General features: G+C 61.9%; 53 protein-coding genes, 1 pseudogene and 1 riboswitch (2 of these 55 running past the window's edge). Of the genes and pseudogenes, 37 read left to right on the top strand and 17 right to left on the bottom strand.

Annotated features, from left to right (window positions below):
- Together DM813_RS07530 and DM813_RS07525 are read left to right on the top strand one after the other, a co-directional pair.
- Window positions 1-344: the 3' portion of a hypothetical protein gene (locus DM813_RS07530; RefSeq protein ID WP_128322778.1), read on the top strand. 124 nt of this gene lie to the left of the window's left edge; only the last 344 of its 468 coding nucleotides appear in the window; its start codon lies beyond the left edge, outside the window; its stop codon occupies window positions 342-344.
- Window positions 345-414: 70 nt separating this feature from the next.
- Window positions 415-702 (top strand): PA4642 family protein, encoded by a 288-nt coding sequence (locus tag DM813_RS07525; RefSeq protein WP_128322777.1) that lies wholly within the window; start codon window positions 415-417, stop codon window positions 700-702.
- 54 nt (window positions 703-756) lie between these two features.
- On the opposite strand, the gene mqo is transcribed toward DM813_RS07525, so the two are convergent.
- Window positions 757-2,262 (bottom strand): malate dehydrogenase (quinone), encoded by a 1,506-nt coding sequence (mqo, locus tag DM813_RS07520; protein WP_128322776.1) that lies wholly within the window; start codon window positions 2,260-2,262, stop codon window positions 757-759.
- Between the two features lie 805 nt (window positions 2,263-3,067).
- On the opposite strand from mqo, the gene DM813_RS07515 reads away from it, so the two are divergent.
- Window positions 3,068-3,652, top strand: coding sequence for a YajG family lipoprotein (locus DM813_RS07515; protein ID WP_128322775.1), 585 nt, complete (start codon window positions 3,068-3,070; stop codon window positions 3,650-3,652).
- Between the two features lie 70 nt (window positions 3,653-3,722).
- Here the strand turns inward: DM813_RS07515 and DM813_RS07510 are convergent, their stop codons facing one another.
- Window positions 3,723-3,929 (bottom strand): hypothetical protein, encoded by a 207-nt coding sequence (locus DM813_RS07510; RefSeq protein ID WP_128322774.1) that lies wholly within the window; start codon window positions 3,927-3,929, stop codon window positions 3,723-3,725.
- 162 nt (window positions 3,930-4,091) lie between these two features.
- Between DM813_RS07510 and DM813_RS07505 the strand changes: the two genes are divergently transcribed.
- Window positions 4,092-4,352, top strand: coding sequence for a hypothetical protein (locus DM813_RS07505; protein ID WP_128322773.1), 261 nt, complete (start codon window positions 4,092-4,094; stop codon window positions 4,350-4,352).
- Between the two features lie 60 nt (window positions 4,353-4,412).
- Here DM813_RS07505 and DM813_RS07500 read toward each other — a convergent pair whose 3' ends face one another.
- A complete protein-coding gene (locus tag DM813_RS07500; RefSeq protein WP_164897213.1) occupies window positions 4,413-5,579 on the bottom strand; it encodes a 1-acyl-sn-glycerol-3-phosphate acyltransferase in 1,167 nt (388 codons plus the stop codon).
- A gap of 121 nt (window positions 5,580-5,700) precedes the next feature.
- On the opposite strand from DM813_RS07500, the gene DM813_RS07495 reads away from it, so the two are divergent.
- Genes DM813_RS07495 through DM813_RS07485 form a run of 3 tightly spaced genes read left to right on the top strand, consistent with a single transcriptional unit; the run spans window position 5,701 to window position 6,780 of the window.
- Complete coding sequence (locus tag DM813_RS07495) at window positions 5,701-5,883, top strand: CPXCG motif-containing cysteine-rich protein (RefSeq protein WP_128322771.1); 183 nt, start codon at window positions 5,701-5,703, stop codon at window positions 5,881-5,883.
- A complete protein-coding gene (locus DM813_RS07490) occupies window positions 5,883-6,143 on the top strand; it encodes a putative signal transducing protein (RefSeq protein ID WP_128322770.1) in 261 nt (86 codons plus the stop codon). Before DM813_RS07495 ends, DM813_RS07490 begins: the two co-directional genes overlap by 1 nt.
- A 13-nt stretch (window positions 6,144-6,156) precedes the next feature.
- Window positions 6,157-6,780, top strand: coding sequence for an SOS response-associated peptidase (locus DM813_RS07485; protein ID WP_128322769.1), 624 nt, complete (start codon window positions 6,157-6,159; stop codon window positions 6,778-6,780).
- Between the two features lie 31 nt (window positions 6,781-6,811).
- Here the strand turns inward: DM813_RS07485 and DM813_RS28965 are convergent, their stop codons facing one another.
- Together DM813_RS28965 and DM813_RS28960 are read right to left on the bottom strand one after the other, a co-directional pair.
- Window positions 6,812-7,555: a methyl-accepting chemotaxis protein gene (locus tag DM813_RS28965; protein ID WP_431311934.1), complete on the bottom strand. Its 744-nt coding sequence runs from the start codon at window positions 7,553-7,555 to the stop codon at window positions 6,812-6,814.
- A gap of 111 nt (window positions 7,556-7,666) precedes the next feature.
- Window positions 7,667-7,861, bottom strand: a pseudogene (locus DM813_RS28960) (HAMP domain-containing protein); the annotation flags it as partial.
- Between the two features lie 1,246 nt (window positions 7,862-9,107).
- Between DM813_RS28960 and DM813_RS07475 the strand changes: the two are divergent.
- Complete coding sequence (locus tag DM813_RS07475) at window positions 9,108-9,923, top strand: M48 family metallopeptidase (RefSeq protein ID WP_128322767.1); 816 nt, start codon at window positions 9,108-9,110, stop codon at window positions 9,921-9,923.
- A gap of 81 nt (window positions 9,924-10,004) precedes the next feature.
- Here the strand turns inward: DM813_RS07475 and DM813_RS07470 are convergent, their stop codons facing one another.
- The 5 genes from DM813_RS07470 to DM813_RS07450 form a co-directional block, all read right to left on the bottom strand.
- Window positions 10,005-10,592 carry a TMEM165/GDT1 family protein gene (locus DM813_RS07470; protein WP_128322766.1) on the bottom strand — a complete coding sequence of 196 codons (588 nt, stop codon included), beginning with the start codon at window positions 10,590-10,592 and terminating at the stop codon, window positions 10,005-10,007.
- A gap of 87 nt (window positions 10,593-10,679) precedes the next feature.
- Window positions 10,680-10,801, bottom strand: a riboswitch (yybP-ykoY riboswitch).
- A 38-nt stretch (window positions 10,802-10,839) separates the two neighbouring features.
- A complete protein-coding gene (locus DM813_RS07465; protein WP_128322765.1) occupies window positions 10,840-11,838 on the bottom strand; it encodes a class I SAM-dependent methyltransferase in 999 nt (332 codons plus the stop codon).
- 50 nt (window positions 11,839-11,888) lie between these two features.
- Entirely contained in the window at window positions 11,889-12,854 is a 966-nt protein-coding gene (locus DM813_RS07460) for a 2-hydroxyacid dehydrogenase (RefSeq protein WP_128322764.1), read from the bottom strand.
- Window positions 12,855-12,881: 27 nt separating this feature from the next.
- Window positions 12,882-13,253, bottom strand: coding sequence for a MerR family transcriptional regulator (locus DM813_RS07455; protein ID WP_128322763.1), 372 nt, complete (start codon window positions 13,251-13,253; stop codon window positions 12,882-12,884).
- Window positions 13,254-13,265: 12 nt separating this feature from the next.
- Window positions 13,266-13,847 (bottom strand): NAD(P)H-dependent oxidoreductase, encoded by a 582-nt coding sequence (locus DM813_RS07450; protein WP_128322762.1) that lies wholly within the window; start codon window positions 13,845-13,847, stop codon window positions 13,266-13,268.
- A 158-nt stretch (window positions 13,848-14,005) separates the two neighbouring features.
- Between DM813_RS07450 and DM813_RS07445 the strand changes: the two genes are divergently transcribed.
- The 9 genes from DM813_RS07445 to DM813_RS07405 all read left to right on the top strand — a co-directional run bounded on the left by DM813_RS07445 (window position 14,006) and on the right by DM813_RS07405 (window position 27,178).
- Window positions 14,006-14,635, top strand: coding sequence for a LysE family translocator (locus DM813_RS07445; RefSeq protein WP_128322761.1), 630 nt, complete (start codon window positions 14,006-14,008; stop codon window positions 14,633-14,635).
- A 124-nt stretch (window positions 14,636-14,759) separates the two neighbouring features.
- Window positions 14,760-16,442: a fatty acid--CoA ligase gene (locus DM813_RS07440; protein WP_128322760.1), complete on the top strand. Its 1,683-nt coding sequence runs from the start codon at window positions 14,760-14,762 to the stop codon at window positions 16,440-16,442.
- A 333-nt stretch (window positions 16,443-16,775) separates the two neighbouring features.
- A complete protein-coding gene (locus DM813_RS07435; RefSeq protein ID WP_128322759.1) occupies window positions 16,776-18,695 on the top strand; it encodes a DUF1302 domain-containing protein in 1,920 nt (639 codons plus the stop codon).
- A gap of 27 nt (window positions 18,696-18,722) precedes the next feature.
- Window positions 18,723-20,087 carry a DUF1329 domain-containing protein gene (locus DM813_RS07430; RefSeq protein ID WP_128322758.1) on the top strand — a complete coding sequence of 455 codons (1,365 nt, stop codon included), beginning with the start codon at window positions 18,723-18,725 and terminating at the stop codon, window positions 20,085-20,087.
- Between the two features lie 205 nt (window positions 20,088-20,292).
- The gene (locus DM813_RS07425; RefSeq protein ID WP_128322757.1) at window positions 20,293-23,016 is read left to right on the top strand and encodes a helix-turn-helix transcriptional regulator; all 2,724 of its coding nucleotides are present in this window, start codon (window positions 20,293-20,295) and stop codon (window positions 23,014-23,016) included.
- A 72-nt stretch (window positions 23,017-23,088) separates the two neighbouring features.
- Window positions 23,089-23,673, top strand: coding sequence for an MliC family protein (locus tag DM813_RS07420; protein ID WP_241653144.1), 585 nt, complete (start codon window positions 23,089-23,091; stop codon window positions 23,671-23,673).
- Between the two features lie 80 nt (window positions 23,674-23,753).
- Window positions 23,754-24,800 carry a sensor domain-containing diguanylate cyclase gene (locus DM813_RS07415; RefSeq protein WP_128322756.1) on the top strand — a complete coding sequence of 349 codons (1,047 nt, stop codon included), beginning with the start codon at window positions 23,754-23,756 and terminating at the stop codon, window positions 24,798-24,800.
- Between the two features lie 81 nt (window positions 24,801-24,881).
- Entirely contained in the window at window positions 24,882-26,489 is a 1,608-nt protein-coding gene (locus DM813_RS07410; RefSeq protein WP_128322755.1) for a tetratricopeptide repeat-containing response regulator, read from the top strand.
- Window positions 26,486-27,178, top strand: coding sequence for a sensor histidine kinase (locus DM813_RS07405; protein WP_128322754.1), 693 nt, complete (start codon window positions 26,486-26,488; stop codon window positions 27,176-27,178). Before DM813_RS07410 ends, DM813_RS07405 begins: the two co-directional genes overlap by 4 nt.
- 96 nt (window positions 27,179-27,274) lie before the next feature.
- Here the strand turns inward: DM813_RS07405 and DM813_RS07400 are convergent, their stop codons facing one another.
- The 5 genes from DM813_RS07400 to DM813_RS07380 form a co-directional block, all read right to left on the bottom strand.
- Window positions 27,275-28,483 (bottom strand): MFS transporter, encoded by a 1,209-nt coding sequence (locus tag DM813_RS07400; protein WP_128322753.1) that lies wholly within the window; start codon window positions 28,481-28,483, stop codon window positions 27,275-27,277.
- Between the two features lie 72 nt (window positions 28,484-28,555).
- A complete protein-coding gene (locus DM813_RS07395; protein ID WP_128322752.1) occupies window positions 28,556-29,593 on the bottom strand; it encodes a heme-dependent oxidative N-demethylase family protein in 1,038 nt (345 codons plus the stop codon).
- A 17-nt stretch (window positions 29,594-29,610) separates the two neighbouring features.
- Entirely contained in the window at window positions 29,611-30,579 is a 969-nt protein-coding gene (locus DM813_RS07390) for a PDR/VanB family oxidoreductase (protein WP_128322751.1), read from the bottom strand.
- Window positions 30,576-31,181 (bottom strand): dimethylamine monooxygenase subunit DmmA family protein, encoded by a 606-nt coding sequence (locus DM813_RS07385; RefSeq protein ID WP_128322750.1) that lies wholly within the window; start codon window positions 31,179-31,181, stop codon window positions 30,576-30,578. Before DM813_RS07385 ends, DM813_RS07390 begins: the two co-directional genes overlap by 4 nt.
- Window positions 31,182-31,241: 60 nt before the next feature.
- Window positions 31,242-32,666: a gamma-aminobutyraldehyde dehydrogenase gene (locus tag DM813_RS07380; protein ID WP_128322749.1), complete on the bottom strand. Its 1,425-nt coding sequence runs from the start codon at window positions 32,664-32,666 to the stop codon at window positions 31,242-31,244.
- A gap of 284 nt (window positions 32,667-32,950) precedes the next feature.
- On the opposite strand from DM813_RS07380, the gene DM813_RS07375 reads away from it, so the two are divergent.
- From DM813_RS07375 to DM813_RS07335, 9 genes are all read left to right on the top strand, one after another.
- On the top strand, window positions 32,951-33,727 hold the full coding sequence (locus DM813_RS07375) for a FadR/GntR family transcriptional regulator (RefSeq protein ID WP_128322748.1): 777 nt from the start codon (window positions 32,951-32,953) through the stop codon (window positions 33,725-33,727).
- Between the two features lie 68 nt (window positions 33,728-33,795).
- Window positions 33,796-34,545, top strand: coding sequence for a cache domain-containing protein (locus DM813_RS07370; protein WP_128322747.1), 750 nt, complete (start codon window positions 33,796-33,798; stop codon window positions 34,543-34,545).
- Between the two features lie 362 nt (window positions 34,546-34,907).
- Window positions 34,908-35,630 carry a hypothetical protein gene (locus tag DM813_RS28410; RefSeq protein ID WP_164897212.1) on the top strand — a complete coding sequence of 241 codons (723 nt, stop codon included), beginning with the start codon at window positions 34,908-34,910 and terminating at the stop codon, window positions 35,628-35,630.
- A 95-nt stretch (window positions 35,631-35,725) separates the two neighbouring features.
- The gene (locus DM813_RS07360; protein WP_128322746.1) at window positions 35,726-36,562 is read left to right on the top strand and encodes a DUF6502 family protein; all 837 of its coding nucleotides are present in this window, start codon (window positions 35,726-35,728) and stop codon (window positions 36,560-36,562) included.
- On the top strand, window positions 36,559-38,364 hold the full coding sequence (locus DM813_RS07355) for a DUF5666 domain-containing protein (RefSeq protein ID WP_241653142.1): 1,806 nt from the start codon (window positions 36,559-36,561) through the stop codon (window positions 38,362-38,364). The genes DM813_RS07360 and DM813_RS07355 overlap by 4 nt, the downstream gene beginning before the upstream one ends.
- An 88-nt stretch (window positions 38,365-38,452) precedes the next feature.
- Window positions 38,453-39,202, top strand: coding sequence for a hypothetical protein (locus tag DM813_RS07350; RefSeq protein WP_128322745.1), 750 nt, complete (start codon window positions 38,453-38,455; stop codon window positions 39,200-39,202).
- Between the two features lie 209 nt (window positions 39,203-39,411).
- Window positions 39,412-40,749 (top strand): MFS transporter, encoded by a 1,338-nt coding sequence (locus DM813_RS07345; RefSeq protein ID WP_128322744.1) that lies wholly within the window; start codon window positions 39,412-39,414, stop codon window positions 40,747-40,749.
- 24 nt (window positions 40,750-40,773) lie between these two features.
- On the top strand, window positions 40,774-42,036 hold the full coding sequence (locus DM813_RS07340; protein ID WP_128322743.1) for a gallate dioxygenase: 1,263 nt from the start codon (window positions 40,774-40,776) through the stop codon (window positions 42,034-42,036).
- Between the two features lie 110 nt (window positions 42,037-42,146).
- Window positions 42,147-43,394 (top strand): OprD family porin, encoded by a 1,248-nt coding sequence (locus tag DM813_RS07335; RefSeq protein WP_128322742.1) that lies wholly within the window; start codon window positions 42,147-42,149, stop codon window positions 43,392-43,394.
- Window positions 43,395-43,400: 6 nt separating this feature from the next.
- Here DM813_RS07335 and DM813_RS07330 read toward each other — a convergent pair whose 3' ends face one another.
- Complete coding sequence (locus DM813_RS07330; RefSeq protein ID WP_128322741.1) at window positions 43,401-44,609, bottom strand: LysR family transcriptional regulator; 1,209 nt, start codon at window positions 44,607-44,609, stop codon at window positions 43,401-43,403.
- A 159-nt stretch (window positions 44,610-44,768) separates the two neighbouring features.
- On the opposite strand from DM813_RS07330, the gene galB reads away from it, so the two are divergent.
- From galB to DM813_RS07315, 3 genes are read left to right on the top strand one after another with little or no spacing between them, the layout of a single operon-like run.
- Window positions 44,769-45,503 (top strand): 4-oxalmesaconate hydratase, encoded by a 735-nt coding sequence (galB, locus tag DM813_RS07325; RefSeq protein WP_128322740.1) that lies wholly within the window; start codon window positions 44,769-44,771, stop codon window positions 45,501-45,503.
- Window positions 45,500-46,216 carry a 4-carboxy-4-hydroxy-2-oxoadipate aldolase/oxaloacetate decarboxylase gene (locus DM813_RS07320; protein ID WP_128322739.1) on the top strand — a complete coding sequence of 239 codons (717 nt, stop codon included), beginning with the start codon at window positions 45,500-45,502 and terminating at the stop codon, window positions 46,214-46,216. Before galB ends, DM813_RS07320 begins: the two co-directional genes overlap by 4 nt.
- Before the next feature lie 2 nt (window positions 46,217-46,218).
- A complete protein-coding gene (locus tag DM813_RS07315; RefSeq protein WP_128322738.1) occupies window positions 46,219-47,304 on the top strand; it encodes a 4-oxalomesaconate tautomerase in 1,086 nt (361 codons plus the stop codon).
- Between the two features lie 5 nt (window positions 47,305-47,309).
- Here the strand turns inward: DM813_RS07315 and DM813_RS07310 are convergent, their stop codons facing one another.
- The gene (locus tag DM813_RS07310; RefSeq protein ID WP_128322737.1) at window positions 47,310-48,182 is read right to left on the bottom strand and encodes a LysR substrate-binding domain-containing protein; all 873 of its coding nucleotides are present in this window, start codon (window positions 48,180-48,182) and stop codon (window positions 47,310-47,312) included.
- A gap of 112 nt (window positions 48,183-48,294) precedes the next feature.
- Here DM813_RS07310 and phnD point away from each other — a divergent pair, with 112 nt between their 5' ends.
- The 8 genes from phnD to DM813_RS07270 form a co-directional block, all read left to right on the top strand.
- Entirely contained in the window at window positions 48,295-49,161 is an 867-nt protein-coding gene (gene phnD, locus DM813_RS07305; RefSeq protein WP_128322736.1) for a phosphonate ABC transporter substrate-binding protein, read from the top strand.
- Window positions 49,158-49,955, top strand: a complete 798-nt coding sequence (phnC, locus tag DM813_RS07300; protein ID WP_128322735.1) for a phosphonate ABC transporter ATP-binding protein — start codon at window positions 49,158-49,160, stop codon at window positions 49,953-49,955. Before phnD ends, phnC begins: the two co-directional genes overlap by 4 nt.
- 1 nt (window position 49,956) lies before the next feature.
- Window positions 49,957-50,775 (top strand): phosphonate ABC transporter, permease protein PhnE, encoded by an 819-nt coding sequence (gene phnE / locus DM813_RS07295; RefSeq protein ID WP_128322734.1) that lies wholly within the window; start codon window positions 49,957-49,959, stop codon window positions 50,773-50,775.
- A 192-nt stretch (window positions 50,776-50,967) separates the two neighbouring features.
- The gene (psrA, locus tag DM813_RS07290; RefSeq protein WP_128322733.1) at window positions 50,968-52,059 is read left to right on the top strand and encodes an iron-containing alcohol dehydrogenase PsrA; all 1,092 of its coding nucleotides are present in this window, start codon (window positions 50,968-50,970) and stop codon (window positions 52,057-52,059) included.
- A 115-nt stretch (window positions 52,060-52,174) separates the two neighbouring features.
- The gene (locus DM813_RS07285) at window positions 52,175-53,473 is read left to right on the top strand and encodes an MFS transporter (protein WP_128322732.1); all 1,299 of its coding nucleotides are present in this window, start codon (window positions 52,175-52,177) and stop codon (window positions 53,471-53,473) included.
- Window positions 53,474-53,514: 41 nt separating this feature from the next.
- Window positions 53,515-54,453 carry a LysR substrate-binding domain-containing protein gene (locus tag DM813_RS07280; RefSeq protein ID WP_128322731.1) on the top strand — a complete coding sequence of 313 codons (939 nt, stop codon included), beginning with the start codon at window positions 53,515-53,517 and terminating at the stop codon, window positions 54,451-54,453.
- Complete coding sequence (gene phnX, locus DM813_RS07275) at window positions 54,450-55,277, top strand: phosphonoacetaldehyde hydrolase (protein WP_128322730.1); 828 nt, start codon at window positions 54,450-54,452, stop codon at window positions 55,275-55,277. Before DM813_RS07280 ends, phnX begins: the two co-directional genes overlap by 4 nt.
- Before the next feature lie 129 nt (window positions 55,278-55,406).
- Window positions 55,407-55,881: the 5' portion of an MBL fold metallo-hydrolase gene (locus tag DM813_RS07270; RefSeq protein WP_128322729.1), read on the top strand. 170 nt of this gene lie beyond the right edge of the window; only the first 475 of its 645 coding nucleotides appear in the window; it begins with the start codon at window positions 55,407-55,409; its stop codon lies off the right edge, out of view.

Raw genomic sequence — 55,881 nt, 5'->3', positions numbered from 1 at the left:
TGCTGCAAGTCACCGATTATTCGGTGGTGGTCGGCAACCAGCGCCAGTCCAACCAGCAGCCCATTCCGGTCACCTCGCCGTTGATCCTGCGTCTTAAAGGCAAGCCACTGAGCAAAGGCGCGACGGTGAGTCAGGTGCTGATCAGTTTTGATGCCGAGAGCAAGAGCCTGAAAAAACCGGTGTTCGATGACAAGCGCAAGGTCCTGAACCTGAACTATCCCCTGAGCCAGTACCGGGTGATTCTTGATCTGCTGCGCAGTGATACCGTTTATGTGCAGTTCCTGACCTATGCCAACGGCCATATCTGGGCGGATTTGCACACCGGGACTATACGCGCGCGTTGAGCGCCAGTGCCGGGCAGGGGTAAACTGCCGGCCCGTGAAAATGTCCGTGATGGTTCAGTTGGAGTCGGCAATGCGTAAAGACAAAAAGCAAGTGATTGGGGATGAGATCAGCGACGAGTACGTCAAATCCTTCCTGCAGTTCGAACCGGCGGATGCCACGTCCCCTTCGCTGCACAAACTGATCAAGGCCTATCGCGGCCTGCGCATCGACGACTTCGAGCGTTTTGTCGGTTTCTTCGTCGAAGCTGGACTGGACGTGGACGGCAAGGACGAGCACGGCAAGACCTTTGTTGACCTGATCCGCGATCAGCGCAACGCCGCCGAGTACATCGAGATCATCGACAAGGCCCGCGGCTGAATTTACAGCGCCCATAAAAAAACGCCCCGAGGGGCGTTTTTTTATGCCAGTGCGTTACGCGTAGCTTTGCGCCGGGCTGCTTTCGACCAGGCCCAGGGCCTCGTCGTTGTGCGCGCTGATCTTGTGGTACAGGGCAGCGTCGGCGGCCAGAACCTTCTCCCGGGCCGGGAAAATTTCCTTGAGCTTGCCAGCCCAGGCGCCTTTGGTCTTCTCGGGGAAGCAACGCTCGATCAGTTCCAGCATGATCGAAACGGTCACCGAGGCACCCGGGGAGGCGCCCAGCAAGGCGGCCAGGCTGCCGTCTTTGGATGCGACCAGTTCGGTACCGAACTGCAGCACGCCACCTTTTTTCGGGTCTTTCTTGATGATCTGCACGCGTTGGCCAGCCACTTCCAGGCGCCAGTCTTCGGCTTTCGCCTCAGGGTAGAAGCGGCGCAGGGAATCCAGGCGTTGTTCCATCGACTGCATCACTTCGCTGACCAGGTATTTGGTCAGGTCCATGTTGTCGCGCGCCACGGCAAGCATCGGGCCGATGTTGCTCATGCGCACCGACAGCGGCAGGTCCATGAACGAGCCATGCTTGAGGAACTTGGTGGTAAAGCCGGCATACGGGCCGAACAGCAGCGAGGTCTTGCCGTCGACGACGCGGGTGTCCAGGTGTGGTACCGACATCGGTGGCGAACCCACCGCGGCCTGGCTGTAGACCTTGGCCTGGTGCTTCTTGACCACTTCCGGGTTGTCGCAACGCAGCCACTGGCCGCTGACCGGGAAGCCGCCAAAGCCTTTGCTCTCTTCGATGCCCGACTGCTGCAGCAGCGGCAGGGCCGCGCCACCGGCGCCGAGGAACACGAAGCGGGCATCGACTTCACGGCTGTTGCCGCTGTTGACGTCCTTGATGCTGACGGTCCAGCCGCTGCCGTTGCGGCGCAGGCCGGTCACGCGCTTGCTGTACTTGACCTGGGCATCCGGCGCGTTGGCCAGGTGCTTGAGCAATTTGTTGGTCAGGGCGCCGAAGTTGACGTCGGTACCTTTCATGACGCGGGTGGCGGCGATCTTCTGGTCGGCAGGGCGACCCGGCATCATCAACGGCATCCACTCGTTCATCACCGATTTGTCTTCGGTGTATTCCATCTCGGCGAAGGCATGGTGCTGCTTGAGCAGCTCAAAGCGCTTCTTGAGGAAGTCGATACCCTTTTCACCTTCGACATAGCTCAGGTGCGGCACGGGGTTGATGAACGCCCGTGGCGAGCTGAAGGCGCCTTTTTTGCTCAGGTATGCCCAGAACTGCCGGGATACTTCGAACTGGGTGTTGATGTGCACCGCTTTCTTGATGTCGATGCTGCCGTCGGCGGCCTGCGGCGTGTAGTTCAGTTCACACAGCCCGGCATGGCCGGTCCCGGCGTTGTTCCACGGGTTGGAACTTTCCGCGGCACCCGAATCCATCAACTCGACGACTTCCAGCTTGATTGCCGGGTCGAGTTCCTTGAGCAGTACGGCCAGGGTGGCACTCATGATGCCTGCCCCTACCAGTACCACATCGACTGCTTCGTTCTGCGCCATTAACGCGTCTCCAAAATCTACAGCACCAAATTGACAGCATAGGATCCCTGGCTTGGCCGGGATCGCCATGTCCGATTCTTCGCAGTTTTTGCAACTTCAGCGGACACTGCCAACCGGGGCTTTGCGTTGCCTATGAACGCATTTTAAGGCCGGTGCGGCAATTCGACTTATGGTCAAGGTGTCCGTCGTGCGTTACGGACCGGCCTCAGGCACTCATCCTTGATGAGCGCTGTTGCCAGCTGTTCAGGGCTGTTCGGGACACTTTAGGTGCTTTTGCACATGCCAGACTGTTCATTGCTCGCCACACTCTCGTGAAGTTGTGAAAACCCGTTTTTTCACGCTCTTTTGGAGTCGTGAACCTCAAAATGGGCTGCGCGATGGCAAACCCGGCAGGTTCAGGCAGAGCAGAGCGCCGAATGATGCAGGCACACTGGCTGGTGCAAGACCTGTGTGGAAGGCTCTCTGTGGGCGGTGCGGAGGATGCCGATGATGAACATTGGCGGTGCTGCGAGGCCCGATCAGGAGACGTCCTTATAATCGGGGGGAGATTATAACGATGTCTCGGGCAGAAATGATCTTTATTAACGACTTTTATTGACGCAAGGTTCAAGCGCTCAGCCAACCCCGGCCCGCGTAGCGGCGTTTGGCCGCTCTGGAGGCGGTGTTACAGCAGGTTCATAAAGCATTGGCGGCCGCGAACCGGTCGCGTTGGCGATTGTCTCATTCACTAATGGCACGCCGATGGCTGGGCCGCGTCGTGCTGGTTATACTGGCGGCCTTTGCTGCCTATTCTGGAGAGATGAGCATGTTGCAACGTTTGTTGTTCGGTTTGATCGCGGTGACCAGTCTGACACTGGTCGGTTGTGCCCACAGCCCGCAACAACTCAGCCCGCAACCAAAACTCACCGCCCAGCTAGCGCCGGTCGGCCATGGCCAGCCGGTCGTGGTCCGTGTGGTTGATGGCCGTGCTTCGCAAACCCTGGGCACCCGTGGCGGCCTGTACCCGGAAACCAGCGCCATCACCGTGACCGGCAACGACATTCTGCCCAAGCTGCAGGCTCAGGCCGAAGCCGCAGTGCGCCTGCTGGGCTTTACCCCGACCCCTAACGCCTACAACGCCCCGCAGTTGACCGTGACCCTGGCCGAACTCAAGTACCAGTCGCCCAAAGAGGGCATGTACGTGACCGAGGCAACCATCGGTGCAACCTTCAAGGCCGATGTGTCCAACGCCAACCGTCGTTACAGCGGCCGTTATGGTGCGTCGCTGGACCAGCGTTTCGGCATGGCCCCCAACCAGGAAACCAATACCAAGCTGGTCAGCGATGTCCTCAGTGACGCCCTGACCCGTCTGTTCAAGGACCAGGCCATCGGCCAGATCCTCGGCGAATAAGCGCGCCGTTGCGCGTACGAAAAAGCCCGATGGCAGGGTGCTGCCATCGGGCTTTTTTGTGTGCGTGAGATCAGGCGGCTTCGCTGTAGAAATCCAGCACGCTGATGCCCGTGTGGCCGTCCACCTCAGGCAGGTCGTCGTGGGCGTGGCCGCCAAGGGCGCAGTACACCAGCCACTGGCGGTGTTGAACGTTGAAGGCCAGGCCGTCGATGAGTGCCTGCTGTTCATCGCTCTGGGCGATCAGGTAGAGGCGGTCCTGGTTTTCGGCGTGCAGCATGAACAAGCTCCCTGTTCGTTGCAAAGGCCGACAGGGTGGCGGATCGGGATGACGGTTGTATGACGCTGGTCGTCATTGGTCGAAAAGGGCAGGACTTGATGCAGGGCTTGGGTAGAATGCCCCGCGTTGCGAGTGTCGCCGTATGAATTCGAGGTGGTGTAAATGTCGTTGCAAATGCTCTGGGGGCTGATCGCTGCCCACCCGGCCAAGCTGATCAATCTGCTGGCGCTGGTGATTACCTGCCCTGGCGGCCTGCTGTTGCACAGCGCCCGGCGGCGTGAGGCGCAAGCCTTGGCCAATGTGCCAGGCGATGAGGCGGTGGTTGATGGCATGACCCTGCGCATCAACCGTTTCTACTATATCCTGGGCTTTGCCTTCCTGGGCCTGGCCTTGCTGCTGTCCTGGTTCAGTACCTGGGTCTGAACCTGCGAAAACTGCGCAAGCTTCTGAAGGGCGCTGGCGCAGCCTGCGATGCGGTTCAGCTCAGAGCGCCAGCCCCGCCTTGACCCGATACTGATTGCGTACCGGCGTCGCATATTGCTGCACCAGGTACGGGCGATGCTCGGCGGGGCAGGCATCCAGGCGGCGCTGCCATTCGGTTTGGGCACGGGCCAGTTCGTCGGCAGGGAACACCTTGGCAGCCGGCGGTACGTCGAGTGCCGGGTCGGCATCAGCCCACTGCGCATACGCCAGGTAATGCACCGGGAACAACCGGTAACCGCCGAGAATCTGCCGGTCGATCTCCGCGGCCAGCTGCTTGGTGTCTTCAAAAAACGCTGACACCGGCGGGGCAAAGTTGATGTGCACCCGTCCTTTGTAGCCGGTAATGCCCTGGGCGATGCTCAGGTCGTCCTCACCCGGTGCCTTGCTGTACGTGCCGGTGGTTGCGCGGATGTACAGCTCACGGGCCTTGGCCTGGTCGCAAGGGTCGTATTCGTAGCTGATCGACACCGGGCTCAGGTTCAGCGACTGGATCACCGAGCCGAACGGCTCATCCTTGCGGCTCATGTGGAACATTTTCAGGATCGCCGAATCGGTGCGATCGTCACCATCCTTGGCCCGGCCCTCGGCCTGGGCAATCCAGATCGACTGTCCGTCGTTGCGGATCGAATGGTTGATGTAGGCCGAAAGCAGCTGGTAAGCAGCGAGTTTTTCCCGGCGGCCGGTGATCGAGCGGTGCACGATGAAGCTCTTGTTCAAGCGCATCATGTCGCTGACGAACGGCTTTTGCAGGAGGTTGTCGCCAATGGCGATGCGTGGCGTCGGCAGGCCGGCGTGGTACACCGCATAGTTGACAAAGGCCGGGTCCATGACGATGTCACGGTGGTTGGCCAGAAACAGATAGGCCGTGCCGGACTTCAACAGCTCGACGCCGGTGTAGGTCACGCCGTCGGTCGCCCGCTCGATGGTGTGGTCGACGTAATATTCGACCTTGTCCTGCAGGGTCGACACACAGCTGACCCCGGCAAACTCCTTGCGCAGGCGGCGGGCGATCAGCGGCTTGAGCAACCAGCCAAAGGCGCCGGCCATGCGCGGGAAGCGAAAGTGGGTGAGGATATCGAGGAATGCCGGGTCGCTGAGCAAACGTGCCAGAACGGCAGGGACTTCAGCGTCGTCGTACGGTCGGATGGCATCGAATTCGCCCATCATGCTCTCTTGTTGGAAACGGCTAGGGTAATAGGTAGGGCCGGGGTCCGAAAAACGGCTCGAACACGCGCAGGTCCTGTAAATAGACCGGCAATTATACGCACAAGTCACTCTGGAGGCCGCGATGCTCGAAGCAGCTATCTATGATTGCCCTTATTGTGGCGAAGAGGTGGAGACGACCGTGGATCTCTCCGCAGGTGACCAGGAATACATCGAGGACTGCCAGGTGTGCTGCAAGCCGATCAGATTCGTGCTGCAGGTGCATGGCGACGAATGGATGCTGGATGTCTATGGCGAGAATGACTGATGCAGCGAATCTACGATCCGGAAAGCCTGCTTGAAGCCGAAATGCTCATCGGGATGCTCGACAGCGAAGGGGTCAGGGTTCATCTGGTCGGGCGTGACCTGATGGGCGCCATCGGCGATTTGCCGATGCAAGGCTTGCTGGGGCTGGCGGTGGCCGATGAACAGGCCGATTACGCACGCCAGCTGATCGCCGCGTACAATGCGGCCCAGCCACTGGCTGGCGACGAACCGGAGCATATTCCCGGAACTCTGATTTGCTAGGTCTCAATTGCCCATGTGTGGACGTTACGCGCTGTTTCGCTGGTCTCCCGCCTTTGCTGCATTGCCGGGTTTTCCGACCGACCAGCAAGCGCAATGGAATATTTCCCCCGGTAACTCGGTGCTTATCCAGCGTCGGGATGAAGCGGGCCAGGCGGAGCTGGCCCGGGCCCGCTGGGGGCTGACGCCGGCCTGGCTCACCGACCTGTCGCGAACGCCTGCTCACGCCCGCGCCGAAACCCTGGCTGAGCAACCGATGTTTCGCGAAGCGTTTCGTCTGCGCCGTTGCCTGATGCCGGCCAACGGTTTTTACGAGTGGCGCGGCACCGTGCGCAAGCGCCCGTACTGGCTGACGCCGGGGGAAGGCTCTTCGCTGTTCTTTGCGGCGATCTGGGAGGCTTACCCGGTGCAGGACCAGGTGTGGTTGAGCACCGCGGTGGTTACCCAGGCGGCAATGAATCAACGTCGGCCGCTAATTCTTGATGCTGCCGGGCAGGCGGCCTGGCTGGACCCTGAAACGCCGGTAGCACGTCTCTACGAGCTGCTTGCCAGTGCCCAGGCGCCGCTGCGTGAGCGTGTGCTGGCCAACTTCGTCAACGATCCCAAGCTCAATGGTCCGGAGTGCCTGACGCCGGCCTGACGCCGGCCTGAGGCCGGCGAGTTGCATGTCTTCAGACCCTGAACTGATTGATCAGCCGGCGCTGCTGCTCGGCCAGCTTGGTCAGCTCGGCACTGGCGTTACTCGACTCGTCAGCCCCGCCAGCCACTTCGTTGGCGACCTGGCCAATATTGATCACGTTGCGGTTGATGTCCTCGGCCACCGCGCTCTGCTCTTCGGCAGCGCTGGCAATCTGGGTGTTCATGTCATTGATCACCGAAACCGCCTGGGTGATGCTCTCCAGGGCCTCTGCAGCGCGCGCAGCCTGCTGCACGCTGATGTCGGTCTTGCCCTGGCTGTCTTCCATGACCCGCACCACATCGCGGGTGCCTTGTTGCAGTTGCTGGATCATCTGCTGAATTTCTTCAGTGGCTTGCTGGGTCTTTTGCGCCAGGTTGCGCACTTCATCGGCGACCACGGCAAAGCCGCGTCCCTGTTCACCGGCGCGCGCCGCCTCGATGGCGGCATTGAGCGCCAGCAGGTTGGTCTGCTCGGCGATGGCGCGGATGGCGGTGAGGATTGCGTTGATGTTTTCGCTGTCGCGGGCCAGGGTTTGCACGACACCCACGGCCCGGCCGATCTCTTGTGCCAGGGCACTGATCGAGTCCGACGTGGTGCGCACGATCTGCAGCCCTTGATGCGCGGCCTGGTCGGCGTTGCTGGCGGCTTGCGCGGCGTGGGTGGCATTGCGCGCCACGTCCTGGGCGGTGGCGGTCATTTCGTGCACGGCAGTGGCGACCAGGTCAATTTCGGCCATCTGCTTGTGCACGCCCTGGTTGGTGCGGATGGCGATGTCGGCGGTGTGCTCCGAGGAGTCGCTGACTTTCTGCACCGAGGCCACGACCTGGCTGATCATTGCCTGCAGCTTGGCCAGGAAAGTATTGAAGCCCTTGGCAATCGAGCCCAGTTCGTCGGCGCGGTCGCTGCTCAGACGGCGGGTCAGGTCGCCTTCGCCCTGGGCGATGTCGTCGAGCATGGTCACCATCTGGCGCAGTGGCCGGGCAATGCCGTGGGCCAGTAGCCAGATTACCAGCAGGCCAAGGGCGGCAATGCCCAGGCCCATCAGGGTCATGCCGGTAATGTCGGTACTGCGCTGCGCGCTGAGCTCATCCTGCAGGGTTTTTACATCAGCCATCACCGCGCTGATTGGCAGTTCCAGCAACAGGGTCCAGCGCGCGTCGGTATTGCCGATCTTGAACGGCAGGTACAACTCGATGCGGCCGGCGTCCTGGTTGACCTCATAGTGAAGGTTTTCGCCGCTCAGCTGGCTCAGGGTCGCCGCGACGCTGGCATCGAGGGCATCACTGGCTTTCTCGCCAAATTTACCGGGGTCTTTGGTGAATGCCACCAGGCGGCCGTTGCCGGAAACCAGCGCGAGTTCGCCAGCGCCGTCGTAGAGCTGTTTGTCAGCGGCGTTGAGCAGTTCCTGAATGAAGTTTACCGACAGGTCGGCACCGGCGATGCCCTGGAACTGGCCGTCGATCAGGATGGGTTCGACGAACGAGGCGAGCATGACCACTTTGTCGCCTACTTTATAGGGCGCCGGGTCAATCACGCAGGCCTTTCGGGAATCGCGCGAGCACAGGTAATACTCACTGGCGCGCACGCCGGTGGCGAGGAGGGTCTGGTCGTTGACGTCGACCAGTTTGTCCAGGCCCAGGCTGCCGTCATCGTTGCGAAACCACCACGGCAGGAAGCGCCCGGTGGTGCTGTCGATCCCGGTGATGGAGGTGCCAATGTAGCGGCTGTCATCATGGTCCAGGGCGCCTGCTTCCCAGCCCAGGTACGTGCCAAGGATCAACGGGTTGCTGATGGCAGTTTGTTTGAGCAGGGCAATCAGCTGTTCGCGTTCGATCTTCAACAGCGCTGCGCCGTTGGCGTCTTTCATGCCCAGCATGGCGTTGTTGGTGGCCAGCCCGCGGGCGATCAGCAAAGGCGCCTCCAGGCCGCGCTGGATTTCGCTAACCTGCGTGCGTGCCAGCGCCGTCAGGCGTTGCTGGATCAGGGCCTCGAATTGTTGCTGGGTGCGGGTCTGCACCAGCTCCTGAGTGCGCTGGCCGGAATACACCGCGTACAGCACCAGCGCGGCAACTATGCTTAAGACAATGGCACCGGCCAGGGCGGCGACGGAAAACTGGATCGACCTGAACTTCATGAAGGGCTCCACGCGCAAGAAAAGTCGTCTGCCTTGCGTTATCGGCCCTTGTCCGTCAAAGCATGAGCGCCGCCTGGAGAAATCTTCGCCGGGAATGTGGCGGGCGCAATCCAGTCGGCCTACGATACGCGGCATGTTCGAATGGAGTGTTTTCATGCGTAGGTTATTTGTATACGGCGCCCTGAGCGCCAGCGTACTGCTTGCTGGATGCCAGGCGGTGAACACCACCAGCGGCGGCGCCGTGGGTGTCGAGCGTAAGCAATACATGTTCAGCATGCTGTCGACCGATGAGGTCAACCAGATGTATGCGCAGTCATATCAGCAAACCCTCGGCGAAGCGTCGAGCAAGGGTGTGCTCGACAAGACCAGTGCAGAAGCCAAGCGGGTTCAGGTCATTGCCGACCGTCTGATCGCCCAGGCGCCGAAATTCCGTCCGGATGCGGCGCAGTGGAACTGGGAAGTGAACCTGATCAAGAGCGATGAGCTAAACGCCAACTGCGGGCCTGGCGGCAAGATCTTTTTCTATACCGGGCTGATCGACAAGCTCAAGTTGAGCGATGATGAAATCGCTGCGGTCATGGGCCATGAAATTGCTCACGCTTTGCGTGAACATGGCCGTGAAGCCATGTCCAAGGCCTACGGGATACAGATGGCCCGTCAGGGCGCTGGCGCCTTGTTGGGCCTGGGGCAGGACAGCCTGGCAATTGCCGACACGGTGGTGCAGTACAGCATGACCCTGCCCAACAGCCGTGCAAACGAGAACGAAGCCGACCTGATCGGCCTGGAGCTGGCGGCGCGAGCAGGTTACAACCCCAATGCCGCGATCACCCTGTGGGACAAGATGGCCGCGGCATCCGGTGGTTCGCAGCCCGAGTTCATGAGCACCCACCCGGCGTCTTCAAGCCGTCAGGCCGCGTTGCAGGCAGCGATTCCGAAAGTGATGCCGTTGTACGAGCAGGCGAAGAAGTAAACCTCGCAGTGCTTATCGCCGGCAAGCCAGCCTCTACAGGCCTGTAGGGGGTGGCTTGCCGGCGATGAATTCACCACGGCGTCAGCTAATCCAGCCACTGACTTCCATTGCCGAGTACACCGCCACTGCGGCCAGTACAAAGAACGCAGCCGAAGCCAGGCGGCGAATCAGGGTCAGCGGCAGCTTCTCGGCGGCAAAGTTGCCCGCCAGCACCACCGGTACGTTGGCAATCAGCATGCCCAGGGTGGTACCGATAATCACCATGATCAGGTGCGGATACTGGGCAGCCAGCATCACGGTGGCAACCTGGGTCTTGTCACCGATTTCAGCGATAAAGAAGGCGATCAGCGTTGTCAGGAACGGGCCGAAGCGGCGCGCGGTGCTGGCTTCGTCATCGTCCATTTTGTCCGGGATCAGTGTCCATAGCGCGGTGGCGGCAAAGCTCGCAGCCAGAATCCAGTGCAGGGTCGCGGCGGAGAAGAAGGTACTGAACCAGGCGCCGACGGCACCGGCTGCGGCATGGTTGGCCAGGGTCGCGGCAATGATGCCGGCAATGATCGGCCAGGGCTTGCGAAAGCGGGCAGCGAGGATGAGCGCGAGCAATTGGGTCTTGTCGCCAATTTCGGCGAGGGCCACGATTGCGGTCGGTATGAGCAATGATTCCAGCATCAGGATTCCTACGGGGGCGGGTCGACACGGCTATGACACGTACAGCCTTCCCGCCCCGGGTAAGGTGTGCGTGTCATAGGTCTTGTCAAACCCTGGGTCCGTCTGTGCGGACCGTGGGTCGCACGCGCCATGGTCTGTGGACCAAGTATGTTGACGCGTACCGGGCGAGCTGGGCGCTCGCGGGAGACTACTCCCCTAGGACGGAGCGGATTCTGCCTAGGCAAATCCGTTTCGGCAAGCGCTGATTTTATCCGCGTGTTGCCTGGTAGATGCGAAAGCCTTGTCCTTCGGCGCGTATCCGGCAATTGCCCAACGCCTCTTCGATCAACGGTTGATAGCGCAGGAAGCTGTTGGCCACCAGGCGTATTTCCCCACCTTTTTTCAGATGATCTGCTGATTTTCTCAGCAGGTTTTCCGAAGCCTGGTAATTGGTGTGCACGCCGGTATGGAACGGCGGGTTGCTCAGGATCACGTCCAGATCACGCGGCGCGGCATCGATGCCATCACCGCAGATCACTTCGCCTTCCAGGCCGTTGGCAGCCAGGGTCAGGCGGCTGCTGGCAACGGCGAAGGCGTCGACATCCAGCAGGGTGATCCGGCTGTGCGGGTAGCGGCGCTTGATCGCGGCGCCGAGCACGCCGGCACCACAGCCGAAGTCCAGAACATGGCCGACCGGTAGTTGATCAAGGTTCTCCAGGAGCAGGGCGCTGCCGCGGTCCAGGCGGCCATGGCTGAATACGCCAGGCAGGCTGACGATCTTCAGCGGCCCGTCAGCCTGCTCCAGCTCGAAGTGCTCGGCGAGGCTTTCCAGCGGCTTGGCCTCAGGCGCGTGCTCGACCGTGACTTGCCAGAGCTGGCAGTGGCGGGCGCTATCAAGCTTGCGGGGTTTGCCAAAGGCGTGCAGCTGTTTGGCCGCGCCTTCGATGCCTCCCCGTTTTTCCCCGACCAGGTACAGTGTTCGTCCGCTCAGGCGCGATGCCAGGGCGTTGAGCAAGTAGTTGGCCAGGTCGCGCGACTTGGGCAGGAACAGAACCGCCGCGTCAAAACCCTCGCCGGGTGCCTCTACACCGAAATGGCTGCGCCCGGCAAAGCGTGCATCGAGCGCTGCCTGGTCACCGGCATGCCAGCTCCAGCCCTGTGCAGCTGGCAGCTTGCCGAGCAGGTCATCGGCGGGCAGGCCGGCAAGCAGCAGCGAGCCCTGAAAAAGCTCGGCCTGACGAAGCAACACTTCACTGCGCGGGTCCATGGATGGCGGCTCCTGAAAAAATGGCGCAGTTTACCAGAGCCGGACGCGGCTTAGCCGACCTGTCGGCGCGGGCTACCGGCAAAAAACGCCTCGGCGTTCTCGCTCAGCTGTTCGACGATACGTTGCCGCGATTCAACCGCACCCCAGGCGCTGTGGGGGGTAACGATCAGGCGCGGGATATCGGCTGCCAGCAGCGGGTTGCCATGGACCGGCGGCTCGACGCTCAGCACGTCAGTGGCGGCGCCGCCCAGGTGACCTGCGCGCAGACTGTCAGCCAGGGCCTGCTCGTCGATCAGCCCGCCCCTCGCGGTGTTGACGACAAAGGCGCCCGGTTTCAGCAGGGCCAGCTCGTGGGCGCCGATCAGGTTGCGAGTGTGTTCGTTGAGCGGGCAGTGCAAGGTCAGTGCATCGATTTGCGGTAACAGTTCGTCCAGCGGCAAGCGGTCTTCGCGAGGTGGGCGACCCGGTAATTGCCCGAGCAGTACGCGCATGCCAAAGGCTTCGGCCAGGCGTGCCACGGCGCCGCCCAGTTCACCATGACCGAGCATGCCGAGGGTTTTGCCCTCCAGCTCGACGATCGGGAAGTCGAGGAGACAGAACTGCTTGGCCCGGGCCCAGTGTCCTTCGGCAACCGCCTGTTGATAGTCCGGCAGGCGCGTGGCCAGGGCCAGCAGCAACGCCAAGGTGTGCTGGGCCACCGAGGGGGTGCCATAGCCCTGGCAGTTGCTGACCACGACACCTTGGGCGCGAGCAGCCTGCAGGTCAACGTTGTTGGTGCCGGTGGCGGCGACCAGGATCAGCTTCAGGTCGGGGCTGGCGGCGAGGGCGTCGGCGTCGATCAGCACCTTGTTGCTGATCGCCACCGTCGCGCCCTGCAGACGCTCTGCCACCTGCTCGGGGGTAGTGGACGGATACAACTGCAGCTCGTCGAAGCAATCGCCCAGGCGATCCAGGCTGAGGTCGCCCAGGTCCAGGGAATGGTGGTCGAGGAATACGGCGCGGCGAAAGGTGGACATGGACGCTCCAGTAAGTAGCGGTTGGGCTCAGGCCGGGTAGGTGAAACAATCGTAACGGGTCTGCTCAAGGCTGGCTTCGAAGGCCAGCAGGTGCTGGTGTTGCTGCTGCAGTTCAGCCAGCTGGGCCTGCAACTGGGCCTTACGGTTGGCAATGGCCTGGCGGATACGCAGCAATGGCAGTTCGCCGGGGCCGTTATCGCCGACTATGGCCTGCATCTGCTTGAGGCTGAAACCGAGTTTTTGTGCGCACTTGATCAGGCTCACCAGCGCCACGCTCTGCTCATCGTAGATACGGTAGCTGCCCTGGCGCCGGGGGGCGGGCAGCAGGCCGATCTTCTCGTAGTGGCGTATGCATTTGATAGTGGCGCCGGAGCGCTGCGCCGCTTTGCCAATGTACATCGAACGTCCTTTTTACCTGGCGCCGGCCAGCGTGCGCGCCTGCCGCAACCAGGCATCGCGTTGTGCCGTGCTTGAGCGGATGACAGGGCCAAACGTTAACGTCTTTCGCGGCCTGATTCCACAAAAGAGCAGGGTCGTGCGTCGCATCTGTTCCAGGCCGGGCATGCGCTGGATCCAGCGGTAATACCAGGGTGGTGTGTCCATGCACACCAGCAGGTCGGCACTGCGACCTTTGAGCAGTTGCTCCGGGAAGGGGCTGTTGCGCCGGTATCGAAAGGCAAAACCCGAGAGCAGGACACGGTCGAAGAAACCTTTCATCAGTGCCGGAATACCGCCCCACCAGATCGGGAACACGAACACCAGGTGTTCGGCCCAGCTGATCAGGGATTGGGCGTGCAGCAGGTCGGGCTCCAGCGGTTGTTCCAGGCGGTAGCCGTCGTGTAACACCGGGTCGAAGTCTAATGTGCCCAGTTCCAGTACCAGGACTTCATGGCCGGCAGCTCGCGCACTGCTTGTGTAGGCGTTGCTCAATGCGCCGCAAAAACTCTGGCTGGAAGGGTGGCCAAGCACCATCAGGATACGTTTGCTCATCACGTCTGCTCTGTCGTGCAAAGCGTTGAGGGTAAAGGTTGCCCCTAGGAGGAGGGTCAAGTTGCCGGTGGGCAGCAACGTCCGTCAAAGGTTGTTACTTGGTATGTCGGGAGCGTAATGTGCGTTTCCTTAGAGTTCACTTTCTGCCGCAAGGAGCCCCCATGTACTGGGCTGAATTTCTTACTGTTGCCCTGATTCACTTGCTGGCCGTGGCCAGCCCCGGTCCTGATTTCGCCGTAGTGGTACGCGAAAGCGTTACCCATGGGCGCCGCGCCGGTACCTGGACTGCCTTTGGCGTCGGTACGGCGATTTTCCTGCATGTGGGGTATTCGCTGCTGGGCATCGGCCTGATCGTGTCGCAGTCGATCGTGCTGTTCAACGCCCTAAAATGGCTGGCAGCCGCTTACCTGCTGTACATCGGTTTCAAAGCGCTGCGTGCAGGCCCTGCGGCCCCGGGCAGCGAGGCTGTTCAGGCCTCGACGGTCGAACGCACGCCGCGCGCCGCGTTTGTTGCAGGTTTCATGACCAATGGCCTGAACCCCAAGGCGACGCTGTTCTTCCTGTCGCTGTTCACCGTTGTCATCAACCCGCACACGCCGCTGGCGATCCAGGCCGGTTATGGCGTGTACCTGGCGCTGGCCACGGGCTTGTGGTTTTGCCTGGTGGCCATGTTGTTCAGCCAGCAGCGTGTGCGCGCAGGCTTCGCGCGCATGGGGCACTGGTTTGATCGCACCATGGGCGCTGTGCTGATTGCACTGGGGGTAAAAATCGCCTTCACCGAAATGCATTGATGGTGAATTGCCACTAATCCTTGGCGCCGGTTAAATCATTCCTTTGGCTGATTTGACCGGCGTTGTGGCGTTCTAGAGTGGGTCATGTCTTGTCCAGCCCGTGCACTCTAGAAAAGGGACTCCTATGTTGCAGACTCGTGTCATTCCTCCTGCTGAGGGCGCTTATCAGTTCCCGCTATTGATCAAGCGGCTGCTGCTGTCGGGCAGCCGTTACGAGAAAACCCGCGAAATCGTCTATCGCGATGTGTTGCGCTACAACTACCTGACCCTCAACGAGCGTATCGCGCGCCTGGCCAATGTGCTGACCGAGGCCGGGGTCAAGGCCGGTGACACCGTGGCGGTAATGGACTGGGACAGCCACCGTTACCTGGAATGCATGTTTGCCATTCCGATGATCGGCGCGGTGGTGCACACCATCAATGTGCGCCTGTCGCCCGAGCAGATCCTCTACACCATGAACCACGCCGATGACCGCTTCGTGCTGGTCAACAGCGATTTCGTCGGCCTTTACCAGTCCATTGCCGGGCAACTGACCACGGTTGAGAAAACCCTGCTGCTGACCGACGGCGAGGCCAAGACCGCCGAGTTGCCGAACCTGGTGGGCGAGTACGAGCAACTGCTGGCTGCCGCCAGCCCGGTGTATGACTTCCCTGACTTCGACGAAAACTCGGTCGCCACCACCTTCTACACCACCGGTACCACCGGTAACCCCAAAGGCGTGTATTTCACCCACCGGCAACTGGTGCTGCACACCCTGGCCGCGGCGTCTGTTACCGGTAGCATCGACAGTGTGCGCCTGCTCGGCAGCAATGACGTCTACATGCCGATCACGCCGATGTTCCATGTGCATGCCTGGGGCATTCCCTATGTCGCCACCATGCTGGGGGTCAAGCAGGTCTACCCCGGGCGTTACGAGCCGGAGATGCTCTGCGAGCTGTGGCGCAAGGAGAAGGTAACGTTCTCCCACTGCGTGCCGACCATCCTGCAGATGCTGCTCAACGCCAAAGGCGCCCAAACCCAGGATTTCGGCGGCTGGAAGATCATCATCGGCGGCAGCGCGCTCAACCGTGCGCTGTACGAAGCCGCCCACGCCCATGGCATTCAGTTGACCGCGGCCTACGGCATGTCCGAAACCTGCCCGCTGGTATCCTGTGCCCACCTCAATGAAGAGTTACTGGCCGGCAGCGACGATGAATGCATCACCTACCGGATCAAGGCAGGCGTGCCGGTGCCGCTGGTGGAGACGGCGATTGTCGACAGCGAGGGCAATTTCCTTCCAGCTGACGGTGAGACCCAGGGTGAACTGGTGCTGCGTGCGCCGTGGCTGACCATGGGCTACTTCCGCGAGCCGGAGAAGGGCGCTGAACTGTGGCAGGGCGGCTGGTTGCACACCGGGGATGTGGCCACGCTCGACAGCATGGGCGTGATCGATATCCGCGACCGCATCAAGGATGTGATCAAGACCGGCGGCGAGTGGATATCGTCGCTGGAGCTCGAAGACCTGATCAGCCGCCACCCGGCAATACGCGAAGTGGCCGTGGTCGGTGTGGCCGATCCGCAGTGGGGCGAGCGGCCGTTTGCGCTGTTGGTGGTGCATGAGGGGCAGGCGGTAGATGCCAAGGCACTCAAGGAGCACCTCAAGCCTTTCGTCGAGCTTGGGCACATCAACAAATGGGCAATTCCCAGCCAGATCGCGCTTGTTACTGAAATTCCCAAGACCAGTGTCGGCAAGCTCGACAAGAAGCGTATCCGCCTGGACATAACCCAGTGGCAGGCCAGTAACAGCGCGTTTCTTTCAACGCTTTAAGTACTGGCGGGTTGCGGCGGATAGGCCGCAACCCGCGCATTAGACGCATCTTGCCCTTGCCAAACAGTAATTTTCAGCCATTCTTGCCTCTGCCAGCGCTGTCACCGCCCCTGCACACCAGGTCAGGGCGCGGTGATGCAAATCACACTTTAGAGGGATCAAGCACTACTACCTGCTGGCTATAGTCGGGTCAGGGGATTTTCAGGAACCGGGGTTGCACATGAATGTGCCTGACCACTTGCTCGACGATAACGGTGCGCTGATACCGGTCGTTTGAGGCGTTTCTGCAAAGGACTCACTGCCATAAAAATAAAAGTACATGGAGTAGCGTCGATGACATCAGTAAATCTGTTCTGGCGCCGGGCGAAACTGCCGCTGGCCGTCAGCCTCGCTTCTACGCTCGCCGGTCCCGCATTCGGCGTCAGCTTCAACATCGGTGAAATCGAAGGTTCGTTTGACTCGTCCCTGTCTGTTGGGGCCAGCTGGTCGACCGCTGATGCCAACAAGAACCTGATCGGCTCGAACAACGGCGGCCACGGCCTGTCGCAAACCTCTGACGACGGTCACCTGAACTTCAAGAAAGGCGAGACCTTCTCGAAGATCTTCAAGGGTATCCATGACCTTGAACTGAAGTACGGCGACACCGGCGTATTCGTCCGCGGCAAGTACTGGTATGACTTTGAACTCAAGGATGAACACCGCGAGTTCAAGGACATCAGCGACTCCAACCGCAAAGAAGGCGCCAAGTCCGCCGGTGGACAGATTCTCGACGCATTCGTGTACCACAACTACAGCATCGCCGACCTGCCGGGCAACGTCCGCTTGGGCAAGCAGGTGGTGAGCTGGGGTGAAAGTACCTTCATTGGTGGCGGCATCAACTCGATCAACCCGATCGACGTCTCCGCATTCCGCCGTCCTGGCGCGGAAATCAAGGAGGGCCTGATCCCGGTCAACATGTTCTACGTGTCCCAGAGCCTGACCGACAACCTGTCGGCCGAGGCCTTCTACCAGATCGAATGGGACCAGACCGTCGTCGACAACTGCGGCACCTTCTTCTCCCAGCCGGACGTGATCGCCGACGGTTGCGACACCAACCTGGCGGTACTGGCCAAGCAAAGCACCCTGAACGCAGGCCTGGGCCCGCTCTCGCGGCCGGTTGGCGGGGTAATGGCAGCCAACAACGTCACCTGGGGCAACCCTGACGAAGGTGTGATCGTGCGCCGTGGCCCGGACCGCGATGCGCGCGACAGCGGCCAGTTCGGCCTGGCCATGCGCTATGTGTTCGAACCGCTGAACACCGAGTTCGGTGGCTACTTCATGAACTACCACAGCCGTGCGCCGATTTTCAGCGGCCAGGGCGCGGCGGCGCAGTTCTACAGTCCGACCCGTCTGGCAGCGCAACTGCGTGCGGCTGGCGTACCGCTGGCCAACCTCAGCGCCGTCACCCAGAGTACTTTGCCGCTGGTGGTCGCCGGTAACTCCAGCTACTACGTCGAGTACCCGGAAGACATCCGCCTGTACGGCCTGAGCTTCTCCACCACCTTGCCTACCGGCACGGCGTGGCAAGGTGAAATCAGCTACCGTCCGAACGCGCCGGTGCAGCTGAACACCACCGACATCCTGTTCTCGGGCCTGACCCCGATCGACCCGAACGCCTCGATCCTCAAAGGCTTCCCTAGCACCGACCAGCCGGGCTATCGCCGCAAGGAAGTCACCCAGCTGCAAACCACCTTCACCCACTTCTTCGACCAGGTCATGGGTGCAGAACGCCTGACCATGGTGGGCGAAGTCGGCTGGACCCACGTCGGCGGGCTGGAAAGCACCTCCAAGGCCCGTTACGGCCGTGACCCGGTGTATGGCCCGGGCCCGTTGCCAAGCGGTCGTTGCGAAACCCTCAACGCCAGCACCCTGGGTAGCGCACCGCGCAACAACCAGTCGCGCTACTGCGAGAACGAAGGCTTCACCACCACCGACTCCTGGGGCTACCGCATGCGGGCGATCTGGGACTACAACAGCGTGTTTGCCGGTGTGAACCTCAAGCCAAGTGTGGCCTGGTCCCACGACGTTGACGGTTACTCGCCAGGCCCTGGTGGCAACTTCGAGGAAGGGCGCAAGGCGATCAGCCTGGGCCTGGATGCCGAGTACCAGAACACCTACACCACCAGCCTGTCGTACACCAACTTCTTCGATGGCAAGTACACCACTGTGGATGATCGCGATTTCATCGCCCTCAGCTTCGGCGTGAACTTCTAAGAACACGGATTCAGGACGAGCATGAACATGAATATGACCAAGAATCTGCTGCAAGCCGGTGTGTTGGGCCTGTCGCTGCTGGCGACCAGTGTCATGGCGGCAGTGTCTGCCGACGAGGCGGCCAAGCTCGGCACCACGCTGACCCCGATGGGTGCTGAAAAGGCCGGTAACGCCGACGGCTCGATCACGGCCTGGGCGCCACTGGCCAAAAACGCCGGTGCCGTTGATGACAAAGGTTTCCTTGCCAACCCGTACGGCAACGAACAGCCGAAGTTCACCATCACTGCGCAGAACGTCGACCAGTACAAGGACAAGCTGTCCCCTGGCCAGATCGCGATGCTTAAGCGTTACCCGGACACCTACAAAATCCCGGTGTACCCGACCCACCGCGGCTCGAACGTACCGGCTGATGTGTTTGCCTCGATCAAGAAGAATGCCACCAGCACCAACCTGGTCGCCGGCGGCAACGGTCTTGAGAACTTCGAAAGCGCCGTGCCGTTCCCGATTCCAAAAAGCGGTGTCGAGGTGATCTGGAACCACATCACCCGCTACCGTGGCGGCAGCGTAACGCGCCTGGTCACCCAGGCCACACCGCAGACCAATGGCTCCTACAGCCTGGTGTACTTCCAGGACCAGTTCGTCTTCCGTGACAAGATCAAGGGCTACGATCCGGCCAACCCGGGTAACGTGCTGTTCTACTTCAAGCAGAAGGTGACTGCACCTGCGCGTCTGGCCGGTACCGTGCTGCTGGTTCACGAGACCCTCGACCAGGTCAAGGAGCCGCGCAAGGCGTGGGTGTACAACGCCGGTCAGCGCCGTGTACGCCAGGCACCGCAGGTGTCCTACGACGGTCCGGGTACTGCAGCCGATGGCCTGCGTACTTCCGACAACCTGGACATGTACAACGGTGCACCGGACCGCTACGACTGGAAGCTTGAAGGCAAGAAAGAGATGTATATTGCCTCCAACAGCTACAAACTCGACGATCCCAAGCTCAAGTACAGCGACATCATCAAGGCCGGGCACATCAACCAGGACCTGAGCCGCTACGAGCTGCGCCGCGTCTGGCATGTTGTGGCAACGCTGAAACCGGGCCAGCGTCATATCTACGCCAAGCGTGACTTCTACATCGATGAAGACACCTGGCAAGCTGCAGTGATCGACCAGTACGACGGTCGCGATCAACTGTGGCGCGTTTCCGAGGCCCACTCCCAGGACTACTACAACGTCCAGGTGCCGTGGTACACCCTGGAAGCCATCTACGACCTGCAGTCGGGTCGCTATTTGGCACTGGGCATGAAGAACGAAGAGAAGCGCGCCTACGACTTCGGTTTTACGGCCAGCATCAGCGACTTCCAGCCCGCAGCGCTACGCCAGGAAGGTGTTCGCTGAGTTTCAACACCCTTGTGTGATCTCCCAGAACGCCCCGGCTTGCCGGGGCGTTTCTGTTTCTGCAGCCTCGCCGAATCAGATTTGTCGCGTTTTGTTGAAGTCTTTTTTCTGCAAAGGGTGGCAATCATCTTCAAATGTGCGTTTTTAACCGCTAGTCTGCCCTGATCCGTAATGCCGAAGATTCTCTAACTAAAACGAGCCGGCCATGACTGATCTGTCCCGTACGCAAGGGTTCGCCAGCCAGGCCATGACCGTCCTGGAGGGGCGCTTCTATCGCCCGCCACTGCCTGAAGGGCACGTGCCGAGAGCGCGTTTGTGCCAGCGACTGCAGTCGGGCCTTGGTGGTCGCTTGCTGTTGGTCAGTGCACCGGCAGGTTTCGGTAAGAGCTCGTTGGCCGTGGAGTTCTGTCAGGGGTTGCCCAATCACTGGAACAGCCTGTGGTTGGGCTTGAGCCGTCGCGACAGTGATCCGGGGCGCTTTCTCGAACGCCTGCTCGAAGGCTTGCAGCAATGCTGTCCGGCAGTGGGCAACCAGGCGCTGGGCCTGTTGAAGATGCGGCAGCGTCATCAGCCCTTCGCTTTCGAAGAATGGCTGGACGGCCTGCTCGATGAGCTGGCGGATCACCTGCAGCCCACCAACCCCTTGTTACTGGTGCTTGACGACTATCACCTGGCGCAGGGCCCGGTACTGGACCGTTGCCTGCAGTTTTTCCTCAATCATCTGCCGCCGGGACTGGTGCTGCTGGTCACCAGCCGCTTGCGCCCGGACTGGCACCTCGCGCGTCTGCGCCTGTCGCGTCAATTGCTTGAGCTCAGTGAACAGGACCTGCGCCTGACCCCCGATGAATCGCTGGCGGTGCTCGGGCAGCAACCGACGAGCCTGCGTGGCCAGGCGCTGGACAGCCTGATCCAGCGCAGCGATGGCTGGGTGGCCGGTTTGCGTTTCTGGCAACTGGCGGCCAGCGAGTCGAGTGCCGACAGTACCTTGCCGCAGGCTTTGCATGGCGGCGAAGGGCTGATACGGGACTACCTGCTCGAAGAAGTTATCGACATCCTGCCGCCCGAGGTTCAGGGCTTTCTCAACGACACGGCCTGCCAGGAGCGCTTTTGCAGCGAGCTGTGCGATGCCCTGCGCGACAGCCATGACAGCGCAGAAATCATCCGCTACCTGCAGGCCCACCAGGTGTTTCTGGTGCCGCTGGACGAGCACGGGCGCTGGTTCCGCTATCACCACCTGTTCTCCGACCTGCTGCGCAGTCGGCAAACCAGTCAGCCGCTGGCAAGCCTGCACTTGCGGGCCTGTCGCTGGTTTCATGGACAGGGGCTGCTGGATGAAGCGGTCGAACAGGCCTTGCGCGCCGGGCACCTGGATGTGGCGGCCAACCTAGTGCAAAACCTGTCTGAGGAGCAGCTGCTGGCGGAGCAGAATGTCGGCATGCTGCTGCGCTGGAAAATGGACCTGCCCGACAGCCTGCTGATCAGTACGCCGCGGCTGATTGTGCTGTACAGCTGGGCACTGGGGCTGGCAGGGCAACTGGATGCTGCTGAAGAGCTGGCCAGCCACCTCAGCCGGTTCCTGCCGGCACCTTCGGCAACGGCGCAACGCTCGATGCTGGCCCAATGGCTGGCCCTGAGCGGAGTGATTGCCCGTGGCCGTGGCGATCGCACGCGCACCCGGGCCTGTTGTATCGAGGCCTTGCGTAGCTTGCCGCAGAAGCGTTACGGCCAGCGTCTGGTGTGCTTGTCGACGTTGTCCAACCTGGCGATTGCCGATGCCGATTACGCGCGTGCGCGCAGCTGGAACCGTGAGGCCCTGGAGCTGGCCCAGCGGGTCGCCAATCCCCTGTTTGAAGCACTGACCCATTACGACCGGGCCCGCGTGCTGCATGCCCGTGGCGAGGTATTGCGTGCACAGGATGAAGTCCACATTGGCCTGCAGCGGCTGCAAGGGCTGTCAGCGCAACGCCTGTATGCGGTGCGGGCGCGCCTGACGTTGTACGAAGGCTATCTGCTGGTCGCGCGCCTGCAGCCGGAAGCCGGGCGCAGCCGCTTGCGCGCCGGCCTGGTCGAGGCGCGGGCCTGCCGCGACATCAGCGTGCTGATCGGGCATTGCGTGATCGCCTCGCTGGACGGGCGCGAGGGGCGTTTCACCGAAGCCTTCGCCGAACTGGCCGAAGCTGAGCGACTGATGCACATCTGGGATGTGCCACCTATTTTCTATCTGGCGATGATTACCCTGGTCAAATGTGAGCTCTGGCTTGCCCAGGGGCGTACAGACCTTTCCGAGTCGTGGCTGTTGCGACTGGGGCAGACCTACGGCGGCAAGCAAGCCGCTGCAGGGCCGGAGTTTCATCCCATGCTGGGGCTGCACATCGCTCTGCAACAGGCCTTGCTTGACCGCACCCAGGGGCGCGTGGCGCAGGCAGGTGAGCGCCTGCAGGCATTGGTCGACAGCGGTCAGGCCAGTGGTGGGCAGATGTTGAGCGTCACCGCACTGTGCCAATGGATCGAGCTGCTGCTCGCCAACCACCATGAGGCCAACGCCCGCGAGTTGCTGGTGTTGAGCCTGGAGGCGGCGCGTGGTGGTGCGTTGCAGCCGTTCCAGCGTCTGATGCAGCACTACCCGTTGTGGCTGCGTGATCAATTGCTGACGCAACCGGTGAGCCCGGCTCAGTCCAGTTTGCTGGCCCTGTTGCCTGCGCTGGACCCTGCGCAGGTTGCCGGCGGCAATTGTGAAGCCCTCAGCGCTCGGGAGCAGGCCGTGCTTGAGCTTATTGCCCAAGGATGCTCCAACCAGGAAATCAGCGAACGGCTGTTCATTTCCTTGCATACGGTCAAGACGCACGCCAGCCACATCAACAGCAAGCTGGGCGTCGAGCGCCGAACGCAGGCCGTCGCTCGGGCAAAGGCCCTAGGTCTGTTGGCCTGACCGCCAGCAACAGCGCGACGCGAAGAATTTCTGCTGTACTCTCTGGCAGGTTCTTTCCAGGAGCGTCAGCTCATGTTGCGCATGTTCACTGTGTCACTGTTGGCGGGCGGGTTGTTCACAGGGGCCGCGCTGGCGGCAGAAGGGCCGTCGTTTTCCTGTGACAACGCCGAGGGCATGGCCCTGAAGGTGTGCCAGAGCCCGCAACTGAGCAAGCTCGATCGCGACCTGGCGGCCCTCTACAAGCGCACCCTGGCGCAAGCCGACAGCGATTCGCAAAAACAGCTCAAGGCAACCCAGCGCGGCTGGATCAAAGGCCGCGACGAGTGCTGGAAGGCCAGTAATGCCGACACCTGCGTGCTTGAGCAGTACCAGGTGCGCATGGTTGAACTGCAGATCCAGTCCGGCTCGGTGCAGGTCCCTGCCGCCGTCGAGTTCGACTGCGGTGACGACAGCCAGCCCTTCACCGCAGTGTTCTACAACCAGCTCACGCCCCAGGCAGCGGTGCTCACCTACGGCGGCGACCAGACCATCGTTATGGCTCAGCCTTCGGCCAGCGGCAGCAAGTATGGACGTGAAGGGGTGGAATTCTGGGAGCATCAGGGTGAAGCCAAGGTGAAGTGGTATGGCGCCGAACTGACTTGCCAACCTGCACGCTGAGGCCTCCTCTATGCCGTACTTTACGGCGCGTCGAGGATCGCGGATGATAGCTAATAGCTACCATTCGTGAGCGCATAGCCATGCTGCAGACGCTGTACCTGATCGCGCCATGGGTCGGCTTGGGCATCCTGGCGATCCTGTGGTTACTTGCGTTGCAGCGCGGGCGGCGCCTTGAGCGACAGCTTCGCGAGCAGGCCTCGGGTGCTATCGCTCCGGCGGAAGATGTAGAGCGCTACAAGCGCAGCCAGTACTTTGCCCGCATCGGCACCTGGGACTGGGATATCGACACCGAACAACTGTTCTGGTCCGACGCCATCTACCCCATGTTCGGCTATCAGGTCGGGGAAATTGTCCCGAGCTACGAGCGCTTTTGCGCCAGCGTGCACCCGGACGACAGCGCCCGCGTGCGGGCCGGTGAACTGCGTTGCATCGAGACGGGCGAAAACCATGACGAGGAATACCGCGTGGTCTGGCCCGACGGCAGTGTCCGCTGGCTACGTGAGACCGGCAACGTGGTGTGCAACGAGCAGGGCGTGGCGGTGAAGATGATGGGCGTCGTCCGCGATATCACCGAGGAGAAAGCCTGGGCCAATCAGTTGCAGAGCCTGGCACTCAACGATGCGTTGACCGGTCTGCCTAACCGGGTGGTGCTGGAACAACGCCTGGCGCGTGCACTGGACGTGGCCCGCGACACCAATACGCGGGTGGTGCTGGCGTTTCTCGACCTTAACGACTTCAAGGCGATCAACGACCGCAAGGGGCACGCGTTTGGCGATCAGGTGCTGGTGTTTACCGCCAGTCGGCTCAAGCAAATGCTGCGTGCGGCCGATACTGTGGCCAGGATCGGTGGCGACGAGTTCGTTCTGCTGCTTGAAGGGTTTGCACCCGGTGTGGGCCTGGAGCAGGAAGTCCAGCTGATTTGCAGTAATGTGCTTGAGACGCTGGCGTTCCCGATGATCGTTTCCGGCGAGCTGTTGCAGGTGGGAACCAGCCTGGGCGTTGCGATCTATCCGGACCATGCTTCAAGCATGGATACCCTGATTCACCTTGCCGACCTGGCCATGTATGAAGCCAAGCGCAGTGGTGACAATGAGTTCCGGGTCGCCGCCGCTGGCGCTTGTGCGTGACGTTGATTTACCCGCGAAGCCAGCCTGTGCGTGTCGAGGTCTGTGCATCCTTTTTTTTATTTGCCATGTCGGGTTTCGTGGATGCAGGTCTACAGCCAAAAAAGTTTTCTGATCGTCGATGATTTCTCGGATTTTCGCAGTTCCTGTCGCTCCATGCTGCGCGAGCTGGGTGTGCGGGACGTCGACACCGCTGACAGCGGTGAGCAGGCCCTGCGCATGTGTGCGCAAAAGCGGTATGACTTCATCCTTCAGGATTTCCACCTGGGGGACGGCAAGAAGAACGGTCAGCAGGTGCTCGAAGACCTGATCCTCGACAAGTTGATCAGCCATGAGTGCGTGTTCCTCATGGTCACCGCCGAAACCAGCCAGGCCATTGTCCTCAGTGCCCTGGAGCACGAACCTGATGCCTACCTGACCAAGCCGTTCAACCGTATCGGCCTGGCCCAGCGCCTGGAAAAACTGGTGCAACGCAAAACCTTACTCAAGCCGATCCTGCAGGCCCTGGACCGGGGTCGTCCAGCGGAAGTCCTGGCCGCGTGCGCCGAGCTGTGCAAAAAGGACCCGCGCTTTGCGCCGTTGTGCCTGCGTTACCGCGCCGATGCCCTGCGTGACCTCAACCGCTACGACGAGCTCGAGAAGTTCCTCACCACGATCATTTCCAGCCGCGCCACGCCGTGGGCGTACGCGGCACTGGGCAGCCTGTTGTACAAACGCAATCAGTTTGCGCAGGCCCAAGGTATTTACGAGCAGGCGCTCAAGGCCTTTCCGATGATGCCGGGGCTGTACGACGGGTTGGCCGAAGTGTTGGTGGCGCGCGGCGAAAACAAGCGCGCCCAGGGCGTGCTGGAAGAGGCGGTGCGCCTGTCGCCGCTGGCGGTGCGCCGGCAAATGATGCTGGGCAAACTGGCCTTGAGCAACGACGACTTCGACACCTCCTCGAAGGCCTACCGGCATGCAGTCAACCAGGGCCAGAGCTCACGCTACAAAGACCCGGAAAGTAATCTCGGTCTGGTTCAGGCACTAATGAACAAGAACGCCGGTAACGGTCTGGATGCGCGCACCCGGGTTGAAATCAACACCGTGCTCAGCGAAGTGGCCAAGGAAAACGTCGAGGATCAGGGCTTGCAGGTTCGCGCCCGGCTGATGAAAGCCGCCAGCCTGCAGCAAGCCGGCGATGCCGAAACAGCGGCAAAGCTGACCGAGCAGGCCATGGCCCGGCTGGAGAAAATGGATCAGTTCTTTTCTGTCGAAGCTGCCCTGGTGGTCGCTACCCAGCTGCAGAAACTGGGGCAGGATTCGGCCGGTACCGCGATCCTGAAAAACTGCGTGGAGACCTACGGCGACGACCCCAAGGTCATGCAGAGCGTGTCGCGCCTGACCGATGACCCGAGCGTGCTGGGGGCGGTGACCGAGGCCGTCGACCTCAACCGCCAGGGGGTACGCAGTTATCAGGGGGGGCAACTCAGCGAAGCCCTGGCGCTGTTCCGCCGCGCCTTGGGCTTGCAGCCGAAGAACATCAGTATTGCCCTCAATACCGCCCAGGCGTTGCTGCGCATTGGCGGTGAGACGCCGCCGGCGGCGATCATGGACGAGTTCCGTGCCTGCCTGAGCTGTGTGGCGGGCATCCCTGAGAGCGATAGCCGCTACGACCGCTACCGTAAACTGCACAGCCGGGCTTTTGGCGCATGAACCAGGACAGACAGGGGCTGGATTTTTCCACGGTGATCGCCTCCACCGTACACGACATGAAAAACTCCCTGGCCGCCTTGATCCAGGCCCATAGCCAGTGGCTCGAACGGCTGCCCCCGGCCCAGCGCGCTGCGAGCGAGCAGGGGGTGATGGAGCATGAGTTTACTCACCTCAACGGCATGCTCGTGCAGTTGCTGGGCCTGTACAAACTGGGCGTCAACCAGTTGCCCATGTGCCCGGACTACCATGAGCTGGATGACTTTATCGAAGCGCAGCTGGCGGCGCAGCAGAACCTGTTGCAGCACCGTGACATCCTCGCCAGCTTTCGTATCGAAACCCCGAGCCCGTTGGGCTTTTTCGACCGTGAACTGGTCGGCTCGGTGGTAGCGAACATCCTCAATAACGCCATTCGCTACGCCGGTCATACCTTGCTGATTGCGGTGAGCGAGGAAGACGAGCAGCTGGTGCTGAGCATCAACGACGACGGCCCGGGGTTCCCCGTGCGCATGCTGGAGCGCCAGCATGACTATGTGCAGGGTATCGATGCGCAAAGCGGCAGCACCGGGTTGGGGCTGTACTTCGCGGCGCGGATTGCGGCCCTGCATGAACGCAATGGCGTGAAAGGGCGAATCGAGATTGCCAACGGCGGGGCGTTGGGCGGGGGCTTGTTCAGGCTGTATTTGCCCTGAGCGTTTCGCGGCGGTCTGGTATCCCGGTAAACCTTCGCGGGTAAACCCGCTCCCACAGGGACAAAGCAAAGCCCTGTGGGAGACGGCGATGGGGCGTCAGGTTGCTGCCGCCAGCGTCAAGCCGGACTCTTCACGACGAATGCTCGCCAGTGGAATCATCACCAACAGCAAGGTCAGTAGCACGGTAACGCCGATGCCCCAGGCGGCCAGGGTGAAGCCGCCCAGCGAGATCAGACCACCTGAAATTGCCGGGCCAACTGCCAGGCCCAGGCTAAGGAAGCTGCTCGCTGCCGCCACCACGCGACCCTCACGATCAAGCGCTGCGGCCAGGCCGGTCAGGTAGCTGAGGGCGTAGAAGTAGGTGACGCAAATAGTCATCACCCCCATGGTGTACAGCGACTTGGAATGCTCGCCCAGTACGTAGGCCAGGCTGGTTGCGCCGGTCAGCAGAATCGCCAGGATCACCGGGGTGCTCAGGCCGAAGCGCTTGCCAACCATGGCGGCCAGCAGCGGGCCGATCAGGCCGACAAACGACTGGAAGGACAGCAAGGCCCCCAGCTCGTCGCCGCTATAACCGACCATCGTGCCGATACGCTCGACGAAGGCCCAGCCCATGGTATCGCGGGCCTGGAAGACGAACATCGCCAGCATCATGCAGATCGCCGGCAGGCTCAACAGCACGTTGCCTGCACCGCCTTTGGCGTTGCGTGCATGGGGCGCCGCTTCGGCCACGGGTGCACGCTGTTGCATGGCCGGAATCGCCAGCAGCATCACGGCCATGGTCGCTGCCATGGCGTAGTACAGACCCGACAGGCCATACAGGGCCATGACCTTGGCGTAGCCGAGCATCACCACGATCATCAGCAGCACCGACAGCACATTCATGTGCCCGGCAATGCGGTCCGGCTGCTTGGCGCTGGAGACGCTGGCGTTACCGCACGCCAGGGCCAGGCCGGCACCGACACCGGCGACGCAACGCACGGCTGCCAGCGAGTAGAGTTCGGTCATGTTGGCGCTGACCAGGTTGGCACCGATCGCCAGCAGCGTGCCCACAATCGCCAGGGTACGTCGTGGCGCGCGGCCCATGTAGGGCGCGACCAGCAGTGAAGCGAGCATGGTGAAGACGAATTCAGCCGACATCAGAATGCCGGCCTGGGCCTCATTGAGTTTGAGGTCGTTGATGATGGCGCTGATCAGGAACGGCAGCGCCCATAAGCCGAGCAAGCCGACTCCGTAAGCGGATGCTGCGGCGGAGAACACCAGGCTCCAGCTCTCGGGCAAAAAGTTGCGTATTGTTTTTTTCATCGGGGTAATCCCTGGTTGGCAAGCACGCAGTGCAAAAAAGCGCGCCATTATGGCGCGCTCATTTCTGAAAACTTACTGTTGGCTCTCGTCCACTGGCGTGCCGTCGTCGTATTGCGACAGCCAGGTGACCATCGCGTCGCGATAACGGGTGAAGCCTTTGTAGTCGACCAGTTCCTGATCAAGGTCGCGGATCACACGGTGCATGCGCTTGGCCCACTGGGGGGCGAACTCGGCCAGCTGCTTGAGGCTCACAAGGTAGGTGCGCACAGGGAACAGCACGGCGTTACTGCGCGGCAGACGATGCAGCGGTTGCAGCTCAATACGCAAGTTGACCAGATCACCGGCATTTTCAGCGGTGACGATGGTGCGGTCCGGGGCCCAGTCCGGCAGGGTCTCGGCCGAAGTTTCCAGGCGCGGGTTGACCGTGATCGACCAGTTGGTGCGGCGCACCGGATGGCCCGGACGCAGGCGCAGGAGGAACTTCAGTGCGCGCTGCAGAATGCCCATTTCATGTAGCTTCGGCACCGGGCCGTGGAACTCCATGAAGCTCATGCCGAGGTTGAAGCGCAGCGAGTAGTCGGCGCGCTGGGTGGCCATGCCGGCGCCCATCACCAGGGTGTCGTCACGCTCTTCAAGCAGGATGAACTCGCCCTGGGCCTGACGGGTGATGTACTCCATCGGTTCCATCGGCAGGGTGCTGGCGTCACCGAAGGTAAAGGTCTGGTCGATCTGCAGCGGGCGGTTGATCCAGTGCCACTGGCTGCCGTTCTTCTCCAGGGTGAAGTGCTCGGGGAAGTCCCGCGAGTACGACTCCATCAGCAGCTCCAGCAGGTCCCACTGGGCTTCCATCATGTGCGGCAGGGCAGCGTAGTGCACGCCCGGCTGCTCTTCGAGGGTCTTGGCGCGGTGGTGGCATTCGGAGATGTAGTGTTCGTCGATGTCGAACTGGGCACGCAGTGCGCCCTTGCCGAACGGTACGTGTGGCTCGACGTTCATCGAGTACATGTACTCGTCTTCCGGGTACGGGAACGGCAGACGCGTGATGGCCTCGCGGCTGTTGCTGTAGGTGTAGTCGCCGGAGTAGGTTTCGATTGGCTTGAAAACGGTCATGACGTTGATTCCTGTTATTAGAGGTCTACGACCAGGCGGCTACCGCAGGCGCGGGATACGCACGGCATGAATTTGCGATTGCTGAGCTTGTCTTCTTCGCTGAGCCAGTCGTCGCGGTGGTCCAGCTCGCCTTCGACTTCCAGTACTTCGGTCTCGCAGTAACCGCAGGCACCGCCGCGGCACAGGTACGGCACTTTGTAGCCGGCCTGTTCGGCGGCTTCGAGCAGCGACTGGTCAGGCGGCACGTCGATGGTCACGCCCTGGCGGGCCAGGGTGACGCTGAACGGCTGGCCGTTTGAGCCCTGCTCGACGAAACGCTCGTAATGGATATGGCTGTCGGTCCAGCCCAGCGCATGGGCGCTGTCGAGGGTGTCGTCGATCATGCTGTCCGGGCCGCAGACATACACATGGCTGCCCAGCGGACGCTCGGCGAGGATCTGGCGGATGTCCATGCGCGCGTCCTGGCCCTGCACGTACAGGTGCACGCGGTTGCCGTAGCGTGCTTGCAGTTCCAGGCCCAATGCCATGTGGTCCGGGCCGCGTACCGCCAGGTGCAGTTCGAAGTCGGCCTGCTTGATGTGCAGCTCTTCCATCTGCGAGTACACCGGGGTGATACCCACACCGCCCGCGATGAACACGTGCTGACGCGCATGCTTGGCCAGCGGAAACAGGTTGGCCGGTTGCAGGATCTGCAGCAGCGCGCCTTCTTCGACACAGTCATGCAGGTGGCGCGAACCGCCACGGCCGTCTTCGACGCGGCGCACGGCGATCTGGTAGGCGCTGGAGTCGTACGGTGAGCCCATCAGCGAGTAGGCATTGCGATGGGTCTTGTCGCCGTCTTCCATCACCACAACCACGTGGCTGCCACCGGAGAAGGCCGGTAAGTGCTTGCCGTCGGGGTCGACGAAGGTGAAGCGCTTGATTTCCGGGGTCAGCGTCTCGATGCGTGTAACCCGTACGCTCAGGGTTCCGTTGTGCGTGTTCATGTATCCAGCTCCTCGGCAGGTGGCATTTCGCCTGGGACTTCACCGTCAGCCTTGATGCCCTGGAAGGCGGCCAGGCGGCGGGAATAGTGGTCGCGCACTACCAGGTCGAGCTGGCAGCCGGGGCAGGTGAATACACGGTGGGTAACGTTTTCGGTGTAGGTGTCGCAATGGGCGCACCAGACACGGCGAACCAGGGTGCCACTGTGTTCACGCAGCACTTCGTCACGGTTCAGGTCCACCGCGTTGGCGGCCTGCATGGTGGTGCCGATGAAGCTTTCCGAGCCGCTCAGGTACAGGCGGGTACCCATGTGCGCGGTGTCAAGCAGACGGCGCAGGCCTTCGATCAGCGCCTGGTTGCTGTCGAACACCTGCAGGTCGCCGGCCTCGGCCTGGCGCAGCGCCGCCAGGTGGTTGTGCCCGGAGAAGGATTCGGTGGAATACAGCAGCGTGCTGTTGGCCCGCTGGCTCGGGGTCATGTCGCCGATCAGGCGCAGCATGGCCTCGCCGCCACTGCCCTGGCCGACGATCAGGTGGCGCAAGCCGCCTGCCATCGGTTGCAGGCGGTCATAGACCGGGCGGCTTTTGATGCCGGTGATAAGCATGCATATTACCTATTATTTTATATGTTTATAGTGCGGTTAATTTAACGCTTCTGCTGCGCCTTAGTGTTTGAACATCACGTGGCGTACGCAGGTGTAATCTTCCAGGCCATACATCGACATGTCCTTGCCGTAGCCCGACTGCTTCATGCCGCCGTGGGGCATCTCGCTGATCAGCATGAAGTGCGTGTTGACCCAGGTGCAGCCGTACTGCAAACGGGCGGCCAGGCGGCTGGCGCGGCCGACGTCGCGGGTCCAGACCGAAGAGGCCAGGCCGTAGTCGGAATCGTTGGCGAAGGCCAGGGCCTGGGCTTCGTCAGTGAATGGCGTGACGCTGACCACGGGGCCGAAGACTTCGCGCTGGACGATTTCATCATCCTGGCGGGCGTCAGCCAGCACAGTCGGCTCGAAGAAGAACCCAGGGCCCTCGACACGCTTGCCACCGGTGATGACACGGATGTGCGGCTGGGCTTTGGCACGTTCGACGAAACCGGCAACACGCTCCAGGTGATCTTGTGTGATCAGTGGGCCGAGTTCCGTTTCCGGGTCGTCCTGCAGGCCATGGCGAATGCTGCCAACGGCTTCACCGAGCTTCTGCACGAAAGTCTCGTAGACGCCTTGCTGCACGTACAGACGGCAGGCGGCGGTGCAATCCTGGCCGGCGTTGTAGAAACCGAAGGCGCGGATACCTTCGACGGCGGCATCGATATCGGCGTCGTCGAAAATCAGCACCGGGGCTTTGCCGCCCAGTTCCATGTGAGTGCGTTTCACGCTGCTGGCAGTGTTGGCGACGATGCGCGCACCGGTGGCCACGGAGCCGGTGAGCGAAACCAGGCGCACTTTGGGATGGGTAACCAACGGTTCACCGACGCTCGGGCCACGGCCGAACAGAATGTTGACCACACCGGCCGGGAAAAGCTCGGCAATGAATTCGGCCAGTTTCAGGGCGGTCAGCGGGGTTTGCTCAGAAGGTTTGAGCACCACGCAGTTACCGGCGGCCAGGGCAGGGGCCAGTTTCCACGCGACCATCATCAGCGGGTAGTTCCAGGGGGCAATCGACGCCACCACACCGAGCGGGTCACGGCGAATCATCGAGGTGTGGCCCGGCAGGTATTCGCCCCCGGCCGAGCCGTTCAGGCAACGGCTGGCGCCGGCGAAAAAGCGGAACACGTCGGCGATGGCCGGAATTTCGTCGTTCAGCGCTGCCTGGTAAGGCTTGCCACAGTTTTGCGACTCCAGACGGGCCAGTACTTCGGCTTCGGCTTCGATCCGGTCGGCCAGTTTCAGCAGCAGCTGGGCGCGATCCTTGGGTGGCGTTTGCGCCCACGCGTCGAATGCCTGGTCGGCCGCGGCCACCGCTGCCTCGACCTGAGCGCTGCTGGCTTCGGCGATGTCTACCAGCACCGTGCCCAGGGAGGGGTTGTACACGGCGTGGCTGGCGCCTTCGCCGTTGACCAACTGGCCGTTGATCAGGAGTTTGGTTTGCATGGCGTATCCCTTGGTCGGTCTTATAGGTTGAGAAATCGCTCGGCCAATGCAGGGCGCAGAGGTGCATTTGCCCGCTGACCGCATTAAACATATGAAAACATATCTTAATGTTCGAGCTTTGCCAACTGTCCTTCTGTCGGGTTGAAATCAGCTTTGTCGGGTGGTTTTTACCGATGGCAGGCTGAAATCGACGGTGTCAGGGGCTGCTCAATCGCTATAAGATACGGAACTGAACGTTTAGCGGGGTCTGCCTGGGCCTGTGCAATGCTGACTATGGAGAGCCAATGAGTGCCCTGAATACTGCCCGTAGTACTGCCTTCATCCGGCTGCGCCAGGAAGGGCGCACCGATGAGGTGGCGCGGCGGCTGGTGGAAGCGATCGAACTGGGCCTTTTTGCCGAAGGGCAGCAACTGCCCAGTGAAACCGAACTGGCAATGCAACTGGGCGTTGCCACCGTCACCCTGCGCGAAGCCTTGGTGGTGCTGCGTCAACGCGGCCTGATCGAAACCCGGCGTGGGCGCAATGGCGGCAGCTTTGTCTGTGCGCCGGTGGAATTGCCCGAGGTGTTGTTGTTGCAGCGGCTGCGGGAAATGAGCGGTCCGGACTTGCGCGACCTGGGCGATGAACAACTGGCGATCTCCGGCACGGCGGCACGCCTGGCGGCACAGCGTGGCTCCAAGGAGCAGTACGCGCGGATCGCCCAGCACATCGATACCTTGAAACAGGCGGGTACACGCCTGGGGCGCCATCGCGCCGATGCACGTTTTCACATCGAAGTAGCTGCGGCCGCGCAATCGTTGCGTCTGACCCATGCCGAAATGCGCTTGCAGTCAGAGGTGGGTGAGTTGCTCTGGCTGGAGGCTGCCGGTGGGGGCGATGTCACTGTGGTTGAACAAGAGCACCGGGCCATCCTCCAGGCCCTGGTCAGCAACGACACGGTGTTGGCCGGCGCCCTGGCCGAGGCTCATGTCAGCCGCGGTATCAAGCGTCTGATCGGCCTGCGCCTGGAGTTGCTGGCGGAAAGTGAAAGCGAGGGCGAGGCTGGCGCGGTACTTGCGTAGACCTTAGTGGGTTTGAACCAGAAACCCGAACTGATAAAAATAAAGCCAATACTGCCTGAGGAAATGCCATGTTTGCCCTGAGCGAAAACGATCCCCTGTCTGCGTGCGCTCGGCAGCTCAACAGCACCCTGGAGACCATCTTCAGCCAGGTCCGCCAGCTGGTGGATGAAACCTGCGAGCTCTGGGAGCGCGTAGTAGCCGAAGGCCGCCAACCGGTTGCCAAAGACCTGGCCTTGCTCAGGCCAGCCATCGACCGGCAATTGCTGGCCACCGGCGCCTTTGGGTGCGGCGGAGGCGTGATCCTCGAGCCGGGCAGCCTCGCCGACCGCGAGATGCACCTGGAGTGGTGGTACCTGGCAGATGCCGGCAAAACCCTGCCGCTGCGCCCCAACTTCGACCGCCGCCGAGAAAATTTCTACGACTATACCGCCGCACCCTGGTTCAGCCGCCCGCGCGAGTCCGGCACCAGCAGCGTCGAGGGGCCTTACGTTGACCTCTACGGCACCAACATGTATGTGCTGACCTTCACCATGCCCATTTTTGTGCAGGGTCAGTTCATTGGCGTGGCCGGGCTGGATCTGTCGCTGCACAACGTCGAGCGCATGCTGGTACGCAGCCTGATGCGTCTTGCGCATGAAGCGGTGCTGATATCGGCAGACGGCCGGGTGATCGCCTCCAACACGGCGAACTGGCTGGTGGGGGATCTGGCGCCCAAACTGCTTGAGCCTGACAACAGCGAGGCGGTACGCCTGGTATTGGCTGAGCCGGAAGCAGGCTGGTCGTTGATCAGCCTTCCGGGATTGCGCAGCGCTGCTTAAGCCGGTAATGCTCAGCACCGATTACGCCTGTCTCATGGATTTCACTGCCCTCCTATCAGCGGGTTAAGGCCCGCTGGCAACCTCTATCCGCATCATTTGTCTTCAGCAACCATCGGTCGGCTTTTCCCTGAGTCGCTTGATCGCGTCGGTAAAGGGGTCTAATTTTTTTTATGTGGGAAAATTTCCCACGAGAAAAACTAGAAAAACACAGACCCATTCCCGATTTGATTTGGCGTTCTCGCGGTAAGTGACCAGGAGACGGACGATGCAGACTCAACGGCTGTTCAAACAGGCTCTACTGGCGATGGCCATCGGCGGCGTGCTGTCGGCCTCCCTCGTTTTGGTCCCGGATTCGATTTCTCATGATTCAAGTGCCTACGCCAAAGATGGTGGGGGAGGCGGTGGTGGCCACGGCGGCGGTGGCGGTCATGGCGGTGGCGGTGGTGGTGGCCACGGTGGTGGTGGCGGCGGAAGTGGCGGTGGTGGTGGCCACGGTGGTGGCGGCGGCGGAAGTGGCGGTGGTGGCGGCCACGGTGGTGGCGGCGGCGGAAGTGGCGGCGGTGGCGGCCACGGTGGTAGTGGTGGCGGAAGTGGCGGTGGTGGCGGCCACGGTGGTGGCGGCGGCGGAAGTGGCGGCGGTGGCGGCCACGGTGGTAGTGGTGGTGGAAGCGGAGGTGGCGGCGGCCATGGTGGAAGTAGCGGTGGTAGCGGAAGTGGCAGTGGTGGCCATGCTGGCAACGGCAGTGGTAGCAGCGGTCATAGTGGTAGCGACCATGGCGATTCAGGCCAGGGCCAGGCCGGCAACTCGAACTCCGGGCGCAGCAGCAACCATTCAGAACCTGGCGATGATCATGGCAATCATGTTGGTGGTGAGCCCGGGGATGACCATGGCAATCATGTGGGCGGTGAGCCCGGGGATGACCATGGCAATCATGTTGGCGGTGAACCTGGCGACGACCATGGTAATCATGTTGGCGGTGAGCCTGGTGATGATCACGGCAATCATGTGGGTGGCGAACCGGGTGATGACCATGGCAATCACGTCGGCGGGGAACCTGGGGATGACAACAGCAGGAGCTGATTGACACAACCGGGGCCCATGCAAAACCCTGGGGGCGGGTTTTGCATGGGGCTTTCCCCACGTATTTATACTGAGGCCCTCTGACAAGGAATGCGCTGAATGCAATCGCCTACTCTCCCTCCTGCGTTATTAAGCGCTTTGCTGCGGGTCATGCGCCCACTGGTGCGGCTGATGCTGCGCAAGGGGGTCACCTACACGGTGTTCGCTGATCTGCTCAAGGAGGTGTTCGTCGATGTGGCTGACCGCGAGTTCCGCCTGGACGACAAGGCGCCGAGCGACAGCCGTATCAGCCTGCTGACCGGCGTGCACCGCAAGGATGTTCGGCGCCTGCGCCAGGAAGGCGAAGCGCAGACTGCCGCACTGCCACAGAACATCACGCTGGGTGCCCACCTGGTCAACGTCTGGAGCAATAGCCAACCCTTTTGCCAGGCACGCGGCCAGGCGCTGGCCTTGCCACGCTTGGCCAGCGTGGGTGGGGAGTGCTCGTTCGATGCCCTGGTGGCCAGTGTCAGCAAGGACATCCGCGCACGGGTAGTACTCGACGAGTGGTTGCGACTGGGTATCGTGCGGCTCGACGAGCAGGATTGTGTGCACCTTCAGGCGCAGGCCTTTGTGCCGCAGCAGGGCTTTGATGAAAAAGCCGCCTACCTGGCGCACAACCTGCACGACCATGCGAGCGCCGCTGTGCATAACCTGAGCGGGGAGGGCCAGCCCTTCTTCGAGCGCAGCGTGCACTACGATGCTTTGGCGCCGGTCAGCGTTGAAACCTTGCGCGAGGCAGTAGCCGGTGAGGGGATGCAGCTATTGCTCGGCTTAAGCCGACTGGCGGCAGACCTGGAAGAGCGCGATTTACCAACCCTTGAGCAGCCACAGCGCATCACCATCGGGCTTTATTTCTACACTGAGCCTACTACCCCCACGACGCCGCACTCATGATCAGTTCCCTGCGCCGCTTTCGTGCCGCTGTCATTGCCCTGGCTCTCGCGCTAGGGCTTCCTGCGTGGGGCCATGCTGCACCGGCGTGTGTCAGCCGCGATGAAATTGGTATGTCGGGGGCATCGGGTTTGCAGTTTCCGGGCGGCACCGGGGGGACCGGGGCGATGCCTGGCGGTGTTGGCGGCACCGGTATCCAGACCGACAGCGGTGGTGTGGGAGGCAGCGGCGCACCGGTTCAGAAACGCCCCGGAGGAACCGGCGGCACCGGGGCGGTGGCTACAGGTGTGGATGACGTCCTCAATAATCGCGACGCTGGTGGCGTTGGTGGCTCGGGCGCGCCGATCCTGCACCCGGGCGGTACTGGCGGCACCGGTATCGTCGGCACCATTACCGGCTTCGCTTCGATCTGCGTCAACGGCATGGAAGTGCATTTCGGCAAGGACGTGCCCGTGAGTGAAAACGGTGTCGCCGCCAGCAGTGGTCACCTGGCCATCGGCCAAGTAGTGGCGGTGGAGGCCTTCACCACGAAACGCGGCCTGCAGGCCGGGCGGATCGCAATCCTGCACGCGTATGCCGGGCCACTGACGGCACTGCCGAATGCTTCAGCCCCGTTGCGGGTGATGGGGCAACCGGTACGCCTGGCGCCCGGCGCCCGGGTCGCCGAAGGGCTGCGGCCGGGGGAACCGGTCAAGGTCAGCGGGCTTCGCGATGCCCAGGGTGTGGTCGTGGCCAGCCGCATCGAGCGTGCGCCGGGGCTCAAGGAAGCCAGCGCCATCGGCGCGGTCGATCGCACCGGCAGCTTGCAGGGGCTGAAGCTCGGAGCCCGTGTAGCGCCTGCGCAGGAAGTACTTGTGCGTGGCCAGTGGACGGGCCGGCAGCTGGAGGTCAGCCAGACCCGGCCTGACCCGAGCATGCCGTTTACCGGGCGGGTACGCGAGGTGGTGATCGAAGGCCTGGTGCAAGGGCGCCAAGGCAATGGCCTGGTCGTCGGCGGCGTGAACGTCACCCTGGATCGCAAAACAGCTGATCAGGCCGCCAAACTGGCCCTGGACCAGCGCGTGCGTGTGAGCGGGGTGTACACAGGGGCACGCGAAGTGCGGGCCAGCCGCGTGGAAGTCACCCCGGAGCGCGTCGATCACTCGGGCCAGTCGCCTGTCGAGCGCGGCACCCGTTCGGATGACGCTGGCGCACAACGCACCGAGCATTCGGGCAGCTCCAATGACCACAGCAGCGGCAGCAGCCGTACGGAAAGTGTGCGCAGCGACAGCAGCCATGGCAGTGACATTGATCGCTCGGAGAACCACGGTAGCGGCCGTGAAGACAGTGGCAAGTCTGACGCTGTGGATAAGTCTGGTAAGTCGGAGCGCGTGGAGAAAGTCGAGCAGCCTGAAAAGGTTGAGAAGGCGGAAAAGGTCGAGAAGGTCGAGAAGGTCGAGAAAGTAGAAAAGGTCGAGAAAGTAGAAAAGGCCGAGAAGGTGGAAAGGCCGGAAAAGGTCGAAAAAGTCGAAAAAGTCGAAAAAGTGGAGAAGGTAGAAAGGCCTGAAAAAGTCGAGAAAGTTGAGCGGGTCGAGAAGGTCGAGAAGGTCGAACGACCCGAGACAGTGGAGCGCGTCGAAAAGGTCGAGAAAGTCGAACGGCCCGAAACGGTAGAGCGGGTCGAAAAAGTGGAACGCCCCGAGACGGTGGAGAAAGTCGAAAAAGTGGAACGGCCGGAGACCGTGGAAAAGGTCGAAAAGGTCGAAAAGGTAGAGAAAGTTGAGTCTGTAGAAAAGGCCGAGCGCCCGGAACGCTCGGATCATTAGCGCCAGTGCTGGCCTTTCGGCAACCGATCAATAAGCAACTAGGCTGTGTAAGCCCACTCGTACTTCTCACCGGGACCTTGAGGTGAAGATGAGACCTGCGCTTACGCTCCTTGCCAGCCTGTTTGCCGGTATTACTGCGCCAGCACTGGCCGATACCTTCAGTATGGCCACCGGCCTCGACTACTCAAGCGGTGACTACGGCACCGGCACCACTTCGGAAATCTGGTACGTCCCGGTGGTCGGCAAGTACGAAACCGGCCCCATGACCTACAAGGTCACCGTCCCCTGGCTGCGTATCACCAACCCTGAAGTCGGTCCGGATGGTGCGCCGTTGCCCGGTGGCTGCCGCGAGGTGGAAAGCGGCATGGGCGATACCGTCGCCAGCGCCGGCTACGCGCTGCTCGATGGCAGTGACGGCGGCATGCTGGTGGACTTGATCGGCAAGGTCAAATTCCCTACCGCCGATGAAGACCAGTGCCTGGGCACCGGCGAAACGGACTATTCTGGCCAGGTCGATATCACCAAGGCCTTTGGTCCGGTGACAGGCTTCGCCACCCTGGGCTGGAAAAAATTCGGCGACCCACCCGACAGCGACTTCGACGATCCGGTATTTGCCAGCCTCGGCTTTGCCGTTCCTGTGGCCGCGGGTACTTCAGCAGGCGCGTCCTACGACTGGCGGCAGAAAGTGGTCTCGACCGGGTCGGAAATCCAGGAACTCACCCTGTTCATCAACCATAAGCTCAGCCAGGAGTGGAAAATCCAGCTCTACGCCGTAACCGGGTTTTCCGACGCCAGCCCTGACGCAGAGGGCGGGGTATTGCTCTATCACCGGTTCTGAGCCGTTGTTTGCGTCTTCTGCCGGGCAGCCCGATGCTGCGGTTCAACCCGGCCGATAAGAAAAACCGATACCCGCTTAAGGATTTCCCACAAGCGGGGCAGGCACCTGCGGCTTTAAAGTCACGCCCAGCGTTCGGATACCGGGCGGCCTGTGGCCTGCGCCGATGTCCCGGCCTGTCGGTATTTCTACAAAAATAAGAAGGTGCAAACATGAGTCACGAAACGGTCGATATCAAAGCCTGGATCGACAACCGTCCGGTTGCCCGCTACCAGTGGCTCATCATGAGCCTGTGCTTCTTCATTGTTCTATTCGATGGCCTTGATGTCGCGGTGATGGGCTTTATCGCGCCCTCGCTGATTCAGGACTGGGGCCTGTCGAAGGCCGCATTCGGCCCGGTCATGAGTGCGGGCATGGTCGGTCTCGCCATCGGTGCCCTTACGGCCGGTCCTTACGCTGACCGTCTGGGGCGCAAAAAGGTGCTGCTGGTAGCGGTTACCGGCTTCAGTGTGCTGAGCCTGGCCTGCGCTTTTGCGCGAAACCCCTATGAGCTCGCCGCGTTGCGGTTGCTGACCGGTGTAGCCCTGGGCGCGGCGATGCCCAACACCACCACGCTGCTGTCCGAATACCTGCCAGAGCGTAACCGTTCGCTGTTCATTACCATCATGTTCACCGGCTTCAACATGGGGTCGGGGCTTGGCGGTTTCCTCGCGGCCTGGCTGATCCCGCTGCATGGCTGGCAGTCGGTGCTGCTTGCCGGGGGCATCCTGCCGCTAATACTGCTGCCGTTTCTCTGGTTGTTGCTGCCAGAGTCCGCGCGTTTTCTGGCCGTGCGCAATGCGCCTGCAGCGCAGATCGCCAAGGTGTTGAACAAGCTGGGCGGGAGCTTTACCAGTGCCACGAAATTTACCCTCGCCGAACCTCAGGCCCAGCACAAAGCGCCGGTACGCATGCTGTGCACCGAACGCTACCGGACCGGCACTCTTGCCCTGTGGCTGACCTACTTCATGGGCCTGCTGGTGATCTACCTGACCATGGGCTGGATGCCGACCTTGCTGCGCGACGGCGGTTTGTCCATCGAGCGGGCGGCTACCATCACCGGCCTGTTCCAGATTGGTGGCACGGTCGGGGCTATCGTGGTCGGCTGGATCATGGACCGGCGTAACCCCAACGGCGTCATTGCCACTTCTTATGCCTTGGGCGGTGTGTTTATCCTGCTGCTGGGAGCACTGAACCTGGAGTCGAGCCTGTTGGCGCTGGGCGTGGTTGCCGCCGGCTTCTGCATGAGCGGCGCGCAGACGGGCCTCAATGCCTTTGCTCCCGGGTACTATCCAACGGATTTCCGCGCCACTGGCGTGAGCTGGATGCTGGGCATCGGTCGCTTCGGCGCCATCTTCGGATCGCTGATCGGTGGTGCGGTGCTTAGCCTCGGTCTGGGCTTGCCGTTGCTGTTCGCCCTGCTGAGCGTACCGGCCTTCTTCGCTGCACTGGCGATCCTGGCCAACGGTGTTGCCCGCCGCCGTGGCAATCGCTCGGTGCTGGCGCACTAAATTTTTCGACTACAGGAACTCGTCATGGCACGCATCATCGGTGGCCTCGCTGTCTCCCATACCCCTACCATCGGCTTTGCAGTCGATCACGACAAACAGAACGAGGCGGCCTGGGCGCCGATATTCGAAGGGTTCGAACCGATCAAGGCCTGGTTGAAGACGCAACAGCCGGACGTATTGTTCTACATCTTCAATGACCACGTGACGTCGTTTTTCTTCGACCACTACGGCGCCTTCTCCCTGGGGGTCGATGAGCGTTACGAGGTTGCCGACGAAGGCGGCAACCCCCGGTCATTGCCGGCGGTCGGTGGGCATGCAGCGTTGTCGCGGCACATCGGCCAAAGCCTGATGGCCGACGAGTTCGACATGAGCTTCTTCCGTGACAAGCCCCTCGATCACGGTTTTTTTTCGCCCATGTCGGCGCTGTTGCCGAGTGAGTCGGGCTGGCCGGTGCAGATCGTGCCGCTGCAGGTGGGTGTATTGCAGTTCCCGATTCCTACTGCGCTTCGCTGCTACAAACTGGGCCAGGCGCTGCGCCGTGCGATTGAAAGCTACCCCGAGGACTTGAAGGTGGCGATTGTAGCCACCGGCGGCGTGTCTCATCAGGTGCATGGCGAGCGTTGCGGTTTCAACAACCCGGAGTGGGATGCGCAGTTCATTGATCTGCTGGTCAACGACCCGGTGCGCCTGACCGAAATGACCCACGCCGAGTACGCCACCTTGGGCGGAATGGAAGGCTCGGAAGTGATCACCTGGCTGATCATGCGCGGCGCGTTGTCGTCCACGGTGAATAATTTGCACCAGGATTACTACCTGCCATCGATGACCGGCATCGCCACCTTGCTCCTGGAAAACCAGGACCGCCAGGTACCCGCCGAGGTTACGGCGCGTCACCTGGAGCATATGCAGCACCAGTTGGCGGGTATCGAAAAGCTTGAGGGCACGTACCCCTTCACCCTCGAGCGTAGCGCCAAGGGCTATCGCCTGAACAAGTTCCTGCACCGGATGATCGAGCCGCAGTGGCGTCAGCGTTTTCTCGACGCGCCCGAGACGTTGTTCGAAGAAGCCGGGTTGAGCGACGAAGAGCGGGACTTGCTGCGTCGTCGTGACTGGCGCGGACTGATCCAGTACGGCGCGATCTTCTTCGTGCTGGAGAAACTGGCCGCAGTGCTCGGCATCCCCAACCTGCAGGTGTACGCCGCCATGCGCGGGCAGAGCCTGGAGACGTTCATGAAAACCCGCAATCAGCAGGTGCTCTACTCGGTGGCGGGCAAAGCCTCGCGCTGAGTAACCCGGCGGCCTTGATCGGGTCGCCTTTCCCTTTTGCTTGACCTCACTGCGCCTGCACTGGCGGGCGCAGCGCATTCCCTTCGCCCAAAAACCGGAAAACAATAACAATGAAAATTGCCGTCAACCCTCGCATCGTCTGTTCACTGGCTGTTGTTTGCGCCCTGCCGCTGGACGGTGTTGCCGCCGGTTTCGTCGACGATGCCAGCGCCAACCTGAACCTGCGCAACTTCTACATCAATCGCAATTTCACCAACCCGGCCTACCCGCAAAGCAAGGGCGAAGAGTGGACCCAGAGCTTCATTCTCGACGCTCGTTCCGGTTTTACCCAAGGCCCGGTAGGCTTTGGTGTCGACGTGCTGGGGCTTTACTCGATGAAGCTCGATGGCGGCAAGGGCACCGGCGGCACCCAGCTGCTGCCAATCGATGGTGATGGCCGTCCGGCAGACGATTTCGGCCGACTGGCCGTTGCCGGGAAGATGAAACTGAGCAAAACCGAATTGAAGGTCGGTGAGTGGATGCCGGTGTTGCCGATCCTGCGCTCCGACGACGGCCGTTCGTTGCCGCAGACCTTTCGCGGCGGCCAGGTGACCTCTCAGGAAATTGACGGTTTGACGCTGTATGGCGGGCAGTTTCGCCAGAACAGCCCGCGCAACGATTCCAGCATGGAAGACATGTTCATGCAGGGGAAAACCGCGTTCACCTCCGATCGTTTCAACTTCGTTGGTGGTGAGTACAGCTTCAACGAAAAACGTACCCTGATCGGCCTGTGGAACGCCGAGCTCAAGGACATCTACCAGCAGCAGTACCTGCAACTTGTTCACAGCCAGCCGCTGGGCGCCTGGACCCTGGGCGCGAACCTTGGTTATTTCTGGGGCCGTGAAGACGGCAGTGCCCGCGCCGGTGAGCTGGACAACCGCACGTTCTCGGCGCTGCTGTCTGCGCGTTATGGCGGCAACACCTTCTATGTCGGTTTGCAGAAGCTCACCGGCGATGATGCGTGGATGCGTGTCAACGGCACCAGTGGCGGCACCCTGGCCAACGACAGCTACAACAACAGCTATGACAACGCCCGGGAAAAGTCCTGGCAACTGCGCCACGACTACAACTTCGCCGCCCTCGGTGTGCCCGGCCTGACCCTGATGAACCGCTACATCAGCGGCGACAACGTGCACACCGGCACGGTCACCGACGGCAAGGAGTGGGGGCGTGAGTCAGAGCTCGCCTACACGGTTCAAAGCGGCAGCTTCAAGAACCTGAGCCTGCGCCTGCGCAACTCCAGCATCCGTCGCGACTACAGCAGCAACGAGTTCGACGAGAACCGCTTGATCGTCAGTTACCCGCTCGGCCTGTTCTGATCGCCGTCAGACGGCTGCCTGCTCGCGGATTACCCGGCGGATCATGTCCATCAGGGCCTGGGCCACCGGTGAGTGCAGGCAGCCGTTGCGATAAGTCAGACCGATAGCTCGGGTGGTCTGTTTCAGCTCCAGCGGCAGGATGCACAGTTCGCCGGAGGCAATTTCCTGCTCCAGCTGCCGGGCCGACACGGCCGCGAGCATGTCCGAGCGCAACAACAGGCCCCGAATGATCGCCATGTCGCCGCTCTCCACCACCGGCCGGGGCGGTGCGATGCCGAAGCGGGAGAAGCACGCATCAAGCATCTGCCGCGCGGGCGAGCCGGCACGCGGCAGCACCCAGCGGGCGCTGCTGAGCTCATCGAGGCGCGCAGCTTTCGCCTGCAGCGGATGTTCCCGGCGGGCCAGCACCACCATGTCTTCGGTAAGCAGCGCTTCGCCGGCCAGGTCGCTGGCATAGGCTTCGGAGCGCAACGCACCGAAGATGAAATCGACATCGCCAGCGCGAAGGTCGGTGGCGAGCAAATCAAACGGGCTTTCGTTGGTGATCACCTGAATCGCCGGGTGTTCGGCCATCATCCGCACAATGGCCTCAGGCAGCACCCGGGTACGTCCCAAGGGCAGGGCACCGACATGCACGACACCTTGCAACGCACCGCGCAGGGCCGTGATATCGGTATCGATGTGACGCAATTCGTTCAATGCCCGGCGAACCGCAAAGAGGATTTCCTGGCTGGCACGGGTGGGTTGCAGGCCGCGCGGCGTGCGCTCGAACAGTGAATGGCCGCAACCGCTTTCCATCACCTTGATGGTCGAGCTGATCGCAGGCTGGCTCAGGCCGAGCTGGTTGGCCACGGTCTGCATATGGTGGGTTTCGCAGAGTTTGACGAACACTTGCAGGCGTCGCGCCTGGAACAGGTAAAGCGGCTCGACTGCACGCTTTTCGGCGCCACCCAGTAGCCGCGGAACGCTTTCAAGCTCAGCCAGTACACGGCGCGCGCGGGGCAGTAAGCGCTCGCCGAAATCGGTCAGGCGCATGCCGTTGGCGTGGCGCTCGAACAACGGCACATCCAGCCGCGCCTCCAGCTCGCTGATCGCACGGGTGACCACCGATTGCGCGCGATAGAGGGCCACAGACGCCTTGGAAACACTGCCGTGGTCGGCTACCCGGACAAAGGCGCGCACGTGCATCAGGCTGGGTAGTTCAGTCGTGTCCATGGCGCACTCGTGCGTTGCAGAGGAGGAGGTACGCTGGACTATGCCGCTGCGGTTTGCGAGTGGCAATAAAAAAAACGCATACCTCCAACACTCCAACGCATTACTCCGGGGCCCTGCTGCGATGCGATGCTGTTTCGAAACGCAGGAGGAGAATCCGCAATGAACCAATCACCGAAAACAGCGCTGGTGGTCAGCGCCCACTCCGCCGATTTTGTCTGGCGCGCCGGCGGTGCCATCGCCCTGCATGCGCAACAGGGCTACAACGTGCATATCGTCTGCCTGTCTTTCGGTGAGCGCGGCGAGTCGGCCAAGCTGTGGCGCAAAGGCTCGATGAACGAAGAAACGGTCAAGGCCGCCCGGCGTCAGGAAGCCCAGGCGGCGGCCGATATTCTCGGCGCCAGCGTCGAGTTCTTCGACATCGGCGACTACCCGATGCGCGCCGACAAAGAAACGCTGTTTCGCCTGGCGGACGTGTTCCGCCGCGTGCAGCCCGAGTTTGTCCTCAGCCACTCGTTGAAAGACCCGTACAACTACGATCACCCGCTGGCCATGCACCTCACGCAGGAAGCACGCATCATTGCCCAGGCCGAAGGCTACCGGCCGGGCGAGAAAATCGTCGGTGCGCCGCCGGTGTACAGCTTCGAACCGCATCAGCCGGAACAGTGCGAGTGGTGCCCTGACGTGCTGCTCGACATCACCTCGGTGTGGGACAAGAAGTACGCCGCAATCCAGTGCATGGCCGGTCAGGAACACCTCTGGGAGTACTACACCCGTGTCGCCCTGCAACGCGGTGTACAAGCCAAGCGCAACGTCGGCATCGCCAGCAGCCGCGACATCATCTATGGCGAGGGCTACCAGAGCATCTTCCCGCGGGTGACGGAGAACCTGGCATGAGCGGGCTGATCGGTAAAACCGGCATCGTCGTGCGCAACATTGACCGGGCCGATCAGGGTCTGGTCGATGAGCTGGGTGGTTTCGGTGTGGCGACGGTCCATGAGGCGCAAGGGCGCAAAGGGCTGCTGGCCTCCACGATTACCCCGATTCAACGTGGCACGTCGATCAGTGGCTCGGCGGTTACCGTACTGGTCGCACCGGGTGACAACTGGATGTTCCATGTTGCGGTCGAGCAGTGCCGCCCCGGCGATATCCTTGTGGTAGCGCCGAGTTCGCCGTGCACCGACGGATACTTTGGCGACTTGCTCGCCACCTCGCTCAAGGCCCATGGCGTGCGCGCCCTGGTGATCGATGCGGGTGTGCGCGATACCCACACCTTGCGAGAGATGGGGTTTGCGGTCTGGTCCCGGGCCGTCTGCGCTCAAGGGACGATCAAGGAGACCCTTGGTTCGGTCAACCTGCCGCTGGTGTGCGGCGGGCAACTGGTGAACCCCGGTGATGTGGTGGTCGCCGATGACGATGGCGTGGTGATCGTGCGTCGGGCTGAAGCCGCACAGGTTGCCCAGGCCAGTCGCGCCCGCGCCGAACTGGAGGTGCACAAGGCATTGCGCCTGGCTCAGGGCGAGTTGGGCCTGGATATCTACAACATGCGCCAACGGCTTGCGGAAAAGGGTTTGCGCTACGTCGACAGCCTAGAGGCGCTCGGAGACTGAACATGAGCCAGACACGCCTACCTTGCCTGTGGATGCGCGGCGGTACTTCCAAAGGCGCCTATTTCCTGGCCGATGACCTGCCCAGCACCCCCGCGCTTCGCGACCGCGTGCTGCTGGCGGTCATGGGCTCGCCGGATGCGCGGCAGATCGATGGCATCGGCGGCGGCGACTCGTTGACCAGCAAGGTGGCGATCATCACGCCGTCGACGCGTGCGCAAGCCGATGTCGATTACCTGTTCGCCCAGGTGCTGGTGGATGAGCCGCGTGTCGACTACGGGCAGAACTGCGGCAACATCCTCGCCGGTGTCGGGCCGTTCGCCATCGAGCGTGGCTTAGTCTTGCCAACGGGAGATGTCACCCCGGTGCGCATCTTCATGGAGAACACCGGGCAGATTGCGATTGCCCATGTGCCTACACCGAACGGTGCGGTCAGCTACACCGGCGACGCACGAATTGATGGCGTTCCCGGCACCGGGGCGCCGTTGACCGTCGAGTTCGAGGATGTTGCCGGTTCCAGCTGCGGTGCATTGCTGCCAACGGGCAATGCGGTCGATGTGTTCGACGGGGTCGAGGTGACGTGCGTCGACAACGGCATGCCGGTCGTGCTGATTCGCGCCCAGGACCTGGGAGTGCGCGGCGATGAATGCCCAGAACAGCTGGATGCCGACAGCGCGTTGAAAGCCCGGCTGGAAGCGATCCGCCTGCAGGCGGGCCCGCGCATGAACCTGGGCGACGTCCGCCTGCGCAACGTACCGAAAATGTGCCTGATAGCACCGCCCCAAGCCGGGGGGGCGCTGAGCACCCGCAGCTTTATTCCGCATCGCTGCCACACCAGCATCGGTGTGTTTGGTGCGGTCAGTGTGGCGGTGGCCTGCCTGATCGAGGGCAGTGTCGCGTCGGGCTTGGCCCAGGTTGCAGAGGGCGAAGTGAAGCAGCTTGCGGTTGAACACCCCACGGGGGAGTTCACCGTGGCGTTGCGTGTTCAACAAGGGCAGGTGACCAACTGCGGGCTGATGAGAACCGCACGCTTGCTGATGGCCGGGGAGGTTTGTGTGCCTCAGGCGTTAGGGGCCGGCGAAGGGCGTTGATCGCCTCAGCGGCGCAGCCGGGCCTGATCGGCGCAGGCCAGGAATGTCTCGACCAGCTGGCTGGTACGGCGTTCGCTCAGGCAGTACAGGTAGGTCTCGGTGTGCACGGGATCGCCTTCGATGCGAATCGCCCGGATGTCTTCGCCGGGCACGTATTCGGCCTCCGACACCACACCCAGGCCGATGCCGCGTACCACGGCCTCGCGTAATGCCTCGCGGCTACCGATCTCCATCAGCATGCGCGGCGTCACTTCATGTTCGGCCAGCGCCTTTTCGAAAGCCAATCGCGTAGTCGAGCCTTGCTCGCGCTGCAACATGCGCTGGCCCTGCAGCGCTTCGAGGCGCACGCTGTCGCGGCGTGCCAGCGGATGATCGCGGTGAGCGAAGACGATGACCGGATGGCGCGCGTAGAGGATGGCGTGAAAGGCCGGGTCGTGGTGCAAGCCGGCCAGTACACCGACATCCGTCACGTAATTTTCAAGGTCGGCCAGCACCGAAGCGGAGTTACCCACACGGATCGACAGCTCGATCTGCGGGTACGCACGCGCATAGGCATCAACCATCTCGATGACGTGGAAGGGGCCGACCGCGCCCAGGCGCAACTGGCCGCGCATGAGCGTGCCGGAATCACGCAACAATCCCTCGGCTTCGGTTTCCAGTGCGACCAGTTGTTGGGCAATGGGCAGCAGTTGACGGCCGACCGCCGACAGCTCTGCGCGGCGTCCGCGACGGTGGAACAGTTCGAGGTTGTGTTGGCGCTCCAGCGCCTGCACCTGGGTGGTGATGGTTGGCTGGCTCAGGCCGAGTGCGCGGGCCCCCGCGCTGAAGCTGCCGTGGCGGGCGACGGTGAGAAAGGCCCGCAGCTTGCTGTTCGACATCCATAGCTTCCTTCAATAGTTTTGCGAGTAAACGCATATTGAATCGATGGCATGACCGTCACATTACAGGCCTAGCTTAAGTGGCATTCCAACCCACACCGCCGGGAATGCCATGAATACGCTCCGCAAACTGTTTTGTGTTGTCAGTGTTTCACTGCCGTTGTTCGCCAGCACCTGCGTGCAGGCCGAGACGGCGCTGAGCATCGGCCTGATTCCGTCCGAAGACTCGCAGTCGATGATCGAAAGCAGCCAGCAAGTGCTCGATCAGTTGCAGACGCAGCTTGGCATGCCGGTCAAACCCTACGTCGCCACCGACTACAACGGGGTGATCGAGGCGCTGCGCTCGAAGAAGCTGGATGTGGCTTATCTTGGCCCGTTCTCGTATGTGCTGGCCAATAAGGTGGCGGGCGTCGAGGCGTTCGCCGTGGCTGAAACCAAGAAAACCGGCAAGAGCGCTTACCGCAGTCTTATCGTCACCCGCGCTGACAGCGGCATCAATTCGATGGCCGATCTGAAAGGGCACACGTTCGCCTTTGTCGACCCCAGCTCCGCTTCCGGTCACCTGTTTCCCAAGGCGGGTATCGAGCAGGCCGGCTATCAGCCGGACGCCTTGTTCTCCCGGGTAATCTTCTCCGGCTCGCACGACGCCAGCATCCTCGCCGTAGCCAACGGCAAAGTCGATGCCGCCGCCGTGGCCGATCGCATTCTGGCTTCTGCCATCAACAGCGGGCAGGTCAAGCAAGAGGACTTGAAGATTGTCTGGAGTTCGCCCGACATTCCCGAGTCGCCCATGGTCTGGCGCAAAGACCTGGACCCGGCGCTCAAGCAGAAACTGACGGCGGCCCTGGCCAACGTCAAGAACGTGCCGTGGGGAGATCAGGGCATGCTCAATGGCTTCCAGCCAACCGCCGACACTGCCTACAACGTGGTACGCGACACCGCCAAGGTGCTCGATCTCGACCTGAGCAAAATGAAATGATCACGGTTCGTCAGCTCACCAAACACTACGGCGACAACCCGGTATTGCGAGGCATAGACCTGCAGATCGGCGCGGGCGAGTTCGTCGTGGTGCTTGGCCAGTCCGGTGCCGGCAAGTCAACACTGTTGCGCTGCATGAATCGTCTGGCGCAGGCCGACGGCGGCGTGCTTGAAGTGGCCGGGATCGATGCCATGCAGGCACGGGACGAGCGCGCATTGCGCCGTCAGGTGGCGATGATCTTCCAGCACCACAACGTCGTGCCGCGCCTGTCGGTGCTGAAGAATGTGCTGACCGGGCGCCTGGGCTCGGTATCGACCCTGGCCTCGGTGCTGCAGCTGTTCAGCCGCAACGATGTCGAGCTTGCGCGCCAGTGCCTGCAGCGGGTCGAGTTGGCGCACAAGGCCGAGGCACGCACCGACTCACTGTCCGGCGGGCAGATGCAACGGGTGGGTATTGCCCGGGCGCTGGCCCAGCAACCGAAAGTGATTCTGGCCGACGAGCCGGTAGCCAGCCTCGACCCGAAGACCGCGCGCCTGGTCATGCAGTACCTGCGCGATGCCAGCCGCGAACTGGGTATTACCGTGGTGTGCAACCTGCACCAGGTGGACTTCGCCCGTGAGTTCGGCGATCGCATTGTTGGCCTTGCGCACGGCCAGTTGGTCTATGACGGCAACGCCGAAGGTCTGGACGAAACCACGCTGCAGAGCATCTACCCGAATGCGCAGTACGGCGCCGAGGCCTTTCACGGTGCCGGCCAGGCATCGCTTCATTACGCCAACGGTCTGGGAGGTTGATATGCGCACGGATGATTTTCGCTGGATGGTGAGCACCCCGCAAAGCCTGGGCGGCTGGGCAAGCACTGCCGCGCTGCTGTTGGCGTTGGTTGTGCTGTTGCACTGGAGTGCCGGCGGTGCGCAACTGAGCTGGACCGAACTGGCTGCGGGGCTGCCGCAAATCGGCGACTTTCTCAGCCGCTCAATGCCGCCTGATCTGGACATTCTGCCCAAGCTGCTGGCGCCAGCACTGGAGACTGTGCAGATCGCGATCTGGGGCACGCTGCTTGGGATTGTATTCGCCGTGCCGCTGGCGTTCCTTGCCGCGCGCAACCTGAACAGTAACCGCTGGCTCTACCAGGGCACCCGCCAGGCGCTTAACGTGATTCGCAGCATCAACGAGCTGATCCTGGCCTTGATCTTCGTGTCCGCCGTTGGCCTGGGACCGTTTCCCGGAGTGCTGGCACTGGCGGTGCACGGCATCGGCATGCTGGGCAAGTTCTTCGCCGAGAGCATCGAGGAAATCGACCAGGGGCCCATCGAAGCGCTACGCGCCACCGGCGCCAGGCCGCTTCAGGTCATCGTCTTCGGTGTAGTGCCGCAGGTCATCACGGCGTGGATTGCGGTGATGCTCTACCGCTTCGAAGTCAACCTGCGTTCGGCCACGGTGCTGGGCATGGTCGGTGCTGGCGGGCTGGGGTTCGAGCTGGTGAGCAGCCTCAAGCTGTTCAAGTATCAGGAAACCGCAACCTGCATCGTCGTCATCACCTTGATGGTGATCGCCGCCGACCTGCTTTCCAGTCGCCTGCGCAATGCCATCCAGCAGGGTGGCCGGCACTGATTCACCCCGCCGTGCCGCCCGGCACGGCGCCTTCTGAACCCTTGATCGAGTGGAGTTGAACCCATGTTCAAAGACCGTGCTGTGTCTGTAACTATCGGTCTGGCCGATGCTGGCCTTGAATCAATCGATTTGAGCAGGAGCAGGCACGCAGGGACTATGGCCGCACATTCCAACAACAATAAAGGTAACGCCATGTCTGCCCTGTATCACAACCCCGTGGCCACCCATTTCGGCGCTGGCAGCCTGAACCACATTGTCGGCCTCACGCAAGGCGAGACCGTCACCCTGGTGACGTTTCCCGAAGCGCGCAGCCTGGGCCTCGTCGACAAGATCCAGGCGCTGCTGGGCGAACGTCTGGTCCATGTCATCGAGGATGTCCAGCCCAACCCGGATGTTGCGCACTTGCGTGATGTCTACGAGCGCTTCTGGCGCGAGGCAGGCAGCTGCGAAACCGTGCTGGCGGTCGGGGGTGGCAGCGCCATCGATACGGCCAAGGCGTTGATCGTTGGCACGGAGTCCGGTCGTTTTGACGAGCTGCTCACCCTGCTGGCGGCTGGCAAGCCGTTTACCCCGTCGCGTTGCAAGGCGCTGATCGCTGCGCCGACCACAGCCGGCACTGGCAGTGAGGTGACGCCCTGGGCAACCATCTGGGACGCCGCGCAACAGAAAAAGTACTCGTTGCACCTGGCCTGTACCTGGCCAAAGGCGGCCATCATCGATCCGCAATTGATGCTGACCGTACCGGCAGGCGTTACCGTCTCCACCGGCCTGGATGCGCTGTCGCATGCACTGGAGGCGATCTGGAACGTCAACGCCAACCCGATCTCCGACCTGTTTGCCATCTCTGCCATCGAGGACATTTTCGAGTGCCTGCCAAGATTGCACCACGACCTGTCCAACCTTGAACTGCGCTCGCGGATGGCGCTGGCGGCCTTGAAGGCAGGCATGGCCTTTTCCAACACCAAAACCGCACTGGCCCACTCCATTTCCTACGAGATGACCCTGCGCCACGGGCTGGCACATGGCATCGCCTGCTCCTTCACCTTGCCCTATGTGCTGGGCCTGGCCTGGGGCCGTGACGCGGCGCGGGACCAGACGCTGCAACGCGCCTTCGGCGCCGATTTGAGCCGGGCTCAGGAACGTTTGCGCAGCTTTCTTCACAGCCTCGATGTGAAGACCGAGTTCAGTGACTACGGCGTGACCGACAGCGAGGCGCAAGCGATGGTGCTCTATGCCATGCAGGGCGCACGCGGCAAGAACTTCATCGGTTCGCAAGCCGCCTGACCTGGCGCCCGTCACGCGCGGTGGCCGTCAGGCCGCTTTTTTCCTGTAGCACCCAACAAGAGTGCCGTCTCTGCGCCCCGCTTGGTGGCGCGAGCGAAACAAGAAGGAAAAGATCATGAGTCGTGCTCAAACCCTGCCTGGTATCGCTGTACCCGCAACGTCCTCGTTTCGCATGGCGCAGTGGCGCATGCTGCTTGCTGCGATGTTCTGTTACCTGTTTTTTTACACCGGCCGACAAACCTTCGGCTTCGCCATCCCCGGTATGCAGGCCGAGTTCGGCCTGACCAAAGAAACCCTCGGCTGGATCTCGGCGGCCATGCTCTGGGCCTACGCCATCGGTCAGGCGATCAACGGCAACCTGGCCGACAAGTACGGCGGACGAAAAATCATGAGCCTGGGGGCGGTGCTGTCGTGTGCCGCCAACTGGGTCACCAGTTTTGCCAGTGGCTTTGCCAGCCTGATCCTGCCGTGGGGGATCAATGGCTACTTCCAGGCCCTGGGCTGGGCACCGGGGAGTCGCTTGATCTCCAACTGGTGGGGCGTGTCCGAGCGCGGCAAGGTGTACGGCTTCTATGTGTTTGCCGCTGGCTGCGCTTCGGTCCTTTCCTACGTCACCTCGGTGGTCGTGCTGGAGGTGCTGCACCTGGAGTGGCGCTGGATCTTCCGCCTGCCGGTCCTGCTAATGCTGGCCGGTGGCATCCTGTTCTTTTTCATCGCCCGCGAACGGCCGCAGGACCTGGGCTTTGAACCCCTCGAGGACACTGGCGTTGCCAACGCCGCAGACAAGGCCCAGGAAGTGGAGGGCGAAGCCGAAAGCTCGCTGCAGCGCTACAAGGCGGTGCTGAAGAACCTGCGCCTGGTCATCGCGGCCATCTCTCTCGGGTTTCAGAACGCCGCGCGCTACGGCCTGATCGTCTGGGTACCGGTGCATTTTCTCGGTGCCGACTGGAAGAGTGGCGGCGACGGCTGGATCGATCCCAAGTGGATCACCGTGGCGCTGCCGGTGGGCATGGCGGTCGGTGCACTGAGCAATGGCTGGGTGTCCGACAAACTGTTCGGTTCCAAGCGCTACCTGGCAATCATGCTCTACATGGTGCTGGGCGCGGCGGTGAGCCTGTGGATGTGGAGCTTGCCGGCACACAGCACCATCGGGCTGGTGGCCCTGTTTCTCTGTGGCTTCTTTGTCTACGGCCCGGCCTCCAGCTTCTGGGCGCTGTGCCCGGACCTGGTAGGTGCCAAGCGCGCAGGCACCGCCACCGGGGTGATGAACTTTGCCTCCTACCTGTTTGCCGGCCTGGCCGAACCCTTGATCGGCAGCATGCTCGACAGCACCGGCAATACTTCGCTGATTTTCGTGATGGTCGCCAGCGCCTGTATATGTAGTGCAGTGGTTGCGCTGTTCGTGCGGCGCTGACCGGGCCGAATCGACTCAGACTTTCAGGGCTGGAGTTCTCCATGTATCAGTATCACAAGTGGCTTCGTTCGTTTCACGCGGTGGCCCGCACTGGCAGTTTTACCCTGGCCGCCGAGTACCTGAGTGTCGGCCAGCCCACCGTCAGCGAACAGGTGGGGGCACTGGAGGCGCGGTTCTCTGTCGAGCTTTTCCATCGACGTGGCAGGTACATCGAGATGAGTGCCGCCGGGCGTCAGTTGTATGCCATCACCCAGGGCCTGTTTGGTCAGGAAGACGAAGCGCTGCAATTGCTGCAGAGCTTCCACCAGCGCAAGGAGGGCATGTTCAGGCTGGGGGCAGTGTCGCCGCCCATCGCCATGAGCCTGACCTACAGCCTGATGCAGCAGTACCCGGAAGTGAAGCTGGAGACGTCGATCTCTTCGGAGCAGGGCACCCTGGAACGCCTGTACAACTTCGATATCGACGTGGCGATACTGGCGCTGTCGGAGTTCGACCAGCGCTTGCACACCCGCTTGTACCGACGCTATCCGATCATCGCCGTGGTGCGGGAAGACCACCCCTGGGCCAGCCAGAAACAGGTCAGGGTCGAACAGATCCGTGGTGAGCGCGTGGTGCTGCGCGAGCAGGCATCACGCACCCGCCAGTTGATGGAGGAGGGCTGCCGGCGCGTCGGCATCGAGCTTGACTGTGTGATGCAGCTCAACAGCCGCGAGGCCATCGTTCACGCCATCGCGCAGGGCATCGGTATCGGCTTTGTCTCGGCAGTGGAGTACGCCGAGACACCCGGTACCCGGCCGGTGACCTTCGTCGACCATCCGTTCTACATCGAATACCACCTGTGCTGCCTGGCAACCCGGCAGAACCGGCCGATGATTGCCGAGCTGTTCGAGAGCAGCACGCCAGACCACCACACCCTTACGCCTGATCCCGCCAACCGGGCTCGGCTTCGCTCATCCTTGCCATTGGAGACAACCCCATGAACTACCAACAACCGAATAGCCTGCAAGCTGTGATTCTCGACTGGGCTGGCACCGTCGTCGACTTTGGCTCCTTTGCACCTACCCAGATATTCGTCGAAGCGTTTGGCGAGTTCGGCGTCAGCGTCTCCCTGGAAGAGGCCCGTGGCCCGATGGGCATGGGCAAGTGGGATCACATCCGCACCCTGTGCAATCTGCCGGCGGTTGCCGAGCGCTACCGGGACAAGTACGGGCGCACGCCAACCGATGACGATGTGACGGCGATCTATGAGCGTTTCATGCCGTTGCAAATCGAGAAAATCGGCCTGCACTCGGCGCTGATCCCCGGAGCACTGGAGGCTATTGCCACGCTCCGTGAGCAGGGCCTGAAAATCGGTACCTGCTCGGGTTACCCCGCCGTGGTCATGGCCAAGGTCGTCGAGCTGGCACGTGAAAACGGTTATGTGCCTGACCATGTGGTCGCGACCGATGAAGTACCCAACGGGCGCCCGTATCCGGCGCAATCGCTGGCCAACGTCATCGCCTTGGGAATCAGCGACGTGGCCGCCTGTGTGAAAGTCGACGACACCTGGCCGGGTATCCTCGAAGGCCGCAGCGCGGGTATGTGGACAGTGGCGCTGACCTGTTCGGGCAATGCCCTGGGCCTGACCTTTGATCAGTACCGCAACCTGTCGCTGGAAACGCTGGCGCAGGAACGCACACGTATTGGCCAGATGTTCGAAGGCTCGCGCCCGCACTACCTGATCGATACCATTGCTCAACTGCCGGCGGTAATCGAAGATATCAATGCCCGCCTGGCCCGTGGCGAGATGCCACAAAGCAGCTGAAACCGGTGATAGTCGCCCGGCCGCCGTCGGCGCCGGGCGAATTGGCTGCCACCTGTGTATTGAATCTGCGGGGCAGTTGGGTCCATCCTGCGTGTATGAATGTGCCAGATACTCAAGTAGGAACACCCCATGGAGCCCGCAAAACCCGCGCTCATCCGCGAAACCTTCCCCGTCGGCCCGCTGCAGTGCAACTGCACCATCATTGGCGACCCGATCAGCAAGAAAGCCATCGTCGTCGATCCGGGCGGCAATCATGAGCAGATCCTCGCGCGTCTGGATGCTCATGGCCTGAAGGTGGTCAGCATCATTCACACCCATGCCCACCTGGACCACTTTCTGGCCTCCGGGCAACTGAAAGAGAAAACCGGCGCGACCTTGCACCTGCACAAGGACGATCAGTTCCTCTGGGACAACCTGGAAATGCAGTGCCAGATGTTCGGCGTGCCGTACACCCCGGTGCCTTCGCCAGACCGCTGGCTGGCCGATGACGAGGAACTGGCGTGCGGCTGCGGCGTGGCGTTGCACACGCCAGGGCATACCCCGGGCTCGATGAGTTTCTGGTTTGCCGATGCCAAGATTTTGATCGCCGGCGATACGTTGTTCC

Origin of the sequence: Pseudomonas alkylphenolica, assembly GCF_004025535.1 — a bacterium.
Taxonomy (GTDB): Bacteria; Pseudomonadota; Gammaproteobacteria; order Pseudomonadales; family Pseudomonadaceae; genus Aquipseudomonas; species Aquipseudomonas alkylphenolica_A.
This window is presented reverse-complemented; position numbering and strand designations above follow the sequence as displayed.

Coding starts and splice junctions, on each gene's coding strand:
- DM813_RS07525 (WP_128322777.1), top strand. CDS start 415: ATGCGTAAAGACAAAAAGCAAGTGATTGGGGATGAGATCAGCGACGAG.
- mqo (WP_128322776.1), bottom strand. CDS start 2,262: ATGGCGCAGAACGAAGCAGTCGATGTGGTACTGGTAGGGGCAGGCATC.
- DM813_RS07515 (WP_128322775.1), top strand. CDS start 3,068: ATGTTGCAACGTTTGTTGTTCGGTTTGATCGCGGTGACCAGTCTGACA.
- DM813_RS07510 (WP_128322774.1), bottom strand. CDS start 3,929: ATGCTGCACGCCGAAAACCAGGACCGCCTCTACCTGATCGCCCAGAGC.
- DM813_RS07505 (WP_128322773.1), top strand. CDS start 4,092: ATGTCGTTGCAAATGCTCTGGGGGCTGATCGCTGCCCACCCGGCCAAG.
- DM813_RS07500 (WP_164897213.1), bottom strand. CDS start 5,579: ATGATGGGCGAATTCGATGCCATCCGACCGTACGACGACGCTGAAGTC.
- DM813_RS07495 (WP_128322771.1), top strand. CDS start 5,701: ATGCTCGAAGCAGCTATCTATGATTGCCCTTATTGTGGCGAAGAGGTG.
- DM813_RS07490 (WP_128322770.1), top strand. CDS start 5,883: ATGCAGCGAATCTACGATCCGGAAAGCCTGCTTGAAGCCGAAATGCTC.
- DM813_RS07485 (WP_128322769.1), top strand. CDS start 6,157: ATGTGTGGACGTTACGCGCTGTTTCGCTGGTCTCCCGCCTTTGCTGCA.
- DM813_RS28965 (WP_431311934.1), bottom strand. CDS start 7,555: ATGGCCGAAATTGACCTGGTCGCCACTGCCGTGCACGAAATGACCGCC.
- DM813_RS07475 (WP_128322767.1), top strand. CDS start 9,108: ATGCGTAGGTTATTTGTATACGGCGCCCTGAGCGCCAGCGTACTGCTT.
- DM813_RS07470 (WP_128322766.1), bottom strand. CDS start 10,592: ATGCTGGAATCATTGCTCATACCGACCGCAATCGTGGCCCTCGCCGAA.
- DM813_RS07465 (WP_128322765.1), bottom strand. CDS start 11,838: ATGGACCCGCGCAGTGAAGTGTTGCTTCGTCAGGCCGAGCTTTTTCAG.
- DM813_RS07460 (WP_128322764.1), bottom strand. CDS start 12,854: ATGTCCACCTTTCGCCGCGCCGTATTCCTCGACCACCATTCCCTGGAC.
- DM813_RS07455 (WP_128322763.1), bottom strand. CDS start 13,253: ATGTACATTGGCAAAGCGGCGCAGCGCTCCGGCGCCACTATCAAATGC.
- DM813_RS07445 (WP_128322761.1), top strand. CDS start 14,006: ATGTACTGGGCTGAATTTCTTACTGTTGCCCTGATTCACTTGCTGGCC.
- DM813_RS07440 (WP_128322760.1), top strand. CDS start 14,760: ATGTTGCAGACTCGTGTCATTCCTCCTGCTGAGGGCGCTTATCAGTTC.
- DM813_RS07435 (WP_128322759.1), top strand. CDS start 16,776: ATGACATCAGTAAATCTGTTCTGGCGCCGGGCGAAACTGCCGCTGGCC.
- DM813_RS07430 (WP_128322758.1), top strand. CDS start 18,723: ATGAATATGACCAAGAATCTGCTGCAAGCCGGTGTGTTGGGCCTGTCG.
- DM813_RS07425 (WP_128322757.1), top strand. CDS start 20,293: ATGACTGATCTGTCCCGTACGCAAGGGTTCGCCAGCCAGGCCATGACC.
- DM813_RS07420 (WP_241653144.1), top strand. CDS start 23,089: ATGTTGCGCATGTTCACTGTGTCACTGTTGGCGGGCGGGTTGTTCACA.
- DM813_RS07415 (WP_128322756.1), top strand. CDS start 23,754: ATGCTGCAGACGCTGTACCTGATCGCGCCATGGGTCGGCTTGGGCATC.
- DM813_RS07410 (WP_128322755.1), top strand. CDS start 24,882: ATGCAGGTCTACAGCCAAAAAAGTTTTCTGATCGTCGATGATTTCTCG.
- DM813_RS07405 (WP_128322754.1), top strand. CDS start 26,486: ATGAACCAGGACAGACAGGGGCTGGATTTTTCCACGGTGATCGCCTCC.
- DM813_RS07400 (WP_128322753.1), bottom strand. CDS start 28,483: ATGAAAAAAACAATACGCAACTTTTTGCCCGAGAGCTGGAGCCTGGTG.
- DM813_RS07395 (WP_128322752.1), bottom strand. CDS start 29,593: ATGACCGTTTTCAAGCCAATCGAAACCTACTCCGGCGACTACACCTAC.
- DM813_RS07390 (WP_128322751.1), bottom strand. CDS start 30,579: ATGAACACGCACAACGGAACCCTGAGCGTACGGGTTACACGCATCGAG.
- DM813_RS07385 (WP_128322750.1), bottom strand. CDS start 31,181: ATGCTTATCACCGGCATCAAAAGCCGCCCGGTCTATGACCGCCTGCAA.
- DM813_RS07380 (WP_128322749.1), bottom strand. CDS start 32,666: ATGCAAACCAAACTCCTGATCAACGGCCAGTTGGTCAACGGCGAAGGC.
- DM813_RS07375 (WP_128322748.1), top strand. CDS start 32,951: ATGAGTGCCCTGAATACTGCCCGTAGTACTGCCTTCATCCGGCTGCGC.
- DM813_RS07370 (WP_128322747.1), top strand. CDS start 33,796: ATGTTTGCCCTGAGCGAAAACGATCCCCTGTCTGCGTGCGCTCGGCAG.
- DM813_RS28410 (WP_164897212.1), top strand. CDS start 34,908: ATGATTCAAGTGCCTACGCCAAAGATGGTGGGGGAGGCGGTGGTGGCC.
- DM813_RS07360 (WP_128322746.1), top strand. CDS start 35,726: ATGCAATCGCCTACTCTCCCTCCTGCGTTATTAAGCGCTTTGCTGCGG.
- DM813_RS07355 (WP_241653142.1), top strand. CDS start 36,559: ATGATCAGTTCCCTGCGCCGCTTTCGTGCCGCTGTCATTGCCCTGGCT.
- DM813_RS07350 (WP_128322745.1), top strand. CDS start 38,453: ATGAGACCTGCGCTTACGCTCCTTGCCAGCCTGTTTGCCGGTATTACT.
- DM813_RS07345 (WP_128322744.1), top strand. CDS start 39,412: ATGAGTCACGAAACGGTCGATATCAAAGCCTGGATCGACAACCGTCCG.
- DM813_RS07340 (WP_128322743.1), top strand. CDS start 40,774: ATGGCACGCATCATCGGTGGCCTCGCTGTCTCCCATACCCCTACCATC.
- DM813_RS07335 (WP_128322742.1), top strand. CDS start 42,147: ATGAAAATTGCCGTCAACCCTCGCATCGTCTGTTCACTGGCTGTTGTT.
- DM813_RS07330 (WP_128322741.1), bottom strand. CDS start 44,609: ATGGACACGACTGAACTACCCAGCCTGATGCACGTGCGCGCCTTTGTC.
- galB (WP_128322740.1), top strand. CDS start 44,769: ATGAACCAATCACCGAAAACAGCGCTGGTGGTCAGCGCCCACTCCGCC.
- DM813_RS07320 (WP_128322739.1), top strand. CDS start 45,500: ATGAGCGGGCTGATCGGTAAAACCGGCATCGTCGTGCGCAACATTGAC.
- DM813_RS07315 (WP_128322738.1), top strand. CDS start 46,219: ATGAGCCAGACACGCCTACCTTGCCTGTGGATGCGCGGCGGTACTTCC.
- DM813_RS07310 (WP_128322737.1), bottom strand. CDS start 48,182: ATGTCGAACAGCAAGCTGCGGGCCTTTCTCACCGTCGCCCGCCACGGC.
- phnD (WP_128322736.1), top strand. CDS start 48,295: ATGAATACGCTCCGCAAACTGTTTTGTGTTGTCAGTGTTTCACTGCCG.
- phnC (WP_128322735.1), top strand. CDS start 49,158: ATGATCACGGTTCGTCAGCTCACCAAACACTACGGCGACAACCCGGTA.
- phnE (WP_128322734.1), top strand. CDS start 49,957: ATGCGCACGGATGATTTTCGCTGGATGGTGAGCACCCCGCAAAGCCTG.
- psrA (WP_128322733.1), top strand. CDS start 50,968: ATGTCTGCCCTGTATCACAACCCCGTGGCCACCCATTTCGGCGCTGGC.
- DM813_RS07285 (WP_128322732.1), top strand. CDS start 52,175: ATGAGTCGTGCTCAAACCCTGCCTGGTATCGCTGTACCCGCAACGTCC.
- DM813_RS07280 (WP_128322731.1), top strand. CDS start 53,515: ATGTATCAGTATCACAAGTGGCTTCGTTCGTTTCACGCGGTGGCCCGC.
- phnX (WP_128322730.1), top strand. CDS start 54,450: ATGAACTACCAACAACCGAATAGCCTGCAAGCTGTGATTCTCGACTGG.